The following is a 52,250-nucleotide window of genomic DNA, read 5'->3' on the forward strand; positions in this document are numbered from 1 at the left end:
ATTGAATCTCAAGGAGTTTTCCGTTTCGACTGTGCCGGAAGTGGGGCGAATTATAGACAGATAAAACGGGGCGTCAAGGGTTTATTTGAAATACGGGTCAAGAAAGAAAAGTGCGCACTATATTGCTCAATTACCCCGCAGTTGCGCATCATAGGCCCACAGGCGGAGTTGCCGTCCTGCACTCTCTATATAAAGGAACGCCACCCCGCGATGAACACCCAAACCCGCAGCCTGGCCGCCACGCTGTTTCCTGTCGGCGTGCTGCTGATTGCAATGGCGTCGATTCAGTCTGGAGCATCACTGGCCAAAAGCCTGTTCCCGCTGGTTGGCCCGGAGGGCACCACGACACTGCGCTTGCTGATCGCAAGCGTGATCATGTTGCTTCTGCTGCGCCCCTGGCGTGCACGGCTTACCGCCAGCACGCTTAAGACTGTGGTGGTTTACGGCGCTGCGCTGGGTGGTATGAACCTTCTCTTCTATATGTCGCTACAAACGGTTCCACTGGGCATCGCGGTGGCATTGGAATTCACCGGCCCGCTGGCAGTAGCGCTCTATGCATCCCGCCGTCCGGTGGACTTTCTCTGGATCGGCATGGCCATCGCGGGCCTGCTGTTGCTGGTCCCTATCGGTGCGACCAGCTCGGGAATCGATCCGAAGGGGGCTTGCTACGCTTTGGGCGCTGGCGTTTGCTGGGCACTTTATATCCTTTATGGGCAGAAAGCCGGCGCCGAGAACGGCATCCAGACCGCCGCCCTCGGGGTGGTCATTGCTGCGGTGGTAGTTGCCCCGATCGGCATCGTTCACGCCGGCACTGCATTGTTGAACCCCGCACTGATCCCGGTAGCCCTCGGCGTCGCGATTCTTTCCACCGCCCTGCCCTATAGCCTGGAAATGGTCGCCCTCACGCGCCTACCGGCACGCACGTTCGGCACCCTGATGAGTATCGAGCCCGCGTTTGGCGCCCTTTCCGGGCTACTGTTCCTCAATGAAGTGCTGAGCCTCACCCAATGGCTGGCGATTGCCGCCATCATTACAGCCTCGGTCGGCGCTACCCTGTCCATGCGCAAGGACACCCCACCGCTGGTGGCTGCCGACTGATTGAGAAATATTTTCATTTAAAAATGATATGAATGATTGTGTCAGCCCAGCAACCCTGTTTAAGCTGTGAACGGCGTCTTAGTTTGAACCTTTCAAATCGGAGCAGGGACGAATAAGCATCAGGACGATGCCAAGTACACAAACACGGGCACAGACCCGCGAATGCGTTAAGGACAGGAATGAAACGAATTTTGCTCATCCTCGCCATTCTGGCCGTTGCCGGTTGCGCCGCGACCGCAAAGGACGAAGTCAAGCGTGGCAAGAAAGGGCTGCACATCAACTGCTCTGGCCTGTCCTCCTCCTGGAACAAGTGCTACAGCAAAGCTGAAAGCTCTTGCGGCACCAAAGGCTACAAGGTCATCGCAAAATCCGGCGACGGCGATGAAGAGCCCGGCGACTACCCGTTCGGCATCAATCCAGCGGGCTACACCAGCCGCAGCATGATCGTCATCTGCAAATAAGAAAGGGCAACCCGTGGGTTGCCCTTCTTTATTAACGCAGCATTTGGCCGACCTAAGCGCTGATTGACACCGTCCTCTCCTGCAGCCAGGCAAGGGCTGTACCGCTCAGCAATGGCTCGAGCCGACGCCGTACCTGCGCGTGATAGCCATTCAGCCACTCGACATCCTCGCTTCCGAGCCTTTCGATCAGCAGGCAACGCGTATCGATCGGGCACAAGGTCAAGGTTTCGAATTCGAGGAAGTCGCCGAATGTACTCTTCGCCGACTCGCGATTGAATACCAGGTTTTCGATCCGAACTCCCCACTGCCCGGGACGATAAGTGCCTGGTTCAATGGAGGTGATCATGCCCGACTGCATGGCCGTCTGTGGTGCAGCGGCGGCCTGATAGGCAATCACCTGCGGGCCCTCATGGACATTCATGAAGTACCCCACGCCGTGACCAGTGCCATGGCCATAATCGACATGCTCTGCCCACAGCGGCGCCCGGGCGATGGCATCGAGTAGCGGCGACAGAATACCCCGCGGAAACTTCACTCGCGACAACGCGATCATGCCCTTGAGCACCCGCGTGCAGTCTTCTTTCTGCGCCTGACTAGGCGTACCAATCGGCACCATACGGGTGATATCGGTGGTCCCGCCCAGATATTGCCCGCCGGAATCGATCAACAGCAGGCCATCGCCTTCGATCCGCGCGTGGGAGGCTTCCGTGGCCCGATAGTGCGGCATCGCTCCGTTGGCATTGAAGGCGGCGATGGTGGCGAAACTGAGTGAAATGAAACCAGGGCGCCGCGCCCTCTCCGCGCTCAGCCGCTCATCGACGGTTACTTCGGTAACCGTCTCGCGGGTCTGGGCGACCTCGAACCAGGCGAAGAACTCACAAAGCGCCGCACCGTCCTGCTCCATGACCTGGCGGATGTGCGCAAGGTCCGCCTCGCTCTTGCGCGACTTGGCCAAGGTAGTCGGGTTGATGCCCTCTACCAAGCGCACGCTTTCATTCAGATTAGCCAACAGGCCGCTGGTAACCTTGGCCGGATCGACCAACAGGCTGCTGCCCGCCGGAATCGCGGCGAGACTGGCGGAAATCGCAGGGTAGTCACGCACCTCAACGCCATCGTTAGCCAGTATCTTGCGCAGTTGAGCATCGACCTTGCCTTCGCCGACGAACAGTAACGCCGTATCGCGGCTGATCAGCGCGAAGGAGACGAACACCGGATTGTAGGAAACATCACTGCCGCGCAGGTTGAACAACCAGGCAATGTCATCGACGGTGGCAATGAAATGCCAGTCCGCGCCACGTTCCGCGAGGCTCTGGCGCAGGGCGTTCAGCTTCTCCACGCGACTGACCGTAGCCTGCGGCGGCAAATGCTCGTAGACCGGGTTGTTCGGCAGCGCCGGGCGATCGTCCCACACACCCGTGAGCAGGTCCTTGTGCATCATCAACCGGACATTGCGCGTCTTCAGCCGATCGCCCAGCTGCCGGGCCGAGGCCAGGGCCATGACCGCGCCGTCCACCGCCACAGTGCCATCGGTGGGCGCATTATCGGCCAACCAGTCCAACGGACCCGGACGGCCCGGCTGCAACTTGACCAGCTCGATCCCGCTGCCAGCCAATTCCCGCTCGGCCTGCTCCCAATAACGACTGTCGGCCCAGAGGCCGGCAAAGTCCGCGGTCAGCACCAAGGTGCCGACCGAACCGTGGAAGCCCGAGAGCCATCGGCGTGCCTGCCAGTAGCCCGGCAAGTATTCGGAAAGATGGGGGTCGGCGGAAGGCACAAACAACGCATCGACCCCTTCGTTGCGCATCACCTGGCGCAGGCGCTCCACTCGTGTACTGATCGCATCCTGCGCTGTCGGCTGACTGTTCATGCTTACTCCTGTCACTACCACGGCCATTCATTCTGGCCGCTGATAATGGAGCAGGCATCAGCCTCGGGCAACACTCCAGAACGGCGCCGGACGCAGCGCAGCTCTTATCGCCCGGGCCGCCTGGTCGATATCCGCCTCGTTGGTGAAACGTCCGAGGCTCAGGCGGATGGTCTGGCTCGCCAGGTATTCGTCATGCCCCAGCGCCAACAAAACGTGGGACGGCGCGCTGCTACCGGAGTTACACGCCGAGGTAGAGGAAAATGCCAGTGTCGCGCCGAGCGCGGAGAGGTCCAGCGAATCGCCGCTGAAGGTCAGGCTTAGGGTGTGGGGAATGGCATGCTGGGGGTTACCGTTGAGCTGCAATCCGGAAATATCATGCAACTGTTCCAGCAGACGATCACGCAAACATCGGATGCGTGCCACCTCCTCGTCCAGCACCTCGCCGGCCAGGGCGAACGCCGCACCCATTGCGGCGATCTGGTGCGTTGCGAGGGTGCCAGAGCGCAAGCCGCCTTCATGGCCGCCACCGTGAATCTGCGCCTGCAAGAGTGGCCGGGCGCGTTCGCCGACATACAGCGCACCAATACCCTTGGGCCCGTAGACCTTGTGCGCGGAAAACGACACCACATCCAGCGGCCACTCGCTCAGGTCGATCGCCACTTTGCCGGCTGCCTGTGCCGCATCCACATGCAATAGCGCGCCATGACGCCGAACGATTTCACCGATGGCGCGAACATCATTCAGCGTGCCTAGCTCATTGTTCACCAGCATCAGCGACACCAGGAACGTGTCCGGTCGCAAGGCCGCCAATACGGCACGCGGAGTAATCAGCCCATTCGTATCCGGGGTCAGGTAAGTCACGTCGAAGCCGGCGTCCTGCAACTGCCGGGCGGTGTCGAGCACAGCTTTGTGTTCGACACGGCTGGTGATGATGTGCCCGCCGCTGCGACCCTGGGCCAGGCCTTTCAATGCGAGGTTGTTCGACTCAGTGGCGCCGGAGGTCCAGACCAGTTGATCGGCGCGCGCGCCCACCAAGGACGCGACCTGTTCCCGGGCCAGTTCCACGGCTTGCCGCGCCTGCTGGCCATAGCGGTGCGAACTGGACGCCGGGTTGCCGAAATTGCCGGCTGCGCCCAGGCACTTGACCATCACGTCAATGACTCGCTCGTCGACGGGCGTCGTGGCGGCATAGTCGAAATACAGCGGTAGATTTTCCATGGTTCAAGGCTCTCTGGCAGTTGTCGCCCAGGAACGCAGCGCGCTTCCCGAATCCTGATGCCATAGTGCCTCAAGCCAACATAGAACTAATAATTATCAATTTTCATATTTATATAACTTTTAGTAGAAAAGCCCGATTGGTGCTGAACTTCCGCTTGGTCGTACGCTTCAGAACAGATATCCCTTGCTGCTGGAGCGCCTACCATGCCCCGCCGGACCGACCGCAAGCACGGTGTGTTGTTGCTCGATACCCGCGAGAGCACGCCCGACCACGAACGCGCCGTCCACCGCAAGCTGGCCGAACACCTCGCGGTGCTGCTGCACACCGAGGTGGTGGACACCGAGGCCGATGACAGCGGTGATCTCTACTACCTGCCCACCTCCACGCTGATCGAGCCTGCACACTATCGGGAACTGGGCATCACCTCGATCGCCGATTTCTTCGGCGGCATGGTCACTCATCCCTACATGGCGACCAAAGCCATCTCTCACCCCTTGCCCGCCGGCGCCACCTTTCCGCTGGGCTGGACCGACGACTTTGCCCGCCGCGCCAGTGATGCCCTGCTCAAGGGCTACACGGTGTTCAGCATCGATGACGCCCTGCGCGCCGCAGCGCTTTTGCTGCAGGACGGGCCGCTGCGGCTGAAGCCCGTGCGAGCCACCGCCGGTCGTGGCCAAACGGTGATCGAAAACCTGAACGCCCTGGAAGCCGAACTGCGGCCAATGGACAAAAACGAATTGGCCCTCTGGGGCCTGGTGCTGGAGGAGAACCTTGAGCAGGTTGAAACTTTCAGCGTCGGCCAGGCGCTGGTAGCCGGTATCACCTGCAGTTACTACGGAGTGCAGAGCCTGACCAACGATCACCAGGGCGTGTCGGTGTACGGCGGTTCGGACCTGGTGCTGGTGCGTGGCGGCTACGACGAGTTGCTGCAACTGGAGCTGGAAGATCCGTTGCGTCTGGCAATCACCCAGGCCCGAACCTACGAACAGGCTGCCATGCAGGCCTTTCCCGGCTTTCTCGCCTCCCGGCGCAATTACGACGTAGCTCGCGGCTTGACGCCCCACGGCAGCGTGCGCAGCGGCGTACTGGAGCAATCCTGGCGCATCGGCGGCGCCAGCAGCGCGGAGTTGCTGGCGCTGCGGGCATTTTCCGATGACCCGGCCCTGCAACGCATCCGTGCCTCGACCCACGAAGTATTCGACGAGGTGCAATTGCCCGCGGACGCGACGCTTTTCTACCAAGGGGACGACTGTGAAGTCGGACGCATCTGTAAATACGCGAGGATCCGCGCCTATGACCATCCATAGCGAAACCCTCGACATCCTTGTCGACGGCGAAAACATCGCCGGAACGCTGCTCAGCCCCAGCGCGAAAGTCCCGGGGATTCTGTTTGTCCACGGCTGGGGCGGCAGCCAGCAGCGCGACCTGGCCCGGGCCAAGCACATCACCGGCCTGGGTTGCGTGTGCATGACCTTCGACCTGCGCGGCCATGAGAAAACCGAAAGCCAGCGCCGCAGTGTCACCCGCGAGCAGAACTTCGCCGACGTACTGGCGGCCTACGACAAGCTGGTCGGCCACCCGGCGGTGGACACCAGTTCCATCGCCGTGATCGGCAGCAGCTACGGCGGCTATCTGGCCACGTTGCTGACGCGCCAGCGTCCGGTGAAATGGCTGGCGCTGCGGGTACCGGCGCTGTACTGGGATGACGAATGGAGCGCGCCCAAGCAGGGTCTCGACCGCCAGCGCCTGTCGCAATACCGGCTGATGACCCTCGGCCCCGGCGACAACCGCGCACTGGCGGCGTGCGCCGAGTTCTCCGGTGACGTCCTGCTGGTGGAGTCGGAGCAGGACGACTATGTGCCCCACAGCACCTTGATGAGCTACCGCTCGGCCTTTGGTTGCGCCCATTCGCTGACCCACCGGATCGTCGACGGCGCCGATCACGCGCTGTCCAGCGACCGCAGCCAGAAAGCCTACAGCGCACTGCTCACCGCCTGGATCAGCGAGATGGTGATCGGCGCCCGGCTTGATCGTTATCCGCACCATTCACCCTGGTACTCATAGCGCCTGGTGCGGCGCCACCTGGCAATGCAGCCCGCCCTCGGCAGTGCGCGCCAGACTGCTGAGGGTCTGGAAGGCGGAGAAATTCACGCCCCGGGCCAGGTGCTCGCGCAGCAGATCGAGGAACGGTTCCTGGTCGAAGCTGGCGATGGCGGCTTCCCAAGCTGAGCGCGACTGCCATTGCAGGTATTGCAGCACCCGGCTGCCGTCGTCACTGGCCTGCACGCTGATCCCCAGCAGCCCGGCGTGCTCGAACGCCAGCCGCTCGCTGCGTGCCGCCAGAGCATGGGCCAGTGCCTGCTGGCGTAACGGGGCCACTTCGAATTCGATCAGTTGGGTGAAACAGAGACTGTTTGCTACCGCCATCATGAAAAATCTCTCCGTTGTCGGGTAGGCAAGGTCAGCGAGTAAACGCGTTGGGCTTCGGCGCGAAAGGCTACGCGGCAAGCCTGCACTTGTGGTGCATGGCTCGGCACGGTAAAACCTCCAGTTAACTCAAGGTCAAGAGATTCTTTGCATGGACGACAAAAGCCTGAGCGTCGGCCAACTGGCCACGCGCAGCGGCGTCGCGGTCACCGCGCTGCACTTCTACGAGAGCAAGGGGCTGATCTTCAGCACCCGCAATGCCGGCAACCAGCGGCGCTTTCCACGGGAAACCCTGCGCCGGGTGGCGGTGATCAAGATGGCGCAGCGCCTCGGCCTGCCGCTGTCGAGCATCCACGCCGCGTTACAGAGTCTGCCCAGCCATCGCGCGCCCAACGCCGCAGACTGGCGGCGGCTGTCAGCCCAATGGCGTGATGACCTGACCGAGCGAATCGACAAGTTGATGTTGCTGCGCGACCAGCTCGACGGCTGTATCGGCTGTGGCTGCATGTCGATGCAGAGCTGCCCCCTGCGCAACCACCATGACCAGCTGGCCGAGCAGGGCCCTGGCCCGCACTTGCCCGCGCTCGCCGAGGAACACTGAAATCAAGGCTGGCCGGTCACCTGTTTGCGGTACTCGCCGGGGGCCAGGCCGGTGACCTTGTGGAAGACCTTGCGGAACGCGCCGGGGTCCTGATAGCCGACGCCCCAGGCGATCTGATCGATGCTGCGGCGGGTGAATTCGAGCATCCGGCAGGCCCGTCCGACCCGCACTTGCTGGCAGTACTCGGTGGGTTTGAGCCCGGTGGCGCCCCGGAACCGTCGGAGAAAGGTGCGCTCTTCAAGGCCCGCGCATTCGGCCATGACCGCGACGCTGACGTCCCGCGCGCCTGTGCTCTGCAACCAGTGCTGAACCTTCAACACCGCTTCGTCGCCATGATCCAGACGCGGACTGAAGGTGCTGCCCGCAGGCTTGAGCTGGACCGGCTGCACCGCGAGGAAACGCGCGGTTTCACTCGCCAGGGTATGTCCCAGGAAGCGCTCCACCAGGTTCAGGCCGACTTCGGTCCAGGCCATCAGTCCGGCGCTGGTGATCACATCGCCGTCGTCCAGCAGCGGCAGGTTGGCCTCCACTTTGACCTGGGGAAAACGCTCGGCCAGCGACTGAGCGAAGGTCCAGTGGGTGGACGCCGAACGGCCATCGAGCACGCCACTGGCGGCAATGAAAAATACCCCCACGCAGACCGACGCCAGCAATGCGCCGTCGGCGTGCCATTCGCGCAACTGCCCGCGATAGCGCTCCAGCACTTCGCTGGACAACTCCGAGCCCAGGCTCGGCGGCACGATCATCACCCGCGGCTGGTGGCGTGGCTGCGGCTGGCTGTCGAAGGTCACACGTAGCGCGCCGTCCACGTCCTGCCAGTGGCAAACCCGCAGCGGCGTCTGCTGGCGCACACCGAGGTCGGCGGCCAAGCGATTGGCCACGCTGAACAGGTCGGTCATGCCATACACCGCAGCCATCTGCGCCCCCGGGTACATCAGGATGCCGATCTCGGTTGCGTCGCCCACACAGGTCATTGTCAGTTTTTCCCGTCAAATTGTCGGTCGCGCCAATCTTCAACAGCGCCGCGCAAGCCTATAACTATCCGCCACACCATCACCATCCTCCTGAGGAAGCAGCATGAGCAAGCACGCCCTGATCATCATCGACATCCAGAACGATTATTTCCCCGGCGGCAAATGGACCCTGGCAGGCGCCGACGCGGCGGCCGACAACGCCGCCAAGGCGCTGGCCGCGGCCCGTGAGCGCGGTGACTTCGTGGTGCACGTACGGCATGAGTTCGAATCCGCCGATGCGCCATTCTTCACGCCCGGCTCAGAAGGTGCGCGGATCCATTCGAAAGTGGCCGCCCGCGACGGCGAGGCCGTGGTGCTCAAGCACAAAGTCAACGCCTTCCTCGACACGCCGCTGCTGGGCCTGCTGGAAGAACAGCGGATCACCGACCTGACGGTGGTCGGCAGCATGAGCCATGTCTGCATCGATGCCGCGACCCGTGCCGCCGCAGACCTTGGCTACAGCGTCAGCGTACTGCACGACGCCTGCGCCACCCTCGATGTGGAATTCAACGGCGTGAACGTCCCGGCCGCTCAGGTGCATGCGGCGTACATGGCTGCGCTGGCGTTCGGCTACGCCAAGGTGATTTCTACCGAGGAATGGCTCGCGGCCTGAATCAGATCACCACGTTGCGCACGAAGCGGGTCGCCACGTCGCCGTCATTGCGGTAGCCGTGATTCCGATTGCTGGGGTAGCTGAGGAACTCACCGGCAACCAGTTGGTGCTGCTGGTTATCGATCAGCAGCGTCAGGCAGCCTTCGAAGACGAAGACCTGCTCGCTGAAGCCTTCGGGATCGGCGCTGGTGGTGTACAGCTCACCCGGCTCCAGGCGCCACTCCCACAGTTCCACCTCGCGGCGAGCGGGGGTGCTGGCCAGCAGCACCGCCTTGCTGCCAGGGTGCTCGCCGGCCCAGGCCAGTTCGTTGATGCGGCTGGAGTCGCGGTTGTCCGCGGCCTTGATCAGGTCGCTGAAGGCCACGCCCAATGCCTCGGCGATCAGGTCGAGGGTCGACAGGCTGACATTTTTCTCTCCCGCCTCGATGGCCACCAACATGCGTCGGCTGACGCCGGAGTTCTGTGCCAGGGCGCTCTGGCTCAAGCCCGCGTCGTGACGCAGGCGGCGCACGTTCTGACTGACGTGCTGCAAGACCGAAGCGCGTGAATTGGAATCTTTGTCCACGTGGGTGCTCACTCGAAAGGGTTTGCGCAGTATACTGCCCAACTTTGCCGCGCATTGTGCGTCGCCCCCTCTTCTGTGTGCAAGGTCATGACTACCAATACCCCCTCGCGTGCGTCCTTCACTTTCCGCCTGAGCAAAGCGGAATTGGTGCTGGTGTTCATCACCATGCTCTGGGGCGGCACCTTCCTGATCGTGCACAACGTCATGACCGTCAGCGGTCCGATGTTCTTCGTCGGCCTGCGCTTTGCCGCCGCCGCGTTGTTCGTCGGCGTCTTCTGCGCCCGCTCACTGCCCGGCCTCACCCTGCTGGAACTGAAAGCCGGGGTGCTGATCGGCGTGTCGATCATGCTCGGCTATGGTCTGCAGACCGTCGGCCTGCAAACCATCAGCAGTAGCCAGTCGGCCTTCATCACCGCCCTCTACGTGCCCTTCGTGCCGCTGTTGCAGTGGCTGGTGCTGGGGCGACGCCCCGGTTTGATGCCGAGCCTGGGCATCGGCCTGGCCTTTGCCGGCCTGATGCTACTGGCCGGCCCCAGCGGTGGTGCGGTGCAATTCAGTCCCGGGGAAATCGCCACGCTGGTCAGCGCCGTGGCCATCGCCGCAGAGATCATTCTGATCAGCAACTATGCCGGCAAGGTGGATGTGCGTCGGGTCACCGTGGTGCAACTGGCCACCGCCTCGGCGCTGGCGTTCATGATGGTAGTCCCGACCCAGGAACGCCTGCCGGACTTCTCCTGGTTGCTGCTGACCAGCGCCATCGGCCTCGGCGCCATGAGCGCGGTGATCCAGGTGGCAATGAACTGGGCGCAGAAGTCGGTTTCACCAACCCGCGCTACGCTGATCTACGCAGGTGAACCGGTCTGGGCCGGGATTGTCGGACGTATTGCCGGTGATCGCCTGCCAGGCCTGGCTCTGCTCGGCGGATTGCTGATCGTCATCGCCGTGGTGGTGAGCGAACTGAAGATCAAACGTCGGGAAGAAAAGCCGGCTGTATGCGCCGCGGATGAGAAGGAAGCCGACCCGGGTCTTTAGCCAACCGGGTGCTTGTCCTGCGGAAACTGTTATAAGAAAAAAGATTTTTCTTACAATTCTTGTAAGGTTCTGCGACAGCTTCATGGTTGGTGATCCCATGGCTGTTCCGTATGATCCCTTACAAATTTCCGCAGATTAGATATCTATGTCCTTGATAGTTCTGCTGCTTCTGCCATTTGTTGGGAGCTGTCTGGCAGGTGTCCTGCCGCACAACGCGCGTAACGCCGAATCCGTGCTCGCCGGCATCGTTGCCCTGGTGGGCACGGTGCAAGTGGCCATGCTTTATCCGCAGATCGCCGATGGCGGGGTGATCCGCGAAGAAATGCTCTGGCTGCCGAGCATGGGCCTGAACGTGGTTCTGCGCATGGACGGCTTCGCCTGGCTGTTCTCGCTGCTGGTGCTGGGCATCGGCACCCTGGTGTCGCTGTATGCGCGCTATTACATGTCACCGCAGGACCCGGTGCCACGCTTCTTCGCTTTCTTCCTGGCCTTCATGGGCGCCATGCTCGGCCTGGTGATGTCGGGCAACCTGATCCAGATCGTGTTTTTCTGGGAACTGACCAGCCTGTTTTCATTCCTGCTGATCGGCTACTGGCACCACCGCGCCGACGCCCGCCGCGGCGCCTACATGGCGCTGATGGTCACCGGCGCCGGCGGTTTATGCCTGCTGGCGGGGGTGATCCTGCTCGGCCATGTCGTCGGCAGCTACGACCTGGACAGGGTGCTGGCGTCCGGTGACGCCATCCGCAACCACGCCCTGTACCCGGTCCTGCTGCCCCTGATCCTGCTCGGCGCACTGACCAAGAGCGCGCAATTCCCCTTCCACTTCTGGCTGCCCCACGCAATGGCGGCGCCCACCCCGGTTTCGGCTTATCTGCACTCGGCGACCATGGTCAAGGCCGGGGTCTTCCTGCTGGCGCGGCTGTGGCCTGTGCTGTCCGGCACCGATGAATGGTTCTGGATCGTAGGCGGCGCCGGCGCCTGCACCCTGTTGCTGGGCGCCTACGCGGCGATGTTCCAGAACGACCTCAAGGGCTTGCTGGCCTATTCCACCATCAGCCACCTCGGCCTGATCACCTTGCTGTTGGGCCTGAACAGCCCGCTGGCGGCGGTGGCCGCAGTGTTCCATATCCTCAACCACGCCACGTTCAAGGCGTCGCTATTCATGGCGGCGGGCATCATCGACCACGAAAGTGGCACCCGCGACATCCGCAAGCTCAGCGGCCTGTTCCGGCTGATCCCGTTCACCGCCACCCTGGCCATGGTGGCCAGCGCGTCAATGGCCGGCGTGCCGTTGATGAACGGCTTCCTGTCCAAGGAAATGTTCTTCGCCGAAACCGTGTTCATCACGTCCACCGCCTGGGTCGAGATGGCCCTGCCGGTGATCGCCACCCTGGCCGGGACATTCAGCGTCGCCTACGCCCTGCGCTTCACCGTCGACGTGTTCTTCGGCCCTACCGCCACCGACCTGCCACACACGCCGCACGAACCGCCACGCTGGATGCGTGCGCCGGTAGAGCTGCTGGTGCTGACCTGCCTGGTGGTGGGTATCTTCCCCGCGCAGTCGGTCGGCCCGCTGTTGGCCGCCGCCGCCCTGCCGGTGGTCGGCGGCACCCTGCCCGAGTACAGCCTGGCGGTCTGGCACGGCTGGAACGCCCCACTGATCATGAGTCTGGTCGCCATGTGCGGCGGCATCCTGCTGTACCTGGCACTGCGTACCCAACTCCTGCACGGGCGCTTCCGCCACCCGCCGTTCATCGAGCGTTTCAACGGCAAGCGCCTGTTCGAAAAAAGCCAGGTGTTGCTGATGCGCGTAGCCCGCTGGGGCGAGCGCGTGCTCACCACCCGGCGCTTGCAGAAACAACTGTTCATGCTGGTAACGGCCGCGCTGCTGGCCGGCATGCTGCCGCTGCTGCACCACGGCCTGAGCTGGGGCCACCGGCCGAAGATCCCGGGCTCCGGGGTGTTCGTGATGCTCTGGCTGATCGCCATCGCCTGTGCCATCGGCGCCGCCTGGCAAGCCAAGTACCACCGTCTGGCGGCACTGATCATGGTCAGCGTCTGCGGCCTGATGACCTGCATCACCTTCGTCTGGTTCTCCGCGCCGGACCTGGCGCTGACCCAACTGGTAGTGGAAGTGGTCACCACCGTGCTGATCCTGCTGGGCCTGCGCTGGCTGCCGCGACGGATCGAAGGCGTCTCGCCCGCGGCCGGCTCGCAGGAACGGGCGCGCTGGCGCCGTCTGCGTGATCTGGTGCTGGCAGTGTTGGTGGGTGGCGGCATGGCGCTGCTGTCCTACGCCATGCTGACCCGTCCGACACCGAACTTCATCTCGTCCTTCTACCTCAGCCGCGCCCTGCCGGAAGGCGGCGGGACCAACGTGGTCAACGTCATGCTGGTGGACTTCCGCGGCTTCGATACCCTCGGCGAGATCACCGTGCTGGTGGCCGTGGCGCTGGCGGTGTTCGCCCTGCTGCGGCGCTTCCGTCCGCCACGCGAAAGCATCCAGTTGCCATCCCAGCAACGCTTGCTGGCGCCGGACGTGGTCACCGACCTGGTCAACCCGCGCAACGCTACCGATACCGCGCTGGGCTTCATGATGGTTCCGGCGGTGCTGGTGCGCCTGTTGCTGCCGATGGCACTGCTGGTGTCGATGTACCTGTTCATGCGCGGCCACAACCAGCCGGGCGGCGGCTTCGTCGCAGGGCTGGTGATGTCGGTGGCATTCATCCTCCAGTACATGGTGGCCGGCACCCAGTGGGTCGAGGCGCAGATGAGCCTGCGACCACTGCGCTGGATGGGCACCGGGTTGCTCTGCGCAACCCTCACCGGGGTCGGCGCACTGCTGTTCGGCTACCCGTTCCTGACCACGCACACCGCGCATTTGCACCTGCCGGTGCTGGGTGACCTGCACGTGGCCAGCGCGCTGTTCTTCGATATCGGGGTGTTCACCGTGGTGGTCGGCTCGACGCTGCTGATCCTCACCGCCCTCGCCCACCAGTCGGTTCGTGCTCACCGCCCGAGCCAGCCCAAACCCACCACTCAAGGAGCCGCCGCCTGATGGAAGAAGTCATCGCTATAGCCATCGGCGTGCTCGCCGCCTCGGGCGTCTGGCTGATCCTGCGGCCACGGACCTATCAGGTGATCATGGGGCTGTGCCTGCTGTCCTACGGCGTCAACCTGTTCATTTTCAGCATGGGCAGCCTGTTTATCGGCAAAGAGCCGATCATCAAGGACGGCGTCCCGCAAGACCTGCTGAACTACACCGACCCCCTGCCCCAGGCGCTGGTGCTGACGGCGATCGTCATCAGCTTCGCCATGACCGCGCTGTTCCTCGTGGTGTTGCTGGCGTCCCGTGGCTTTACCGGCACTGACCATGTCGATGGACGGGAGCCCAAGGAATGAGTGGGATGCAACAACTGATCGTCGCCCCGATCCTGCTACCACTGCTGACCGCAGCGCTGATGCTGCTGCTCGGCGAGAAGCGCCGGCCGCTCAAGGCTCGGATCAACCTGCTGTCCACCTTCGCCGGGCTGTGCATCGCCATCACCCTGCTGTTGTGGGTGCGTGACCAAGGCCAGGCGACGTCCATCGGCGTCTACCTGCCGGGCAACTGGGCCGCGCCATTCGGCATCGTGCTGGTGCTCGACCGCCTCTCCGCGCTGATGCTGGTGCTGACCGGCGTAGTCGGCATCAGCGCCCTGCTCTTCGCCCTGGCCCGCTGGGACCGGGCCGGCGCCAGCTTCCACGCGCTGTTCCAGATTCAGTTGATGGGCCTGTACGGCGCCTTCCTGACCGGCGACCTGTTCAACCTGTTCGTGTTCTTCGAGGTGCTGCTGGCCGCGTCCTACGGCTTGCTGTTGCATGGCTCAGGGCGCTCGCGGGTCAAGGCCGGCCTGCATTACATCGCTATCAACCTGTTTGCTTCGTCACTGTTCCTGATCGGAGCGGCGATGCTCTACGGCGTGACCGGCACCCTGAACATGGCCGATCTGGCGCTGAAAATCCCGCTGGTGCCGGAAGCCGATCGCGGCCTGCTGCACGCAGGCGCGGCGATCCTGGCAATCGCCTTCCTGGCCAAGGCCGGGATCTGGCCGCTGAATTTCTGGCTGGTGCCGGCCTACTCCTCGGCCAGTGCTCCGGTGGCAGCGCTGTTCGCGATCATGACCAAGGTCGGCATCTACACCCTGCTGCGCCTGTGGACCCTGCTTTTCTCCGGGCAAGCCGGGGCCTCGGCCTACTTCGGTGGCGAATGGCTGGTGTACGGCGGCCTGGCGACCCTGGCCTGCGCCGCGCTGTCGATCCTCGCCGCGCAGCGCCTGGAGCGCCTCGCCAGCCTGAGCATTCTGGTGTCGGCCGGCACCCTGGTGGCGGCCATCGGCTTCGGCCAGACTGCGGTGACCTCCGCCGCGCTGTTCTACCTCGTCAGCTCGACCCTGGCGCTGTGCGCGCTGTTCCTCCTGGCGGAACTGATCGAGCGCTCGCGCTCGGCCAACGAGCTACCCGAGGACGAGGAAGAAGACGCAATGCCCTCGCCGCTGGAATCGCTGCAACCGCCCAAGGGCATCAACCTGGACGACGAACAGAAAGCCGTGGTTGGCCAGGTCATCCCGTGGACCATGGCGTTCCTCGGTTTCAGCTTTATCGCCTGCGCCCTGCTGGTGATCGGCATGCCGCCGCTGTCGGGGTTCGTCGGCAAGTTCAGCCTGATCACCGCACTGTTCAACCCGCTGGGCCTGGGTGTCGAACCGGACCAGCCGGTGCCGGTCACCGGCTGGGTGCTGGTGGCGTTGCTGGTGCTGTCCGGGATGGCTTCGCTGATTGCCCTGGTGCGGGTCGGCATCCAGCGTTTCTGGACGCCGCAGGAGCGTCCTTCGCCGCTGCTGCGCCTGTATGAATGCGTGCCCATCGTCGCCTTGCTGAGCCTGTGCGTGGTGCTCAGCCTGTGGGCCGAGCCGCTGATGCGCTACGCCCAGGACACCGCCGCCAGCCTGGGTGACTCCAGCGTCTACATCGAAGCCGTACTGGGCACCCAGCCAATCCCCGGCCCTACCACCTTGAACAGCGTCGGGCAGGTGCAACCATGAAAAGACTTTTCCCCGCGCCGCTGCTGTCCCTCTCGCTGGCCGTGCTCTGGCTGGTGCTCAACCTCTCGGTGAGCCCCGGCAACCTGCTGCTGGCGATCCTGCTTGCCATCGTCGCGCCGCAACTGATGGCGCCGCTGCGCCCGCTGCAAGCACGCATCCGCCATCCGGGCACCATCCTGCGCCTGATCCTGCGGGTCGGCGCGGATGTGGTGGTGTCCAACCTGCAGGTATTTTGCAGCGTCTGGCAGACCGGGCGCCGGCCGCCGCGCTCGCAATTCGTGCACATTCCGCTGGACTTGCGCGACGCCCACGGCCTTGCCGCGCTGTCGATGATCACCACGGTGATTCCCGGCACGGTGTGGTCGGAACTGGCGCTGAACCGCAGCATCCTGTTGCTGCACGTATTCGATCTGGACGATGAGGCGAGCTTCATCGAACACTTCAAGACCACGTATGAACGTCCGCTGATGGAGATCTTCGAATGACTGGCCTGCTTGCCAACGCCATCATCGCCAGCCTGTTCATCTTCGCCATTGCCATGGCGCTGACCCTGGTCCGCGTGTTCCGCGGGCCTTCGGCCCAAGACCGGGTATTGGCGCTGGACTACCTGTACATGCTGGGGATGCTGACGATGCTGGTGCTGGGTATCCGCTACGGCAGCGATACCTACTTCGAGGGCGCGCTGCTGATTGCCCTGTTCGGCTTTGTCGGCTCGTTCGCCCTGGCCAAGTTCCTGTTGCGTGGCGAGGTGATCGAATGACCGCTCCGGTATTACCGTTCTGGCTGGAAGTACTGACCGCCGCGCTGATCCTGATCAGCGCCCTGTTCGCCCTGACCGGTGCCATTGGCCTGTTGCGCCTGAAGGACTTTTTCCAGCGCATGCATCCGCCGGCGCTGGCCTCGACCCTGGGCGCCTGGTGCGTGTCGCTGGCGTCGATCCTGTATTTCTCGGGGCTCAAGGAAACGCCGGTGCTGCATGCCTGGCTGATCCCGATTCTGCTGTCGATCACCGTGCCGGTGACCACCCTGCTGCTGGCCCGCACCGCGCTGTTTCGCAAGCGCATGGCCGGCGAGGACGTACCCGATGAAGTCAGCGGCAGCCCCGAAAAGGATTATTGAAGCGACTGCTCGCTCAGGCGTTGCAGCTCGCGCCTGACCATGGCCGCGTACTCCGCCGGCTCAAGCTGGTAAAGCTGGCCGGCGACCCAGCTCAGCCACTGCCCTTTCAACTCGTCGCGGCGCGCCAGCAACTGGCGTGCCTGCGCTTCGGCGCGCGGTTGATGGCTGGCGTGGAATTCACGCCGTCCGCTCACTCGCTGGCCTTGAAGGTCAGCTCGCCCTTGCGCCACTTGGCGGCCTTGGCGGTGGCGGCCTTGAGCACCTTCGACAGACCTTCTTTAATGCGCTCGTTAGCGGCGAACACCATCACCACGCCCTTGCCCTCGCGAAAGACGATGCCGTTGCCTTCCGGCACGCTGACAAAGGCGTACTCGCCCAGACCATAGATGGTCAGCTTGATTTCACGGAAACGGATTTCGAACTTGCCGCCCTCACGGCTCGGCAGCACGGCAGCGCGGAAGTGGTCGCCGACTTTCAGCTCCAGGCGCTGCTTGTCGTCCACCACCAGCGACTCTTCGGTGTCGATCTCGGCCATGTAAAGGCCTTCGGGGCTCTGCTCGGTGACATAGACGTAACGCGACTGGAACAGCTTGACCAGTTTGCCGCGAAGGTCGCCAAGCACGAACAGGGCATGCATATCGAGATTGCTGACTGCCAATGAAAACTCCTCAAAAACCGCTATCACACAGGCGCACGGGCAAAAAACTCCCACGGGCACGCCGTTCTTCAATTCGAAGTCCAAAAGACTAGTGATTTGGAACTAAAAAGTAGCGGCTCTTTGGCGTTTCGCACTGCGGGAAAACGCACTATTCCATGCCAGCTATTGCCCGACGACGAACTAACCAGGGTTTTTTCCACTGGGCCGGGGCACACTTTCTGACAGCCACACAGGAAAAAAATGCAGTGACTGCAAGATCAGGGAAGGGAATATGCCCGAAAACACGGAAATCCGTCGAGACTTTTTGAGCAACAAGCAGCAAGCGGCAAGCCGCAAGAAAAGCATCCGACCGCGATGCTTTCGCTTCCAGCTTGCCGCTTTAAGCTTGCCGCTGCTAGGGCATCTTCTCCGGCCGGTATCCCAGCCGCAATCCGCCCCAATGCCGGCCATCGACCTTGATCGGCACCGACAGGTCATGCATCAGCTCGCCGGTATCGCGGGTGTAGGTCTGCAACAGCACGCGCTGTTGATGGCTGCCGCAGCGAATGCCGGTGCGGTCATCGAACTTGCGCTTGCTACGGTTGTGCGCGGTGTCGGTGGCTTCGTCGCCGGTCAGCGGCTGGTTGAAGGCATTGTTGTGGGTCGGCACATAGCCCTGCTGGGTGCAGGCGATGGCATAGACCAGGCCTTCGTGCTCGCGTAGCAACGGTTCCTGGATGCCTGGCAGCATCTGGTCGGTGTAGTGGTCGAAGCGGGTCCGGAAACGGGCTGGACGGGTGCCGGGCAACATCTGGTACTGGCGGTCGAACAGATCGTCGTGGGTGATGCGGCCTTCGCGGATATCTGCCTCGAAGCGCTCGCCAATCTGCTGCGCGCCGCGCAGGGCGAGGTCGAACACCCGCTGGTGGTACTCGTCCAGGCCCACCTCGGCCAGGCGCTCGCTGATGCTTTCGGCCTGTCCTTCCATCTGCACCGCCGCCTGGGCCAGACGTTGGGTTTGCTGATCGCTGGCGGCCAGGTCGCTGCGCATCTGCTCGACGGCCTGGAACAGGCTGTCCAGTTGAGTACGGGTCGATTCGGTGCCGCCGGCGATCTCGGTGATCTGGTCTTCGACGCCCGCCGCCAGCCCGGCGATGGTGTCCAACTGCACGCCGGTGTGCTCGACCTGGCCAACGCCATTGTGCAGGTCGTCCGAGAGCTGGCGAATCTGCTCCACCACCTGGGCGGTGCGTTGCTGGATCTCGGCGACCATCTGGCCGACTTCCTCGGTGGCCGTGGCAGTGCGGCCGGCGAGACCACGCACTTCGTCGGCGACCACGGCGAAACCGCGGCCATGCTCACCGGCACGGGCGGCTTCGATCGCGGCATTGAGCGCCAGCAGGTTGGTCTGGCTGGCGATGGCCTGGATCACCAGGGTGACGCGGGCGATGTCTTCGCTGCGCTGGTGCAGCGCCTCGATCAACTCACGGCTCTGATTGGCTCGGGCGCTGAGCTGGTGCATCAACTGGATCGACTCGGCCAATACCGTACGACCGGCGGCGCTGCTCTCATGGGCCTGTTGCGCAGCGACCAGCGCCTCACGGCTGAGCTTGGAGGTGACCTTCTCGGTACCGATCATGACTTCGGCGCTGCTGACGATGCGCGCTGCGGAGGCCAGTTGCGATTGCAGTTTCTCGGCCAGTTGCTTGACCGAATAGGCCACGCCAGCAGCGGACAGGGCGTTGTGGCTGGTGCTTTGGGCGAGGTCGCGGGTGAGGTCGGCGAGCGGATCACTCACCGCGACCGGCGCCGGGCGCGAGCGGCTGCGCAGGTGTGGCAGCCACAGGGCCAACAAGGCCAACGGCAAGCAGAACCAGAATGAAATGCCGGCAAAGGCCATGGCCGCCAGCACCACCACCAATACCAGGCTTTGCAGCAACGTGCCGGACCAGCCGCGCGCAACCTTCGTTGACGGGTCTGGTTGTGCCAGGCTGGCTGGCAGAGATCCTTCTCGCATCATGACTCTGGCTCCGCTTGTTATTGTGGGGTCATTAAACGCCACTACAACGCCATTAGCCATGCTTCCTTGGGCGTAAGCCGGCCCGGACTTGATGCAGGACAATTTTCGTTCTTGGGCTTGGGCTTTGTGGGCTTATCCATTCGATGTGGTGAGGCAGCCTCACCAAATCGAATGGATAAGCTCAAAACACAGCCCCCCAAAAACAAAAACCCCGGACACATGGCCCAGGGTTTCAACTAGCAAAAACGCAGGAATCAGACCTGACGCTGATGCTTGTCCAGTTGCTCGTGACGCTCCTGCGCCTCGATGCAGTACTTGGTAGTAGGGCTGATCAACAGGCGCTTGAGGCCAATCGCCTCACCGCTGTCATCGCACCAGCCGAAGCTGTCGTCGGCGATGCGGCCCAGGGCCATTTCCAGTTGTGGCAGCAGACGCTGGTCGCGCTCGATGGCGTTGACCAGCCAGTGGCGCTCTTCTTCGACCGAGGCGGCGTCGGCAGGATCGGCAGGCGAGTCCAGGCTTTCGATGGTTACACGGCTTTGCTCGATGCGCTCGTGGGTCTCGACCTTCATCGTCTGCAGCAGCTCGGTGAAGAACGCCTGTTGCTCGGCGTTCATGTAGTCATCGGCCGGCATGGCCAGCAACTTTTCCTTTGTCATTGATTTCTCTAATAAAAAATTACGTGCATTTAGACGAATCGGGTGCAGTGGTGGCCGTGCCACCACAGCGGAATTCTTCAAGCACCAATTGGTACTCAATTTACAGGGGGCGGCAGTCTAAGGCCGAGCCTCGTGACGGGCAACAGAAATGACTGTGGTTTTGTCCGAAAAGCCCCCCGCCCCGGACAACTCTGGCGCCGGGGGCAGCGTTTATAGCAAATAACCCGTCACCGCGTGAAGCACGGCAGTGCCCGCTTATCCGAGCAATTGGCTTAAAACCGCACGCAACTTGCCGGGTTTCACCGGTTTATTGAGCAAAGGCGCGCCCAGCCGCTGCATCGCCCGGCGGCTCTGATCACTGCGATCAGCGGTGATCATCACCGCCGGAATCGCCGTGCCGAAGTGTTTGCGCAGGTCGCGCACGACTTCACATCCGGTTACACCATGATCGAGGTGGAAGTCTGCCAGCACCAGCTCTGGCGCCCTGCCCTCCAGCACCTGCAAGGCCGCTTCGCGGTCGGTGGCGGTCAGCACTTCGCACCCCCACTGGCCGAGCAACGCGGCCATGCTTTGCAGGATGCTGGTCTCGTTGTCCAGCACCAGCAGGCGCCGCCCCGGCAACGGATCGCCGAGGGCAGGCAGCGGCGCGCTGGGTGCGACCACCGGACGCGGGGTTTCGCTGGACAGCGGCACGTCGATGCTGAACACCGAACCGCGCCCCGGCCAGGAACGGACCCGCACCTGGCATTCGAGGATCCGCGCGATGCGATCGACGATCGCCAGGCCCAGGCCGACGCCTTTACGGTCAGCGGCGCGGCCGACATCCAGTTGATTGAATTCGAGGAAGATCGAGTCCAGGCGATCGGCGGCGATGCCGCGGCCGGTGTCCCAGACTTCGAGGCGCAGCACCTGCCCGCGCCGCCGCGCACCAAGGAGAATGCGGCCCTGCCCGGTGTAGCGGCAGGCATTGCTGACGAAGTTGCGCAGAATCCGCGTCAGCAGACGAATATCGGTACGGATCAACCAGCCGCCGCTGCGCACCCGCAGGCTCAGCCCCGCAGCTTCCGCCGCGGGCTGGAACTCCGAAGCCAGAGGCACGAGCAGTTCGTCCAGATGGTAGAGGTCGAGGTCCGGCTTGATCGCCGCCTGGTCGAGGCGGGAAATGTCCAGCAGGTCAGTGAGCAGGTCTTCGGCGCCTTCCAGGGCCTGGTGCGCACGTTCCACCAGCAGTTGCTCGGCGTCCGGCAAGCACCGCTCGCGCAAGGTCGAGATCAGCAGCCGCGCGGCATTGAGCGGTTGCAGCAGGTCGTGGCTGGCGGCGGCGAGGTATTTGTCCTTGCTGCGGTTGGCGGCCTGGGCGGCGTCGCGGGCTTCCATCAACTGGTTGGTGCGCTCGGCGACGCGCTGTTCCAGTTCGTCGTTGAGCTGCTGCAAACGGGCGTGGTGCTGCTTGCGCTCGGTGATATCGGCGACGAAGCCTTCGACCACGCCCTCCTCGTCCGGCCGCAGCAACAGGTTCATCAGCACATCGATGCTGCTGCCGTCCTTGCGCTGCAACTGGGTTTCGTAGCCCAGCAGCGCCCGCTCGCGCTGCAATTCCTGGGCGATGGCCATCAGTTCTTCCTGGCCGCCGACGAACAGGTGCCCGGCCAGGTCAGTGCGCGCCAGCAACAATTGCTGTGGATCGGTGTAGCCGAGCATCCGCGCCATCGCCGGGTTGGCCGCACGCAGGCCATCTTCGAGGCTGGCCTGGAAGATCCCGTGCACGGCGTGTTCGAACAGCCAGGTGTAGCGGTTGCGCTCGGTCTCCAGCTCGTCGAGGCGCGCGGCCAGTTCCGGGTAGTGACTCTTGCGAACGGTGTGGTTGCTCAGCCCCAGCAGCCCGGCGAGGGCCTCGTCGCGAGGGTCAGAGGGCCTCGCCATAGACCACCTCGACATCACGCTGGCTTGAGGTTCGGGGGTTGGTGAGGATGCACGGGTCGTCCATCGCATGCTGGGACAGGAACGGAATATCGCTACCGTTGACCCCATGCAGACCGAGGGTTTCGTGGAAGCCCACGGCGTGCTTGAAGGCGATCAGGTGCTCGACCAGACGCGTGCGGATCTGGTTGTGGTTGAGCCCGCGGCAATCGATGCCCAGGGTCTCGGCGATCAGCTTGAAACGGTCCGGCGCGGCGCTGTAGTTGAACGCCACCACATGCTCCACCAGCACCGCGTTGCACAGCCCGTGCGGCAGGTCGAGGAAGCCGCCGAGGCTGTGGGACATGGCATGCACCGCGCCGAGGATCGCGTTGGAGAACGCCAGCCCGGCCTGCATGCTGCCGAGCATGATCGACTCGCGCAGTTTGATGTCGCCCGGGGTGGCGATCATTTGCACCAGATTGCCGTTGATCAGGCGCATGGCTTCCAGCGCATGGGTATCGGTCAGCGGCCCGTGGCCGGTGGACACGAAGGCTTCGATGGCGTGCACCAGCGCGTCGATGCCGGTACAGGCCGAGAGGAACGGGTCCATGCTCAGGGTGGTTTCCGGGTCGATCAGCGACACGTCCGGCACCACCGCCTTGCTGACGATGGAGAACTTCATGCGTTCCTGCTGGTTGGAAATGATCACGAACTGCGAAACATCCGCAGAAGTACCAGCGGTGGTCGGGATCAGGATCAGCGGCGGGCTCGGCACGCGGATGGTGTCGACCCCTTCGAATTCGAGAATGTGCCGGCCGTGGGCGACCACGATGCCGATGCCTTTGGCGCAGTCCATCGGGCTGCCGGCGCCGTTCATCACTTCTTCGATACGTGGGTTGGGCGAGACGTCGCTGTAGAGGGTGTAGTCGATGCCCTGGCCCTGGAGGCTGGCCTCGATGTCGGCGACCCAGCCGGCGGCGATCACGCCAGGGTCACTGACCAGCAGGACCTTGCGTGCACCGAAGGTGCGGGCGTAGTTGGCGACGTGGTGGCGGCAGCCGGCGCCAAAGATGATTTCGGGGGAGACGAACTTACGCAACTGGCTCAGGTTCGGGCTCATGCAACGCCTTCTTGTTCTTTTTGGGATTGCGCCAGCCTAAAGCAAAGATGGGGGAATGCAATGCGATCATCGGAGCGGCTGCGTCGGCCGCTGGAGTACCGGCCGACGCAAGAGGGATCAACGGTTGGCGAAGTACATGGTCACTTCGAAACCGATACGCAGATCAGTGAACGCTGGCTTTTTCCACATAGGTCCATCCTCTTCTGGCACCACGGGGTCGTGGTGCGCTTAGTGATACACCGTTTCCGGTGCGGGTCGAATGCTACTTTGGGAGCGTTTTTGCCACAGCTATCCGGGCGATCAGAAGAAGCCCAGCGGGTTGATGTCGTAGCTGATCAGCAGGTTCTTGGTCTGCTGGTAGTGGTCGAGCATCATTTTGTGGGTCTCGCGACCGACACCGGATTTCTTGTAGCCACCGAACGCGGCGTGAGCCGGGTACAGGTGGTAGCAGTTGGTCCACACACGACCGGCCTTGATCCCGCGGCCCATGCGGTAGGCGCGGTTGATGTCGCGGGTCCAGACGCCGGCACCGAGACCGAATTCAGTGTCGTTGGCGATCGCCAGGGCTTCGGCTTCATCCTTGAAGGTAGTGACACCGACCACAGGGCCGAAGATCTCTTCCTGGAACACACGCATGCCGTTGTGACCCTTGAGCAGGGTCGGCTGGATGTAATAGCCGCTGGACAGGTCACCGGCCAGTTGCTCGCTGGCGCCGCCGGCAAGGATCTCGGCGCCTTCGTCGCGGGCAATCTGCAGGTAGGACAGGATCTTGTCGTATTGCTGCTCGGACGCCTGGGCGCCGACCATGGTTTCGGTGTCCAGCGGGTCGCCGCGTTTGATCAGCTTGATCTTCTTCAGCACCTCTTCCATGAACTGCGGGTAGATCGACTCCTGGACCAGCGCACGGGATGGGCAGGTGCAGACTTCGCCCTGGTTGAAGAACGCCAGCACCAGGCCTTCGGCAGCCTTCTCGATGAAGGACGGCTCGGCCTGCATGATGTCTTCGAAGAAGATGTTCGGGGACTTGCCGCCCAGCTCGACGGTGGACGGAATGATGTTCTCGGCGGCGCACTTCATGATGTGCGAGCCGACCGGCGTCGAACCGGTGAAGGCGATCTTGGCGATGCGCTTGCTGGTGGCCAGGGCTTCACCGGCTTCGCGACCGAAGCCCTGGACGATGTTCAGCACGCCTGGCGGCAGCAGGTCGCCGACCAGCTCGATGAATACGGTGATGGACAGCGGGGTCTGCTCGGCGGGCTTGAGCACGATGCAGTTACCGGCGGCCAGGGCCGGGGCGAGTTTCCAGGCGGCCATCAGCAGCGGGAAGTTCCACGGGATGATCTGCCCGACCACGCCCAGCGGCTCGTGGAAGTGATAGGCGGCGGTGGTGTCGTTGATTTCCGCGGCGCTGCCTTCCTGGGCACGGATGCAGCCGGCGAAGTAGCGGAAGTGGTCGGCGGCCAGCGGCACGTCGGCGTTCAGGGTTTCGCGGATGGCCTTGCCGTTGTCCCAGGTCTCGGCCAGGGCCAGCACTTCCAGATTTTGTTCGATGCGGTCGGCGATTTTCAGCAGGATGTTCGAGCGGTCCTGCACCGAGGTGCGGCCCCAGGCATCGGCGGCGGCGTGGGCGGCGTCCAGGGCTTTTTCGATGTCCTGGGCGTTGGAACGGGGGAATTCGGCGATCTGCTGGCCGTTGACCGGCGAGGTGTTGCTGAAGTACTGGCCACTCAGCGGCTGGACGAATTCACCGCCGATGTAGTTGCCGTAGCGCGGTTTGAACGTGACGATGGCATCGGGTGTGCCAGGAGCTGCGTAGATCATGGTGTAGGGCCTCTGCTGAGCGGCGCCTGTCGCTGATGACAGGCAGTGATTCGATCTTAGTCAGCCAGGCGGGCGTGACGAATCGGCCCTTGGCAGGGATCGGCTACTCATTTGGTACTACTGCACGGGCCGGAGCGGGCGCCCGCCCGCTCCGCTACAGGTCCAGTGTGATGCTCCACCAATCACGTCCATAAGCGGTGGCGCTTTTTGCTCCTGTTTTCAAAACGCCACACTAGATACTCAGGAAAAGACCAGCGGCGGCCTTGTCGATCCGGCTGCGGTAGATCTGAATCACCTTCTGGCTGTCTTTCTCGGTTTTCAACTGGTACTGCCCGCGATCGAAACGCTGCTCACGGGTTTTCAGGTGGGCGGCGGTGAAGTCAGCCGGCGGCGCCTCAAGACTGGCGTAGTGGAAGTGGGCATACCACAGCACCTCACCGGACAGCTCACTGATCACGTATTCCTGCAGGTAATCCTGAGGCTGATCCTTACGCCGCGCGCTCGCTTCGCGGCCCTTGGGACGAGTGATGACCACCTGCTCCTGTGACTTGAGATAAGCCACGCGCGAAGCCGTGGGCGGCTGGGCCTTGCTGATCGAGATGCGCAGTTGCCGCCCCTCCTCGCGCATTGCCTCGGCCTTGTCGCTCAGTGCCTTGGCTTCCAGCGCGGCATCGCGCCCGCTCGCTTGACTGTCCACCTGGTTATTGGTGGTCAGGCTGTTCTCGATCTGCTGGGCCAATCGTTCAAGCGGCCGTGCCTGATGAGTCAGGATTTCTTCCATCTCCACGGCGACGGTGGCGGTTCGCGCCTGCGCTCGGGCCTTGCGCACCTGACGGTCGGCTTCGGCGAGCAGACTGGCACTGCGCTTGAGCAGCGTGGCGATGCTTGCGCTCTGTTGCGGACGATCAGACGAGGCCTCGGCTGCTGGCTCGGAATCGAGCATTTGCCAGACACCCGGTTCGGCGGTTTCCTCAAAACGGGCCAACTCACTGTTCTCCAGCGGCTCGACCACCACCGTCTCGACCTTGCCCGCCTTCGACTTGCGCTGCCGCGCGACCACCACGCCGCGGTTGCGGGTCTTGATCACCACCTGCTTGCGATCGGCCGGTGGCACATGCGCCTCGCTGTCGCCAGACTGGGCGCGAATCAGTGCGGCGAGCGCCTCTTCGGCATCCTGCTCAAGCACGCGTAGCGTACTGATCAACCCCGCGAGCCAGCGCCCGCCTGGCTCAGTGGTGGTGTCCGCCAAGGCCGTGCCCATACCCTCGCGGGCCATCGCGTACTTGCGCGCGCAGCCGTCGAGAACCGCAATGCGCTCCTGCTCGGTGAAACCCTCCTCGCTCTCCAGTTCGATTTGCATTTGCAAGGCCAGGCGCACCAGTTTGATCGATTCGTAGAGTGCCAAGTCATCGCGTTTCTCGGTACCGAGAACAAGCACCGCCGTAATGTTGAACTCACTGGATCGCCAAGCCCAGAGCGAGGGTGCCGAACGCCGGATACGGAGAAACTCGGTGACCAGCCCCGGCCCCATCGGCATTACTCTGCTCAATTGCTGACACAGCTCGCGCATCTCTGCGAATGTGGTTATTGCATCAGCGATAAGTGCCTTGGCGCTTTCACACTCGACCAGCAAGGCTTCGTAGTAATCACCTTGCCTGGCCGCAGCGCTGTAGCCTTCGCCCCGCCGCACCTCCATGGCAATGGTGCCGAACCGGCTGTCGGTCAACTGTGATTTGAGCACGTGGAGCAGTTGCGAGCGATTGCTCACCTGCTCGAACAGGTAGCGGGCATGCTCTTGATTGAAGTGCGGCTGGCTCTTCAATTGGTTCAAGGCGATATAGTTTTCATCGATCTCCTTCACCAATCGACTATGGGCGCGCAAACCATCGGCGTAACGGCTAAGCAACGGCTCGGAAGGGCGCGGCTCAATGCTGGTGTCCCGCAGGTCTTTTTCAAGTACCAGGTTCAGGGCCAGCCGCTGCCCCAGAAGATCGACATGCCGGCCCTCCAGCTCGGTGATGCGCTGCCGGTTGGCGACCCGCATTTGTTCGATGCGCCTGCCCAGCGGCATGCCGCCGCGCAGGCGCATGCCAAGGTCGAATTGCCACGTCCCGGAAGCGTCAAGGCGCAACCAGGGGCCCAACTGGCCCGATTCACCCACCACCCGCACTTCATCGTCGCTGGCATGCACTTCATACACATGACCTTCGACACGCGCCCACCAGCGACGCTGATACTGGAACAACCCGGCCATAGGGCCATCGGACACCGCCACACCCAATTGCCCGGGCGTCAGGTCCACCTGGCAAGACGCAAGCGACTCGCGCTGGGCTTGACTCAGGTGTTGTGTCACGGTTGCCCAACTGAAATCGAGCTGGGTCAATGCGTCACCCGACGGGGAACCGGCCGGTTCAAGCCTCCACTGCGGCACTGCCGAGACATCAGCCCTCGCCGGATCAACCTCGGGCATGCCAGGGCCCACCCCCAGAATGCCAGGCGCGGGCGGGAGGGCCGTCAACATCAACGCGAGGTTGAACAGGTGGGAGATCAACTGTGCCTCGGGCGGCTCGCTCTGCTGCAAGTCGCTTTGCAGGTCAGCGAAGGCCTGCACCATCCAGGTCGAAACCGCGACCGGTCCGTTGAGCAACGGCAACAAGGTGTTGAACATCAACAAGCCCAATTCCTGGTAGGCCGCCCAACGGTTCTCGCTGTTGGACACCGACTGGTCCTCGGCCCGGCTCAGCAATTCCTGCGCGCAAGACTCATAAAGGTGCTCCAGTACATTGCCTCTCAACGTTGCCTCGCCCAACCTGGCCGGCGGCGGGACCTCGAACGGCCCGTACTCCGCGCCGGGCGTGTAGCGCAGGACATGCGGCTGCTCGAACCCGCCCTTACCGTAGACGGCCTGTGCGCGCTCATCCAGCCGTGCCAGCAGGTCCTCCTGTAACGCCTCTTCCTGGCACACGGCCTGGAACAATGCCTCGCGGCTGGCGAACTGGCGAAGCGGCTGCCGATGCAACGGGCGGTACAGCACGCTGGGGCCACTATGAAAGTCGAAACGTTCGATCAGATAGGCGTTGTGCGCCACATCCGCAGTGGCGCCCTCCCGCGCGATGAAAGACAAGGGGTGCAGGCGCGCGACATCCGGCTCGCCGCGCTCCGGGCGAAACACCCCGTTAACCAACTGCACGCCCATGGCAGTGATGCCGTCCTGCCCGCGCAGCTTTTTCTCCAGCGCCAGCAGCGGCAGTTGCAGGCGCACCTGTTCGATGAACAAACGCTGACGATGGGGCAACGCCACCGGGTCATCGAGCAGCGTGCGCCGCAGCAGCTCGGGATACGCCTTGCCCAGGTCGAGTCGGGCCACCAATGCCTTCGCGTAGTCCAGGCTCAACCAATCCGGCATCCCGCTGCCATCACGCATGTGCAAGGCCACGGTCCCGGCGCGCAGCGCCGTCAGGTTTTCCAGGGCAAACTGCGGCAGGCTCAGCCGTACAGTCTCGTGAGTGCCAGTGGCGACAAAGTTGCCGCCGCTGCCACTGCCACTGGCAGTAACCCGATCGTTGACCACTTCGACCGCGTCGACGTCGAGCGCGCTCGCCTCGGGATGATCCTGCACAATGGCCGCGTGCACCTGCTCTCGGGCGTACTGGCTGATCGGCTGGATGTCGTAGAGAAACGACCGGCCGCCACTGCTTTGCTGCAAGCTGGCCAGTTCGATCAAGCCATCGCCATAGGCCCTGCGGTCCTCGATACTCGCCGTTTTTAGCCAGTCCGGCAGCACAGCAAAATGCAGTTGCCAGAGGCTGTGTTGATTCTCCTCGCAGATCTGTAGCAACGACGTGGCTTCATCCAGACGCCGGGCCAACGCCCCGACCGGATCACCCTCCGTTTCAGCGATCGAAGTGGCGATCCTGTCAATCAACAACAGTTGTTGCTCGAGCAGCAGCCGCGCCTGAGTCAAGAACACTGAATCGCGGGTGCTGTACAGGTGCAGGCCGAAGGGTGTCACGCCACGCCGCTCACCACCAAACGCCAACATGTGCAGCAACGCCTGACGTGAATCGAAACGGTACACGCGGCCAGACAGGCTGTAGAGCATCACCAGGGTGCGTTGTTGTTCGGGCATCTCCCGCTCGATCAACACCGCACTGGCCAACTCGGCATCCAGCCATTGCCAGGGACCGATATCCAGGCTCAACAACCAGACACGGGTGTCGCCGAGATTTCCCAGCTCGGCGCGCTGGTCGGCCTCAGGGCGTAGAGCGACCACCAAAGCCGTCGCGGCCTCCTGCGAATCGAGCGTGCCGTCAATGCGTTCGAGCCCGATAACCGCCTTGCACTGTTCCTGCAAGTAGGACGCCAGCCACTTCCATGGGCTGGGCTGTCCTGCCGCGCCATGCCCCCAGTAGGCCACCAGGCGCAGCTTGTATTCATCCAGCAGAAAAGGTCCGCACTCGTTGAGCAGCTTGTCCACAGCCTGTACGTCTGTCGTGCTCGACTGAGGAAACTCCGCGCCAGGCTGGAGACTGAGAAAATCCTGGCCGCTCAAAAGACGCGGGGAGTCTGGCCGGCAAAAACGCTCGATCAACGCATCGGCGAGGGTTTGAACCCGGTAGCCGTTATCCGCGACCCAGCGGAACAGCCTTATCTGCTCAGGCCCCGGGCCAGCGATCCGGCGCTCGAGCCACTGTTGTTCGATGATATGCCTCGCCACCTCGCGCAAGCCAGGTCGGAGGACGAAATGACGGGCAATCGGGCCACAGAGCGTTGCGCTCAAGGCCAGTTGCCCGTAGGGCGACAAGGTCGGGGTCATGCTCATACTTCCTGGTACTGGATGGAAGTCGCATTTCACCCCCGGCCCTTATAGCCCTGGCGGTACATCTTGCTCGGATCAACGATCCTTGAACTGCGCCTCGCGCTTGGCGATGAACGCCGCCATGCCTTCCTTCTGGTCTTCGGTGGCGAATGCGGCGTGGAATACCCGACGCTCGAAGCGCACGCCCTCGGACAGGGTAACTTCGAAGGCGCGGTTGACCGATTCCTTGACCATCATCGAAATCGGGATCGACTTGCTGGCGATCACCGCCGCCACTTTCAGCGCTTCATCGAGCAGTTCGGCCTGCGGCACGATGCGCGCCACCACGCCGGCGCGCTCGGCTTCCTCGGCGCCCATCAGGCGGCCGGTCAGGCACAGTTCCATGGCCTTGGCCTTGCCCACCGCGCGGGTCAGGCGCTGGGTACCGCCCATGCCCGGCAGCACGCCGAGGTTGATTTCCGGCTGGCCGAACTTGGCGTTGTCAGCGGCAAGGATGAAATCGCACATCAGCGCCAGTTCACAGCCGCCACCGAGGGCGAAGCCGGACACCGCGGCGATGATCGGCTTGCGCCGGTTGGCGACGCGGTCGCAGTCGCTGAACAGGTCATCGACGTAGATCTGCGGGTACGTCAGCTCGGCCATTTCCTTGATGTCGGCCCCGGCGGCGAACGCCTTGGCCGAGCCGGTGAGAACGATGCAACCGATGTTGGCGTCGGCTTCGAGGCTGTCCAGCGCCTGGTTCAGCTCGCCGATGATCTGGCGATTCAGGGCGTTGAGCGCCTGGGGCCGGTTGAGCGTAATCAGGCCGACCTTGCCACGGATTTCCAACAGAATGGTTTCGAACGTCATGCAAGCTGCTCCCTTCAAAGATTGCGCGCAATGACCATGCGCTGAATGTCGCTGGTGCCTTCGTAGATCTGGCAGACCCGCACATCGCGGTAGATCCGCTCCAGCGGGAAGTCGCTCAGATAGCCATAACCGCCCAGGGTCTGCAAGGCATCCGAACAGACCTTTTCGGCCATTTCCGAGGCGAAAAGCTTGGCCATCGAGGCTTCCACCAGCGCCGCCCGCCCGGCATCACGCAGGGCCGCAGCATGATGCACCATCTGCCGGGCCACGGCGATGCGCGTGGCCATGTCGGCGAGACGGAACGCCACGGCCTGGTGCTCGATCAGCGGCTTGCCGAAGCTCTCGCGCTCGCGGGCGTAGTCGCGGGCCACTTCGAACGCGGCGCGGGCCATGCCCACCGATTGCGCGGCGATACCGATGCGGCCGCCTTCGAGGTTGGCCAGCGCGATCTTGTAGCCCTCGCCCTCCTCGCCCAGGCGGTTGGCCACCGGCACGCGCACGTCATCGAAGACGATCTGGCAGGTGTCGGAGGCGTGCTGACCGAGCTTGTCCTCGACCCGCGCCACCTGATAACCAGGGCTGTCGGTGGGTACGATAAAGGCGCTGATGCCGCGCTTGCCCGCAGCAGGATCAGTCACGGCAAACACGATCACCACCCCGGCATTGCGGCCGGAGGTGATGAACTGCTTGCAGCCGTTGATCACGTAGTGGTCGCCGTCGCGGCGGGCACGGGTCTTCAAGCTGCTGGCGTCGGAGCCGGCTTGCGGCTCGGTCAGGGCGAAGGCACCGAGCATGGCGCCGCCGGCCAGCGGGACCAGGAACTGCTGTTTCTGCGCCTCGTTGCCGAACTTGAGGATCGGCACGCAGCCCACCGAGTTGTGCACGCTCATGATGGTGGAGCAGGCGCCGTCGCCGGCGGCGACTTCTTCCAGGGCCATGGCGTACGCCAGGTAGCCGGTGTCGCAACCGCCCCACTGCTCCGGCACCAGCATGCCGAAGAAACCCATGTCGGCCATTTCCGCCATCGCCTCTTTCGGGAAGCGGTGCTCGCGGCTCCATTCCTCGGCGAACGGCCGCAGGCGTTCCTGGGCGAACTGCCGCGCTGCGTCGGCGATCTGTTGTTGCTCGTCGTTAACCAGCATGGTGCACCTCAGTTCAGGATCTCGACGGCCATGGCCGTGGCTTCGCCGCCGCCGATGCAGATTGCCGCAACGCCACGGCGCAGGCCTTTCTGGCGCAGGGCCGACAACAACGTGACGAGGATGCGCGCGCCGGACGCACCGATCGGATGGCCCAGGGCGCAAGCGCCGCCGTGGATGTTGACCTTGTCGTGGGACAGGTCCAGCGACTGCATCGCTGCCAGAGTGACCACGGCGAAGGCCTCGTTGATCTCGAACAGGTCGACCTCGGCCAGGCTCCAGCCAGTGCGCTGCATGAGTTTTTCGATGGCGCCGATTGGTGCGGTGGGGAACAGCGCTGGCGCGTCGGCGAACGCCGAGTGGCCGTGGATCACCGCCAGTGGCTTGAGCCCCAGGCGGTCGGCGCGGGAGCGGCGCATCAGCACCAGCGCCGCGGCGCCGTCGGAAATCGAACTGGAGTTGGCGGCAGTCACCGTGCCGCCGTCGCGGAAGGCCGGCTTGAGTTGCGGGATCTTGTCCAGGCGGGCCTTCGGCGGTTGCTCGTCATCGCTGATCAGCACCTTCTCTTTGCCTACGGTGACTTCCACCGGCACGATCTCGGCGGCGAAGCTGCCGTCCTTGATCGCCTGTTGCGCACGGGTCAGCGAGGCAATGGCGAAATCGTCCTGGGCCTGGCGGCTGAAGCCATTGGCCTCGGCGCAGTCTTCGGCGAAGGTGCCCATCAGGCGGCCTTTGTCGTAGGCGTCTTCAAGGCCGTCGAAGAACATGTGGTCGATGATCCTGCCATGGCCCATGCGATAACCGCTGCGGGCCTTGTCCAGCAGGTACGGGGCGTTGGACATGCTTTCCATACCCCCGGCGACCACCACCTCGGCGCTGCCGGCCAGCAGCAGGTCATGGGCCATGATCGCGGCCTGCATGCCGGATCCGCACATCTTGTTCAGGGTGGTGCAGGTGGTGCCTTTGTCCAGGCCGGCACCCAGTGCGGCCTGGCGGGCCGGCGCCTGGCCGAGGCCGGCGGGCAGCACACAGCCGAACAGCACCTGCTCGACGCTGTCGGCAGCAATGCCGGCGCGCTCCACCGCACCGCGAATGGCGGCGGCGCCCAACTGCGGCGCGGTCAGGCTCTTGAGGTCACCCTGCAGGCCACCCATGGGGGTGCGCACGGCGCTGACGATTACGATCGGGTCATTGGCGAGGGTCATGATCTTCTCCTGCAATTACTTGGCAGCCATGCGCAAGGCGCCGTCGAGACGGATCACCTCGCCATTGAGCATGCTGTTTTCAATGATGTGGCGAGCCAACGCGGCATATTCCACCGGGCGGCCCAGGCGTGGCGGGAACGGCACCCCGGCGGCCAGCGAATCACGCACGTCCTGGGTCATGCCGGCCATCATCGGGGTTTCGAAAATACCGGGGGCAATGGTCATCACGCGGATACCGAAGCGCGCCAGTTCGCGGGCGGCGGGCAAGGTCAGACTGGCGATGGCGCCCTTGGACGCGGCATAGGCGGCCTGGCCGATCTGGCCGTCATAGGCAGCGATGGAGGCGGTGTTGATGATCACCCCGCGTTCGCCATCGGCATCGGCCTCGCCTTCGGCCATGGCCGCGGCCACCAGGCGCAGCATGTTGAAGCTGCCGATCAGGTTGACGTTGATCACCCGGCTGAAGCTGTCCAGGCCATGCGGGCCATTTCTGCCGAGGACTTTCTCGGCGCCGACGATGCCGGCGCAGTTGACCAGCCCGTGCAGGCTGCCAAACGCTTCGACGGCAGCATCCACCGCAGCCTGGGCCGCGGCTTCCTGGCTGATGTCGGCGACGGCATGGCGGGCGTTCTCGCCCAGCGCTTGCGCCTTGGCGGCGACCGCCTCGGCATTGAGGTCCACCAGCATCACCCGGGCGCCGGCCTGGATAAGCATTTCCGCTGTGGCGGCGCCGAGGCCCGAGGCCGCGCCGCTGACGATGAAGTTCTTGTTGGCTATTTGCATGGTGCTGTCCTCAGGCGCTGGCTTTGTGGGCTTGCGCTGCTTGTTGAAGGGCGATTTCCTGATTGCGCAGGATGAAACGCTGCAGCTTGCCGCTCGGGGTCTTGGGCAGCTCGCTGACGAATTCGATTTCACGGGGATAAGCGTGGGCGTACAGGCGCTGGCGCACGTGCTGGCGCAGGATTTCCGCCAACTCGTCGTTGGCCGCGTGGCCGCTACCGAGCACGACGAACGCTTTGATCAGTTCGGTGCGTTCCGGGTCGGGCTTGCCGATCACCGCCGCCTCGATTACCGCCGGGTGCTCGATCAGCGCGCTTTCCACATCGAACGGGCCGACGCGGTAGCCGGAGGTGGTGATCACGTCGTCGCTACGCCCCACGAAGCTGATGCTGCCGTCCGGGTTCAGCTCGACGGTGTCGCCGCTGAGGTAGTACTTGCCCACAAAGGCCTTGGTCGGCAGACCGTGGTAACCACCGAACCAGCACAGCGGCGATTGCTCGCGGTCAACGGCAAGGATGCCCGGTTGTCCGGCCGGCAGTTCCTGGTGCTGCTCATCGAGCACCACGATGCGGTGACCGGGAATCGCGTAGCCGGCAGAGCCCAGGTGAACCGGGTGCTCCAGGCCGTGATGGTTGCACAGCACCATGCCCAGCTCGGTCTGGCCGTAGTGGTCGTGAATGGTCACGTCCAGCTGGTCGCGGAACCAGCGGATCACTTCAGGGTTAAGCGGTTCGCCGGCGCTGCTCACCACCCGCAGGCGGCCTTTGATCGGCGCGGAAAACCCCTCGCCGGCGGCGATCAACATGCGGTAGGCGGTCGGCGAGCCGGCCAGGTTGGTGATGGCGTACTTGTCGATGACCCGGCAGGTGCTCTCGACGCTGAACGGCCCATCGAAAAACGTCGTCGCGTGGCCCAGGGACAAAGGCCCAGTGACCGCATAATAGAGACCATAGGCCCAGCCCGGATCGGCCAGGTTCCAGAAATTGTCGTCGGGACGCAGGTCGATGGCGTCACGCATGTAGCCCTGGAAAGCGACGATAGCGCGCAGCGGGACTTCCAGCGGTTTGGCCGGGCCGGTGGTGCCGGAGGTGAACATCAGCAGGAACGGCGCCTCGCCCGGCAACAGGAGCGGCTCGCAGTGCGGGTCGGCAGCCTCGATTTCACGGTGAAAATCCAGATCGCCACGGCTGGCATCAGCCTGGACGCAGATGATCGTCGGGCAGTCTTCGACATCATCGAGCTTGCCGCGGTTGTTCGGGTCGGTGACCACCACCTTGGCACCCGAGGCGTGCAGCCGGTGCTCGATGGCTTTCGGCCCGAACGCGGTAAACAAGGGTTGATAGACCGCGCCAAGACGCCAACTGGCGAGCACCGTCACCAGCAACTCGACAGTGCGCGGCAACAGCCCCGCTACCCGGTCGCCGGGGCAGACGCCCTGGGCCTTGAGCACATTGGCAAAGCGCGCGGCGCGGGCCTGCAGATCGCTGAAACGGTAACTGGCGCTTTGTCCATCACGCCCTTCACAGTGAAGAGCGATACGGTCGCCACCGGCATGTCGGTCACAGCATTCGACACAGGCGTTGAGCGCCTCGAGACTGCCGGCCAGCGCCGCACGGGACGCTTGCGGGTAATTGAAGGTACGTGCCGCCGCGCTGTAATCACGCATCGCCGAACTCCTCGTTTCTTATTGTTGGAATAACGAAAGGTCCGAAGATAGTCGCGCTGGCGCTCAGTTGGGGCAATGGTCAAAGCTGTCAATCTGGATGACTGGTTTGGCCATGGGACGACAGGCGTCGCCCCATGGCGGGCGGCTCAAGTTGGGCTGTCTTGCTGCAATGCCTCCTCGGTCAGACGCAGCGCCAAGGTCTGGAGCGCCGTAGTGCGCGCGGCGCCGAGACTGTTCATCCGCGCAATGTATTCACCCTCGGGAAGGCTGCCCTCCTGGCCACTGAGCTGGTCCAGGCGCTGCCAGAACCTGTCCTCCAGTTCGGTGAACGCCCTCTGATGCTGTTCGCGCAAATGTTCCAGCCAGTAATCGCGTCCGGCGATGAATCGCGCCAGCGCTTCGCCCTGTTCATCGGTCCGGACGATGGTCACGGCTTCGCGCAAGTCCTGCGGGGTGACCCCCGCGATCTGGCTAAAGTCCATATGGTTTGGCTGGCCGGGTAACTCCAGCTCGCGCGCCAGCCCAGTGCGGTAGGCCAGGCTGACCTCCACTTCATCCACCCCGCGCCCTTGCGCGTAGCGCTCGGCAATCACCTGGCGCACGTGCTGCTCCAGCCGATCGAGACGGAACAGCCTCCGGCAGAAACGCAGCAAGCCACCTTGCGGCATGCCCCATGTGGCCTGCGAACGAGCCTGATGCAGCAGATAACGAACTTCCAGCACGCTGAAATTGGACTCCACACTGTCGGCGCATGTCGTCGGTCCCGACGCCAGGTCGAACAGGTTTTGCCGCAGCTCGGTGCTTTCCACACAACCATTCAACATGCGCCACACGCGAATGCGCAGGTCGGCGCCTGCCAGACGGTACTCAGCCGTATTCAGCAAACGCCCCAGCAATGCGAAGAAGTCACTGGAGTTGGGTTCGGCCAGCAGGCGGTCCCAGCGTGCACTGCGCTCCTGCAGAACCTCGCCCTGGGAGTCCTCAAGCCAACGCTGGCGCAACGACTCGCCCAGCACGGGCATTTCGCCGGTGGTGTCCCACAGCCGCGAGCGTATCTCCGGTGAGAACGCATTCCCCTGCAACAGCAGTGCATTACGGACCTGCGCGGGCGACTCGAAGAAAGCCTGCGGCAATGTTTCCAGTTCATTGCCGCGCAAATCCGCCATTTCCAGGAAAGGCCGGGTCAACAGCCCCGGTGGCAGGCTGCGCAGCCGTGTCTGGCGCAGGCCCAGACGCTGCAAGCGTGGCAGTTGGCTCAGGTCCGGCGGTACAGTCAGCGGGTTATGATCGAGGGAGAGCGTCTCCAGATTTCCCAGCGATGAGAGGATTTGTTGACCCATGCTGCTGATGCGGATCAGGTTGCTTTCCAGGACCAGTTGCCGCAAATCCCTCATATTGCCAATGGCCTGGGGAATGTCGGTCAAGGCATTCCCGCTCAGGTCGAGCCAGCGCAGGCGGGTGAAGCGCTGCAGAAATCCGCTCAAACGCTGCGATTGCTGCGCGTCAGGCAAAGTCAGCTCGACCACATGGGAAAAATCGATCTCGGCCGACAGTTCTGGAAGGTCCCCGGTCGCCACATAGCCAAGGTTCAAGCGGTACCCCAGCACAGCGCCGTCATGACCAAACATCGGCGCAGTCTGGCGGCTCCAGCAACGGCGGATTTCCTCTATGACCCGGCGGCGACCGCTGGCCTGCTGGACGGTCGCCTGCATTTGCCAGCGGTACAGGTTTTCCTCCAGGCAGTGCAGCGAACGCTGGTAGCGCAGCAACTCGCTCATGGCGTCACCCTGCGCTCCGCCGATCTGTTCAAGGAAGGCGTCCACTTCATAGTTATCGAAGCCCGGGAACAGTGACCTGACCATACTGGTCAGCGATGTCCGGCCCACAGCCCCGCGACCGCTGAGCAAATAGCCAGGACGACCATCGATCGTGCGCTGCAAGGGATTGAACAGCCCGGGGCGAGGGGTAATGCCGAGCAACATGGGCAAGCGTTGGCGCTCGGTAATGGCACGGTTGAGCAGCAGTTGGCGCAAGCGCTCACCCGCATCGGTCGTCTCCAGTCCCAAGGCCTGGGCGTGGTCCGGCCCCAGCCCCTCCACGATCGCCTCGAACAGGCTGCCAAGGCGGCCCTGACTGGCTGCATAGTCTTGCTCATCGAGCACTTCGAACTGCGCCCCCATGCGCAGCAGAACCCGTACCTCCCGAGTGTCGGACAGCGGCAGCAGCCGCTCTATTGTCCTGCCGCTCACCCCTCCCTCGCGCAATTCGAAACTCAGGCCCTCGGGCCAGCCAGACAGATGGCGCAACAAACCGAAGGCCAGGCGCACACTGAGGTCGCTGCAGGTGTTATGCAGGCAGAAACCTTCCAGCGCACGGCTGATGCGCACCTCGCTCAATGCCTGGCGAGCGCGCTCGGCCATGGCCAGGGGGACCCGTGCATGATCGTCCATGGACAGCAGCGCCTCCCGCCCCGCTTCGTCGATCAACACCTGGATATGCTGCACGGGCAGGCCGGGGAAATCGCGACGCAGCAAGCTTTCGCGGCTGTCGAGCGTCGACGATGGCCGGGTAACGATGTGGTCGAACAGCGATGCCCGCAGCGATGCCTCTTCTGCCTGCCAGGCAGCCAGCTCTTCGGCCGGCGAAGCGTGCGGTCGATTGCGCAGTGCTCGCACGAAACCGCACAGTTCAGGGTCCAGCGACTCCATCGACTGCCCCCCCTGCAAATGTGCGAAGAAAGTGTCGATCCGTGCATCCAGGACGAACCGCTCCAGCGTATAGCGCAAGGCCGCCGGTGCAGGGCGACGCTCTACCAACAGACCACGCAACATCGCCTCATTGCCTCCGGCCACTGTGACCGCCTGCTCACAGGCGACATCGCTGATACCTTCCGTACCGGGCAGCAGCCGCCGCAACAGGTGGGTAGTGCCCTGCCATTGCAACGGATGCTCACCGGGCAACCACCAGGCGCCATGGCCGTTTCCGTTCAACACCGGCGAGTAGCCGTCCGGGCGGCTGGGATGAAGAATCAGCCAGCGACCGCTGGCCGAGTCCTGCCGGACTTCGAACACCCGGTTGTCCTGGCGCCACCACTGGCGGCCTTGCATACGGATCAGGCCGTCGACATCGCGCTGGTGCGGGAATGGCAGCGACGTCAGCGGCAAGGCATATGCGGACAGGTCCGCGAGCCAGAGGCGCAGGGAACCATCGGCCCGAAGCACAGGTAGCAGCCGTCCGATGAACTCACTGCGCTGCAAGGTCCGCACAACCGTCACCGCTGCCACCGACCCGAGCATCGTCAGCACCAGGTCGCGCACGACGCCCAGCATGTGATCGAGCGCCTCTTCGCAATGTCCCTGACGCCACTCCTGCACACCCTCGTAGACGTCACCGAGCATTTCCCTGACCAGGTTCACCATCATCAACTCACCGATCAATGGCAAGAACGACGCGGCCGACATCAGCACCGACATGCCGGCCGACTCCAGCGCCTGGACGCGTTGCTGGTAAACCTCCAGATCCACTGCCGCCGTTGGCACCACCAAGGCTGCGGCATCGGCCTTGAGCCGAGTGATCCGGGCCTGCACCAGACGACCGAACACCACGTTTTCCGCCGCCAGCCCGGCCACCTCCAGTTCCGGGCGAGCGGCCTCCAGACGCGAAGAAAGCTTCATGATGAAGCCCAGCCGGTCATCCTGGGCTAGCTGATGAGTGAAACGCTCCCGGTAGCGGCTGTTCTTGAGGTCGTTTCCCAGGTCTGTGGCCAGCGCATACCAGGAGGCATGCTGGCGCAAAGCCTGATGCGGGTCATTCGGCCAGTAGACAACCACTTGTTGTCGCGCGGGTGCCACGCTGTGCTCGCGAACAGCACCAGGCAAACACTGTTCACGGGCTTCGAAGACCAGGATGCCAGGCACGACAACGCCCAGTACCTCAAGTGTGCGACAGCGCAGGGGCAACTGTGCCGGGTCCGCGCCCGGATCGGCAGCGGCCAGCGCCAGCAAGCCTTCCATGACATCCTCGTCGATGTGGCCTTTCAGAGCAGCGCTGTGAGCGTGCGCGGCCAATGTGCAGCGCATGTCCTCGGTCAGGAGATGGCGCACCTGTTGCAGCACCTGGCTCTCGGCTGGCTGCAGCAGGGTATCCAAGTGTTCCTGGTACTGTTTGCCCAGGTCCAGGCGACGACATATATCGGCCAGGCGCTCCGGGGGCAGATCGAGCATCTTCCCCCGTTGGACAACTCCTGCGCCGGGGTAATAGTTGCTGGCCTTGGCCTGGGCCTCGGTGAAGTTCTGCAGCACGCGAAGCAGCAGGCTGCTGTCCTGGGAATAGAGCCTGAAGACAGGCAGGTCGACGTCGGTCACCGGAAACAGCGGGCGCGACACCCGCAACCGCATATCGCGCCACAACGACTGGCGAAGATCCAGCGCCACACCCGCTTCTTCCGCCACGGCGTTCTGTACCCGGGGCGTGACGAACGCCTCGATTGCCTGGATCGGCTCCAGCAGGCGGGACACTCGCCCTTGCAGGATCTGATGCGCCGCAAGGCTGGCCTGCAACTGATCGAGTCTTTCCACGGAAGCGGATTTGAGCCATTGCGGAGCGTTGGATGCGATGAAGCGGTCGATGGCAGCGTTGTCGTGCAGTGTCGCTGCGGCATCCCGGGATGAAATAAGCGGGGTGGAAGATGGCATGGGTAGGGCTCCTCGGTGAGAGCCGACAGCCTAAGAATCTCTTCCGCCCATCATCAGCGGGAAACAGCCCCGGACGATGCCCGCCTCCCTCAACCGCTGGCAAGGACCAGATTGCGGTAGTGCCCCGGATTGCTCCCCGACCACTTGCGAAAAGCCTTGTAGAAAGAACTGGTATCAGCGAAACCGAGGCGCTCGGCAATCTCGACGAAGCTGATATCGGCCTGTGCCAGCCAGCCGATCGCCAGTTCCTTGCGCACGCTGTCCTTGAGCGCCTGATAAGTCTGACCTTCGTCGGCCAGGCGCCGGCGCAGGGTCGAGGCGGAGATGCACAGGCGCTGGGCCAGGGCTTCGGTTTCCGGCCAGTCGGCGGCAGGCAACCGGCGCAGGTCATCCTTGATCCGCCGCGCCAGGCTCGCCGGGTCGCGGTACTTGACCAGGATATTGCCGGGCGCCTCGGCCAGAAAACGCTGCAATTCCTCGGCGCTGCGGCGCACCGGCAGGTCCAGGCAATCGGCGGCGAAAATCATCCGCGTGCGCGGGCGATCGAATTGCAGGTTCTGGGAAAACATCACCCGGTAGTCATCGCAGAAATCCGGCTCGGCGCAGCGCAACTCGATGGCCAGGATCGGAATGCGCCGCCCGGCCAGCCAGCACGCCACGCCGTGGACGATCATCCAGAACGTGAAATACGTGAAGGGGCGGCGCGGGTCCTGGTGCGGCTCGCCGATGACGATCTCGGCAACGCTCTGCTGACGCACCAGCACCGGGTGCAGGTGTTCGAACATCAGCGTGAGGAATTCCAGCGCCGAGGCCAGCGCCGCGCCCACCGTGGGTTGGGCCATGCACGAGCGGCAGAGAAAGGCCATGCTGCCGCTGCGCAGTCCGCGGGGGTCCATGCAGAAGAACTCATCGTTGCAACGCCGCGCCAGCAAGCGCCAGAGCTGCGCATAGGCGCTGGCCGGGACGCGGGCGTCGGCCAGTGCGAGGTGTGCCGGGTCGATACCGACACGGCCCAATACCTCGGCGGTGGCCGCGCCGGGGGGGCAACTCTGCAACAGCGCTTCACGCACCAGTTGCATGGAGATGGTGTCTTTCTCCGTTTTCAACACTGTTTCGCCTTGAGTCTTGTTTGACCGGCATCTTAGGCCGGCACACGAAAAAAACCAGTGTTCAGTCCTGGCCGGCCAGTTCGAGAAACGCCCGGATCAGACGCAACTCCCGACGACGCTCCAGGCAGCCGAGCATGTGCTGATTGACCAGCCCGGCGCCCTCGATCGGCCGCGCCACTACCCGTGGGTCATGGCTCAGTTCCGCCGAGGAGACGATGCCGATACCCAGGTGCGCCGCCACCGCCTCGGTCACTGCCTCGCGGCTGTCCAGTTCCAGCAGCACGCGCGGCTGTATTCCGGCCTCGGCGCAGGCCTGGTCGAAGGTGCGCCGGGTAATCGAACTGGGCTCGCGCAGGACCATGATCTGCCGGTCCAGTTCGGCCAGCGGCAGCTCCTCTTGGCGGTCGGCCCAGGGATGTGCGGTCGGCAGCAAGGCGCAGACCCGCGACGCTGACAGGCGTTGCAGGTACAGGCCCTTGCGCGGCTCAACCTCAGTCAGCACCGCCACGTCGGCGTGTTCCGAGAGCAGCGCGGCGAGGGTTTCCTGGGCGTTGCCCAGACGCAGGTTGACGGTGATGCCCGGGTAACGTTCGCGCAACAGCGCCAGCATCGGCATGACCCGGTGCGGCCCGTCGGCAGCCACTTCCAGACGCCCGGTGAGCAACTGCCGGTTGGCTTCGAGCATGGCCTGGGCTTCTTCGGCGAGGCTGAACAGGGCACGGGTGATAGCCGCCAGACGGATGCCCTCCTCGGTCAGTTCGACCCGCCGCGCAGTGCGGCGCAACAGGGTGATCTGGTAGTGCTCCTCCAGCGCCTTGACGTGGCCGGTGACCGCCGGCTGGCTGATGAACAAGCGGCTGGCGGCGCGGGTGAAGCTGCCTTCGCGGGCGACGGCATCGAAGGCACGGAGCTGGAACAGGTTCATATCTATCGGCCTGACTTATGGCTGGCATAACAACAAACAATTTGATTGATGAGGCGCCGGATTGCAACGTAGCGCCCATAGATTCTGCCCACCGCCAGCGAGAACCCACATGTCCGACGCTCCTGTCCTGCTGACCCCCGGCCCCCTGACCACCTCGGCGCGCACCCGCCAGGCCATGATGATGGACTGGGGTTCCTGGGACCGCGACTTCAACCAGTTGACCGCCAGCCTCTGCGAGCAGTTGCTGACCATCCTCAACGGCCACGCCAGCCACCACTGCGTGCCGCTACAAGGCTCCGGCACGTTCGCCGTGGAAGCAGCGATCGGCACCCTGGTGCCTCGCGACGGCAAGGTGCTCGTGCTGATCAACGGCGCTTACGGCCAGCGCCTGGCCAGGATCTGCAAGGTGCTGGGCCGCGCTTACAGCACCTTCCAGACCGCAGAGGACGAACCGACCACCGCCGCCGACGTCGACCGTCTGCTGCGCGAAGACACCGGCATCAGCCACGTCGCGCTGATCCACTGCGAAACCAGCACCGGCATCCTCAACCCGCTGGCAGAGATCGCCCAAGTCGTCGCCCGCCACGGCAAGCAGTTGATCATCGACGCCATGAGTTCCTTCGGCGCGCTGCCGATCGACGCCGCGCAGGTGCCGTTCAGCGCCCTGATCGCCGCCTCGGGCAAATGCCTGGAAGGCGTGCCGGGCATGGGCTTCGTCTTCGCCGAGAAAAACGCCCTGGCCGCCGCCGAAGGCAACAGCCACTCCCTGGCGATGGACCTGCACGACCAGCACGCCTACCTGAGCACGACCGGCCAATGGCGCTTCACCCCGCCGACCCACGTGGTCGCCGCGTTGCACGAAGCGCTGCGGCAATACCGCGAGGAAGGCGGCCTGCCCGCCCGTCACCAGCGCTACGCCGACAATTGCGCTGCACTGCTCGACGGCATGGCGAGGCTGGGCCTGCGCAGCTTTCTGCCGCCGGCGATTCAGGCGCCGATCATCGTCACCTTCCATGCCCCCCGCGACAGCCGCTACCAGTTCCAGGACTTCTACGAACGGGTCAAGGCCAAGGGTTTCATCCTCTACCCCGGCAAGCTGACCAAGGTCGAGACCTTCCGCGTCGGCTGCATCGGCTGCGTCGGACCGGACGGCATGCGTGCCGCCGTGAACGCCGTGGCCGAAGTGCTGCGGGAAATGGAAGTCGTGGATATCTGATTCATCACCCTCACTGAATTTGCCGCTTGAACGATCAAGGAATCCCGCAATGAACTACAGCAACCCGAAACGCCTGCAAGCAGCAATCCTCGACTGGGCCGGCACCGTGGTGGACTTCGGCTCCTTCGCGCCGACGCAGATCTTCGTCGAGGCCTTCGCCGAGTTCGACGTCGAGGTGTCCATCGAAGAAGCCCGCGGGCCAATGGGCATGGGCAAATGGGACCACATCCGCACCCTGTGCAACCAGCCGCAGATCGCCGAGCGTTACCGCAAGGTGTTCGGTCGCGCGCCGAGCGACGACGATGTGACTGCCCTCTACAACCGCTTCATGCCGCTACAGATCGAAAAGATCGGCGTGCACTCGGCGCTGATCCCCGGCGCCCTGGACACCATCAGCCAATTGCGCGCGCACGGGCTGAAGATCGGCTCCTGCTCGGGCTACCCGAAAGTGGTGATGGACAAGGTGGTGGAGCTTGCGACTCAGAATGGCTACGTCGCCGACCACGTGGTGGCCACCGACGAAACGCCTAATGGCCGCCCGTGGCCAGCACAAGCGTTGGCCAACGTGATCGCGCTGGGCATCGATGATGTCGCGGCATGCGTGAAGGTGGACGACACCGTACCGGGCATCCTCGAAGGTCGCCGGGCCGGGATGTGGACCGTGGCGCTGGTGTGTTCGGGCAACGCCCTGGGCCTGACCTATGAAGGTTACAAGGCGCTGGACGCGGAAACGCTGGCCAGCGAGCGCCAGCGGATCAATGCATTGTTCGAGGGCTCACGCCCGCACTACCTGATCGACACCCTCAACGAGCTGCCGGCGGTGGTGGCGGATATCAACCGCCGACTGGCGGCGGGGGAAATGCCGCAGTCGGTTTAAGCCAATGCAATTCGGGGCCGCGTTGCGGCCCTTCGCGAGCAAGCTCGCTCCCACAGGGTGAGCCCCCTGACATCAACCCTGATGCCGCGCCACCCACTTGGCGAAACTGTCGATAAAGCCCTGCAAGAACGGCCGCGCCTTTTCCGACAACTTGCCCTGCTCATCGAACAGGGTCGCCGCGCCGCCGATGTACGCCTCTGGCTGCTGCATGCATGGCACATCGAGGAACACTAGCGACTGGCGCAGATGATGGTTGGCGCCAAAGCCCCCCACCGCCCCCGGCGAAACACTCACCACCGCGCCCGGCTTGCCGCTGAAGGCGCTCTGTCCGTACGGGCGCGACCCCACATCAATGGCATTTTTCAATGCACCCGGAACCGAACGGTTGTACTCCGGGGTGACGAACAGCAGCGCATTGCTGCTCTTGATCTGCTCGCGGAACGCCTTGTAGGCTGCGGGTGGGTCGGTGTCGATGTCTTCGTTGTAGAGCGGCAGGTCGCCAATTTCGACGATTCTCAACGTAAGGTTCGACGGCGCCAGTTCACCAAGCGCCTGGGCGACCTTGCGATTCAGAGACGCCTTGCGCAGACTGCCAACCAGCACAGCAACCGTATAAACCTGGCTCATGACCACTTCCACCTGTACGAATAAAGGGAATTGGTAGTTATAGATGATGAGCCCTGCCCGTGAGGTTTTTTTCCTGGCGCACAAAACTTCCCCCTGCGCGCCATGGTCTATGGCCCACAGATATCATTTTTTTCAGAGGTCGCAAGCAAAATGACAGCAGTACTGGTCGGGCAATTCCATGCGCGGGACGCTGAAGGGCGCATCTATCCCGTGCATGAGTTTCAGGAAGCTACCCTCCAGGCCGATGGAAGTGCCGCCTCATTGCCGGTGACCACCTACCGCCTCGCCATCGGCGACCGGGTCAATCATCTGGGTGATGACCGTTTCGAGCTGGTGCAGAGCGGCGTGGAGATTATCCGGATTCCTTGATCCCCTCATCCCCCCAACGGCCCGCCTCACGGGCCGTTTTGCCGTGTGCAACACAGGAAATTTCCTCACGCATCTGAGATCATGCCCCACCTGTCCGGCGCATGAAGCGGCTCGGCACGTCCTGGAATAAGACCCAATGCTCACGGTGCAGGACCTGATCGATATCGAACTGCTGAAGTTGCAGGCCGTCGCCGGGCTTGCCGGCACCGGCAGGCTGATCACCTGGGCCCACACCGTCGACTTGCCCGACCCCTGGCGCTGGGTGTCTCCCGGCGATCTGGTAATGACCACGGGCCTGGGTCTGCCGGCTGGCGAAGAGGAGCAGGTCACCTGGCTGGAACACCTGATACAGAGCAATCCCAGTGCACTGGTGATCGCGCCGCGCCCCGACGCTCCGGCCCTTTCGGCAAAAATGCTGGAGACCGCTGATCGCCTGATGTTCCCCTTGCTGCACGCCAGCTTCGAGCTGGAGTTCGTCAAGCTCTCCCACCATGTGATCGAAAGCGTCCTGCAAGCCCAGCGCGAGCGCTTCAACGCCAGCGAACGCCTGTTCCAGACCTACGCGGAAGCCCTGCGCAAGGAGCCAGAGATGGCCGAGCGCCTGAGAATTCTCGGCGACGCCCTGGGCCTGGACCTGGCCATCGAGGACGCGGTGAGCGGCGCCACCATCGTCCAGACCCATGCCACTCATTCTGACCCACAGCCCGTGGAGCGCATCCCCATCGCCGGGCGAGCGCGGGCCAATCTGCTGATGACGCGCAAGCTGCAACGCAATGCGGACGACTCGATTCTGCTGCGCTCGCTGGTGGGCCTGCTCGGAGTCGAGCTGGAACGCCTGATGATTCACCGCGACCAACAGCGCGAAGAAGGCTCGGCCCTGCTACGCAGCCTGCTGGACAGTGAAACCGAGTTCGCCCTGGCCCGGCCGCTGCTGGAGCGCCGCGGCCTTGCCGGGCGTCTGGTGAGCCTGGCGATTCTGCCGGACAGCAACGGGCCCTGGTCGCCCGACGAGGTCCATCACGCCCCTGCCCTGCACAACGCCGGGCCGCTGCTGCTGAATGACAATGGCCGGCTATTGGCGCTGTGCCGGGACGACAGCGCCCTGATCGAAGCGCTGCGCAACAGCCTTGGGTCGCGCGCCGCGATTGGTGTCAGCGGACCGATTGCCGCAGCCAGCGGATTCCGCGAAAGCGTCCGACAGGCGCGACTGGCGCTGACCCAGGCCCGGGAACTCGACGCGCCGGTGCTGCGTTACGGCGAAGTCGAGACCGGGCTGATCATGGCACCCAAATCTCTCGCCGAAGCCCGCGCCCTGGTGGGTCGCTACCTCGGCCCGCTGATCGAACACGACCGGACCCAGAGTGCGGCGCTGGTGACCACCCTGATGACCTTCCTCGACAATGACGGCAACTGGAAAGCCACCGCCCTGGACCTGGGCATCCATCGCCAGACCCTGGTCTATCGGTTGAAGCTGGTGGAGCAACTGACCGGCATCAAGCCCACCACCACCCAGGGCATCGCCCGCTTCTGGATCGCTATCCAGGCCGGGCGCAATACCGAACTCCTGTCTTGAGCAGCTTCAAGCGGAAAGCGGCAAGCTTCAAGAAAAGGCAGTAGGCACCGCGCCTGCTTTTCTTGCAGCTTGCCGCTTATGGCTTATGGCTTATGGCTTATTTGCTGGTCGGCATGGCGAATTCCGCCCCCTTGGCCGTGCCCTGCGGCCAGCGCTGCATGATGCTCTTCTGCTTGGTGTAGAAGCGCACCCCTTCCTCGCCGTAGGCATGCATGTCGCCGAACAGGCTCTTCTTCCAGCCACCGAAACCATGCCAGGCCATCGGAACCGGAATCGGCACATTGATGCCAACCATGCCCACCTGAATGCGCCGGCCGAACTCGCGTGCGACGTGGCCGTCACGGGTGTACAGGCTCACGCCGTTACCGAATTCGTGCGCATTGATCAGCTCCACCGCCTCGGCAAAGTCCTTGACCCGCAGGCAAGCCAGCACCGGGCCGAAGATTTCTTCCTTGTAGATGCGCATGTCAGTGGTGACGTTGTCGAACAACGTGCCCCCCAGCCAGAAGCCATCGCCACAGCCTTCACCAGCCGTCTCGCCGTTGAAGCCGCGACCGTCTACCAGCAGGGTTGCACCTTCCTGGATGCCCTGTTCGATGTAGCCGGTGATGCGCTCGTGGGCCGCGCGGGTCACGATCGGGCCCATTTCGGCGTCAAGGTTGGTGCCGTTGAGGACTTTCAGTTCCTGGGTGCGCTGGATCAGTTTCGGCATCACCTGCGCGGCGGTTTCCTCGCCGACGAACACGGCCACACTGATCGCCATGCAACGCTCGCCAGCCGAGCCGTAAGCGGCGCCGATCAGTGCGTCCACCACCTGATCGATATCGGCATCCGGCATCACCACCAGATGGTTTTTCGCGCCGCCCAGCGCTTGCACGCGCTTGCCGTGGCGGGCACCGGTTTCATAGATGTGGTTGGCGATCGGGGTCGAGCCGACAAAGGAAATCGCTTCCACGTCGGGGTGGACCAGCAGCGCGTTGACGGCTTCCTTGTCGCCCTGCACCACGTTGAACACGCCGTCCGGCAGACCGGCCTGTTTCAGCAGGTCGGCAATGAACAGGCTGGGGCTCGGGTCGATCGGGCTGGGCTTGAGGACGAAGGTGTTGCCGGTGGCCAGGGCGACCGGGAACATCCACATCGGCACCATCACCGGGAAATTGAACGGGGTGACCCCCGCAACCACACCCAGCGGCTGACGCAGGGTCCAGTTGTCGATATTGGTGCTGACCTGATCGGTGAAGTCGGTTTTCAGCAGTTGTGGCGCACCACAGGCGAACTCGACGATCTCGATGCCGCGGGTGACTTCACCTTGGGCATCGGTGAAGACCTTGCCATGCTCGGCGGTGATCAACCGGGCGAGGTCGTCGCGGTGCTCATTGAGCAACGCCAGGAATTTATTCAGGACACGGGCGCGACGCAGCGGCGGCAGGTTGCTCCAGGCCGGGAACGCGGCCTTGGCACTGGCCACGGCCGCGTCCACATCGGCGTGGCTGGACAGTTGCACCTGGGCGGTGAGCACGCCAGTGGCCGGGTTGTAGACCGGCAGTTGCTGGCCGCTGGTGGTGGCGGCGACGGCGCCGGAAATCCAGTTTGCGATGCTAGAAGTCATGTTTTTTATTCTCTGGAGATGACCGACGAACCGGGGTGCGTGGCCCGTGGTTCGCCGGTCGGGGTGAAAAGAAGAAAGGACAGCGTGAATCAGTAGATGGCGTAGACCTTGCGCACGGTTTCCAGCACGTCCCAGCGCCCGGTCCAGCCCGGCGGCAGGATGATCAGGTCGCCGCCGCTCACTTCCACCACCACACCGCTGGCGTCGTCGGTGAGGTTGGCGCGGCCGGAAAGGATGTAGGTGAACTCGGTGTCGGGACGGTTCACTACCGGCCAACCACCCGGCTGGCACTCCCACACGCCCAGACTGCCCACCGCTTCAGGGGCAAGGCGCTGGGTGGCGATCTGCGGGTCGCCCTGGTCGGCGCCGACGCGCTGGCCGGCGGGGTTCAGAGACATGGCGTTAAGGGTGGTGGATTTGATGATCGTGAAAGCAGTCACGGGATTCTCCTGTCAGTTAGTGTGCACCGGTGAGCTTTTCCAGCAGCATCGCGGTACGGGAAGGTCGATGGGTGAAGCGCTCTTCGATATCGCTCAGCGAGGCGGCAGCCAGCCCGCTGTTGATACCCAGCCAGCGCAGGGGCTCGCGCTCCCAGTCCGGGGAACGGTGGTTGACGAATGGCAGGTGATTGATCCCCTCATCACGCTCGAGAATCAGGTTGCGCAGGATCCGCCCGGCCAGGTTGCTGGTGGCGACGCCGTCGCCCACGTAGTTGCCGGCCCAGGCGATGCGGTTCTTGCGGTCGATGCTCACGGTCGGGCACCAGTCGCGGGATACGCCCAGGGCGCCGCCCCAGCGATGGGTGATGCGGGTTTCGCGCAACGCCGGGAAGAACTCCAGCATCGTTGCGTGGATCTTGCCGTGGATGTTGTCCACCAGATCCGCCTGCTCCGACATCCGCGAACCCCAGTTGTACGGCGCACCGCGGCCGCCGAACACCAGCCGGCCCTCGGCGGTGACCTGGCCGTATACCCGCAAATGACGCATGTCGTTGAAGGCCAGGCGCTGGTCAAGATTCAGCCTGCGACGCAGTTCCAGCGGCAGCGGCTCGGTGGCCAGCACCAGCGAATACAACGGAATGACGAACCGCGAATGGCCCGGCTGCTGCGAGGTGAAGGCCTCGGTGGCGCGCACGGTGATGCCGGCTTTTACCGAACCCTGGGCCGTACTCAGCAGGCCCGGGGTCAGCCCGGTGACTTCGGAACCTTCGTAGATCGTCGCGCCCATCTGCTCGACAAGACGGGCCAGGCCGCGCACCAGCTTGCCGGGGTGGATCAGCGCGCAATGCTCGGTGTAAAGACCGCCAACAACATCCTCGGCACCGACCCTGCCCTGGGCTTCGCAGGCATCGAGGGTCCGCCACTGACCCGGCAGGCCGAAGCGCGCCGAGGCTTCCACCGTCGCTCGCGCCCGGTTCATCTGCGGAGTACTGCGGGCCAGGGACAGAAAACCCTGTTTGGCGTAGTCCGCCTCGACCCCTTCCAGGGCGAGGACGCGACCGATCTCATCGACGGTGTCGTTCATCGCCGCCTGCAGTTCGAGTGCGGCGCCATGGGAATACATCTCGGCTACACGGTTCAGGGAAATCGGAAAGATCGCCGAGGCCCAGCCACCGTTGCGACCGGAGGCACCAAAGCCGACTTCGCGTTTTTCCACCAGCACCACCCGCAGCGACGGATCGCTCTTGAGCAGGTAGTAGGCCGTCCAGAGCCCCGTGTAACCGGCACCGACGATGGCGACATCGGCTTCCACCGCGCCGTCCAGCCGTGCACGCGGCTGGGCCGGTTCGAACCAGAGCGGTTTGTTGGGCAAGTGGGTCAAATCAAATTTCGCTGACATGCTGTTGGCTTCCCATTGACGGCCCCGCGACGGGGCACTGTCCGATACGGCTTGGTTAAGCGTTTTCCGCCGGCCGGCCTTTCACCCCGGTGTTGCTGCCAGACACCCGAAGCGCCAGGTAGGAGGCGGCGATGGCGACGATGGCAATCACGCATTGCAGGAGGCTCATCTGCATCGACGGATCGAAGGCCATGCTCACCAGCACCGCGATGATCGAACCGGTCACCAGCAGCGGCAGCACCGGATGCGCCCACATGGCGAACTTCAGCGATCCTTCCGCCACCCAGCGGCGGCGCAGCTTGAGTTGCGACAGGCAGATCATCAGGTAGACAAAGAGGAATACGGTGCCGGAGGAATTGATCAGGAACTGGAACACGGTGTCAGGCCAGATGGCGGCGATCACCACGCAGCCGTAACCCACCAGTGTCGAAGCGATCACACCGCGGACTGGCACGCCCTTGCGGCTGGTGGCGGCGATCCAGCGCGGCGCCTCGCCATTGGAACTGAGGACGTAAAGCAAGCGCGACGAGGTGTAGAGACCGGCGTTGAGCACCGAGAGCACCGCCACCAGAATCACCAGCGTGAGCATGTCACCCGCGCCGGGGATACCGATGCGTTCCAGGGTGGTGACGAAAGGCGACTTGCCAGGGGTGATTTCGGTCCATGGCTGGGCAACCACGATGAAGAACGTGGCCAGCACGAAGAACACCAGGATCCGCAGCATCACCGTATTGACGGCCTTGCGGATGTTGCGCGACGGATCTTCCGACTCGGCGGCCGCCAGGGTGGCGACTTCCACGCCGGTCATGGAGAAGATCACGACTACTACGCCAGTGAACAGCGAACCCACGCCATGAGGCAGGAAGCCGCCGTGTTGCGTGAGGTTGGCGAAGCTCGCGGTAGAACCGGGCCATAGATTGAATGACCAGGCACCCGCCACCAGCAGGAAGACGATGATGGCCACGACCTTGATGCCGGCGAACCAGTATTCGGCCTCCCCGAAGGAATGCACCGACATCAGGTTCAGCAAGGTCATGCCGACCATCAGGCCGAGGGCGATGGCCCACACCGGTAGATCAGGGAACCAGCCATTGATGATCTGTCCGCCGACCACGGCCTCGAAGCCGACCACGATCACCCAGAAATACCAGTACAGCCAGCCGGTCATATAGCCGGCCGGGCGACCGAAGGCCATGCGCGCGTAATCGACGAATGATCCTTGAGTGGGATGGGCGGCGGCCATTTCGCCCAGCATGCGCATCACCAGCGCAACGATCAGGCCGGTGATGGCGTAAGTGATGAATGCGCCGGGTCCGGTAGAGGCGATCACCGCACTGGAGCCGACGAACAACCCGGCGCCGATCACGCCGCCGAGGGCCAACATACTGATGTGTCGCGTCTTGAGTGCACGCTTTAAACGCGGGTCATGCTCGGTTTGTACAGGCATTGGTTGTCTCCTTTTTGTTATTGGTAATCAACGCAGCCTGTGGGGAGGTTATGCAGGTGCCGGGGGACTGAACATCGTCAAAATCCGGGATGGACGCGGCCACTTCGTACAAATGTATGAAGATCCGGAAACAAGAAAGGCGCCCGTAGGCGCCTTGGAGAAAGGGGTGAAAAATAAAATACGCAAAGCAAAAAGGGCGACCCTTGCGGATCGCCCTTTTTGTTTAACCGCCAACAGGAGCGGTAA

The 52,250-nt window shown here is 63.6% G+C and carries 44 protein-coding genes; 17 read left to right on the top strand and 27 right to left on the bottom strand.

What is annotated here, in order from left to right; all coding sequences use genetic code 11:
* Positions 1–210: 210 nt before the first annotated feature.
* Both rhtA and DM374_RS26820 read left to right on the top strand, forming a co-directional pair.
* Positions 211–1,098 carry a threonine/homoserine exporter RhtA gene (gene rhtA / locus DM374_RS26815; RefSeq protein WP_110972606.1) on the top strand — a complete coding sequence of 296 codons (888 nt, stop codon included), beginning with the start codon at positions 211–213 and terminating at the stop codon, positions 1,096–1,098.
* 179 nt (positions 1,099–1,277) lie between these two features.
* Entirely contained in the window at positions 1,278–1,559 is a 282-nt protein-coding gene (locus tag DM374_RS26820) for a hypothetical protein (protein WP_110972607.1), read from the top strand.
* A 52-nt stretch (positions 1,560–1,611) separates the two neighbouring features.
* Here DM374_RS26820 and DM374_RS26825 read toward each other — a convergent pair whose 3' ends face one another.
* Both DM374_RS26825 and DM374_RS26830 read right to left on the bottom strand, forming a co-directional pair.
* The gene (locus DM374_RS26825) at positions 1,612–3,426 is read right to left on the bottom strand and encodes an aminopeptidase P family protein (protein WP_110972608.1); all 1,815 of its coding nucleotides are present in this window, start codon (positions 3,424–3,426) and stop codon (positions 1,612–1,614) included.
* A gap of 57 nt (positions 3,427–3,483) precedes the next feature.
* Complete coding sequence (locus tag DM374_RS26830; RefSeq protein ID WP_110972609.1) at positions 3,484–4,644, bottom strand: cysteine desulfurase family protein; 1,161 nt, start codon at positions 4,642–4,644, stop codon at positions 3,484–3,486.
* A 204-nt stretch (positions 4,645–4,848) separates the two neighbouring features.
* Between DM374_RS26830 and DM374_RS26835 the strand changes: the two genes are divergently transcribed.
* The gene (locus tag DM374_RS26835; protein WP_110972610.1) at positions 4,849–5,952 is read left to right on the top strand and encodes a DUF3182 family protein; all 1,104 of its coding nucleotides are present in this window, start codon (positions 4,849–4,851) and stop codon (positions 5,950–5,952) included.
* Complete coding sequence (locus tag DM374_RS26840; RefSeq protein WP_110972611.1) at positions 5,939–6,709, top strand: alpha/beta hydrolase family protein; 771 nt, start codon at positions 5,939–5,941, stop codon at positions 6,707–6,709. Before DM374_RS26835 ends, DM374_RS26840 begins: the two co-directional genes overlap by 14 nt.
* Here the strand turns inward: DM374_RS26840 and DM374_RS26845 are convergent.
* Complete coding sequence (locus tag DM374_RS26845) at positions 6,704–7,075, bottom strand: antibiotic biosynthesis monooxygenase (protein ID WP_110972612.1); 372 nt, start codon at positions 7,073–7,075, stop codon at positions 6,704–6,706. The two genes, DM374_RS26840 and DM374_RS26845, sit on opposite strands and share 6 nt — an antisense overlap.
* A 148-nt stretch (positions 7,076–7,223) precedes the next feature.
* Between DM374_RS26845 and soxR the strand changes: the two genes are divergently transcribed.
* Positions 7,224–7,673, top strand: a complete 450-nt coding sequence (gene soxR, locus DM374_RS26850) for a redox-sensitive transcriptional activator SoxR (protein ID WP_110972613.1) — start codon at positions 7,224–7,226, stop codon at positions 7,671–7,673.
* A gap of 2 nt (positions 7,674–7,675) precedes the next feature.
* On the opposite strand, the gene DM374_RS26855 is transcribed toward soxR, so the two are convergent.
* On the bottom strand, positions 7,676–8,647 hold the full coding sequence (locus DM374_RS26855) for a GlxA family transcriptional regulator (protein ID WP_110972614.1): 972 nt from the start codon (positions 8,645–8,647) through the stop codon (positions 7,676–7,678).
* A gap of 103 nt (positions 8,648–8,750) precedes the next feature.
* Between DM374_RS26855 and DM374_RS26860 the strand changes: the two genes are divergently transcribed.
* Positions 8,751–9,299 (top strand): cysteine hydrolase family protein, encoded by a 549-nt coding sequence (locus DM374_RS26860; RefSeq protein ID WP_110972615.1) that lies wholly within the window; start codon positions 8,751–8,753, stop codon positions 9,297–9,299.
* Between the two features lies 1 nt (position 9,300).
* On the opposite strand, the gene DM374_RS26865 is transcribed toward DM374_RS26860, so the two are convergent.
* The gene (locus DM374_RS26865) at positions 9,301–9,864 is read right to left on the bottom strand and encodes a helix-turn-helix domain-containing protein (protein ID WP_110972616.1); all 564 of its coding nucleotides are present in this window, start codon (positions 9,862–9,864) and stop codon (positions 9,301–9,303) included.
* Between the two features lie 87 nt (positions 9,865–9,951).
* On the opposite strand from DM374_RS26865, the gene DM374_RS26870 reads away from it, so the two are divergent.
* The 7 genes from DM374_RS26870 (at position 9,952) to DM374_RS26900 (ending at position 17,102) form a co-directional block, all read left to right on the top strand.
* A complete protein-coding gene (locus DM374_RS26870; protein WP_110972617.1) occupies positions 9,952–10,896 on the top strand; it encodes a DMT family transporter in 945 nt (314 codons plus the stop codon).
* 145 nt (positions 10,897–11,041) lie between these two features.
* On the top strand, positions 11,042–13,957 hold the full coding sequence (locus tag DM374_RS26875; RefSeq protein ID WP_110972618.1) for a monovalent cation/H+ antiporter subunit A: 2,916 nt from the start codon (positions 11,042–11,044) through the stop codon (positions 13,955–13,957).
* Positions 13,957–14,301: a Na+/H+ antiporter subunit C gene (locus DM374_RS26880; RefSeq protein WP_009394682.1), complete on the top strand. Its 345-nt coding sequence runs from the start codon at positions 13,957–13,959 to the stop codon at positions 14,299–14,301. Before DM374_RS26875 ends, DM374_RS26880 begins: the two co-directional genes overlap by 1 nt.
* The gene (locus DM374_RS26885) at positions 14,298–15,983 is read left to right on the top strand and encodes a monovalent cation/H+ antiporter subunit D (RefSeq protein WP_110972619.1); all 1,686 of its coding nucleotides are present in this window, start codon (positions 14,298–14,300) and stop codon (positions 15,981–15,983) included. The genes DM374_RS26880 and DM374_RS26885 overlap by 4 nt, the downstream gene beginning before the upstream one ends.
* Entirely contained in the window at positions 15,980–16,468 is a 489-nt protein-coding gene (locus DM374_RS26890; RefSeq protein WP_110972620.1) for a Na+/H+ antiporter subunit E, read from the top strand. The genes DM374_RS26885 and DM374_RS26890 overlap by 4 nt, the downstream gene beginning before the upstream one ends.
* Positions 16,465–16,743, top strand: coding sequence for a K+/H+ antiporter subunit F (locus DM374_RS26895; protein ID WP_095157587.1), 279 nt, complete (start codon positions 16,465–16,467; stop codon positions 16,741–16,743). The genes DM374_RS26890 and DM374_RS26895 overlap by 4 nt, the downstream gene beginning before the upstream one ends.
* A complete protein-coding gene (locus tag DM374_RS26900; RefSeq protein ID WP_110972621.1) occupies positions 16,740–17,102 on the top strand; it encodes a Na+/H+ antiporter subunit G in 363 nt (120 codons plus the stop codon). Before DM374_RS26895 ends, DM374_RS26900 begins: the two co-directional genes overlap by 4 nt.
* Here the strand turns inward: DM374_RS26900 and DM374_RS26905 are convergent.
* From DM374_RS26905 to DM374_RS26985, 17 genes are all read right to left on the bottom strand, one after another.
* Positions 17,096–17,296 carry a hypothetical protein gene (locus DM374_RS26905; RefSeq protein ID WP_175649514.1) on the bottom strand — a complete coding sequence of 67 codons (201 nt, stop codon included), beginning with the start codon at positions 17,294–17,296 and terminating at the stop codon, positions 17,096–17,098. The genes DM374_RS26900 and DM374_RS26905 overlap by 7 nt on opposite strands.
* Complete coding sequence (locus DM374_RS26910) at positions 17,293–17,760, bottom strand: hypothetical protein (protein ID WP_110972623.1); 468 nt, start codon at positions 17,758–17,760, stop codon at positions 17,293–17,295. The genes DM374_RS26905 and DM374_RS26910 overlap by 4 nt, the downstream gene beginning before the upstream one ends.
* A 394-nt stretch (positions 17,761–18,154) precedes the next feature.
* Complete coding sequence (locus tag DM374_RS26915) at positions 18,155–19,819, bottom strand: methyl-accepting chemotaxis protein (RefSeq protein ID WP_404821384.1); 1,665 nt, start codon at positions 19,817–19,819, stop codon at positions 18,155–18,157.
* 194 nt (positions 19,820–20,013) lie between these two features.
* Positions 20,014–20,418, bottom strand: a complete 405-nt coding sequence (locus tag DM374_RS26920) for a TraR/DksA family transcriptional regulator (protein ID WP_110972625.1) — start codon at positions 20,416–20,418, stop codon at positions 20,014–20,016.
* A gap of 255 nt (positions 20,419–20,673) precedes the next feature.
* On the bottom strand, positions 20,674–22,341 hold the full coding sequence (locus DM374_RS26925; RefSeq protein WP_110972626.1) for a PAS domain-containing hybrid sensor histidine kinase/response regulator: 1,668 nt from the start codon (positions 22,339–22,341) through the stop codon (positions 20,674–20,676).
* Positions 22,325–23,440 carry an alcohol dehydrogenase-like regulatory protein ErcA gene (gene ercA, locus DM374_RS26930; protein ID WP_110972627.1) on the bottom strand — a complete coding sequence of 372 codons (1,116 nt, stop codon included), beginning with the start codon at positions 23,438–23,440 and terminating at the stop codon, positions 22,325–22,327. The genes DM374_RS26925 and ercA overlap by 17 nt, the downstream gene beginning before the upstream one ends.
* A 117-nt stretch (positions 23,441–23,557) precedes the next feature.
* Positions 23,558–23,629 (bottom strand): pyrroloquinoline quinone precursor peptide PqqA, encoded by a 72-nt coding sequence (gene pqqA, locus DM374_RS26935; protein WP_009394664.1) that lies wholly within the window; start codon positions 23,627–23,629, stop codon positions 23,558–23,560.
* Between the two features lie 111 nt (positions 23,630–23,740).
* A complete protein-coding gene (exaC, locus tag DM374_RS26940) occupies positions 23,741–25,261 on the bottom strand; it encodes an acetaldehyde dehydrogenase ExaC (protein ID WP_110972628.1) in 1,521 nt (506 codons plus the stop codon).
* Between the two features lie 232 nt (positions 25,262–25,493).
* Entirely contained in the window at positions 25,494–30,077 is a 4,584-nt protein-coding gene (locus DM374_RS26945; RefSeq protein WP_110972629.1) for a dermonecrotic toxin domain-containing protein, read from the bottom strand.
* Positions 30,078–30,155: 78 nt separating this feature from the next.
* Positions 30,156–30,929 (bottom strand): enoyl-CoA hydratase, encoded by a 774-nt coding sequence (locus tag DM374_RS26950; RefSeq protein ID WP_110972630.1) that lies wholly within the window; start codon positions 30,927–30,929, stop codon positions 30,156–30,158.
* Between the two features lie 14 nt (positions 30,930–30,943).
* Complete coding sequence (locus DM374_RS26955) at positions 30,944–32,071, bottom strand: acyl-CoA dehydrogenase (protein ID WP_110972631.1); 1,128 nt, start codon at positions 32,069–32,071, stop codon at positions 30,944–30,946.
* An 8-nt stretch (positions 32,072–32,079) separates the two neighbouring features.
* Positions 32,080–33,273: an acetyl-CoA C-acyltransferase gene (locus DM374_RS26960; RefSeq protein ID WP_110972632.1), complete on the bottom strand. Its 1,194-nt coding sequence runs from the start codon at positions 33,271–33,273 to the stop codon at positions 32,080–32,082.
* 15 nt (positions 33,274–33,288) lie between these two features.
* A complete protein-coding gene (locus tag DM374_RS26965; protein ID WP_110972633.1) occupies positions 33,289–34,056 on the bottom strand; it encodes an SDR family NAD(P)-dependent oxidoreductase in 768 nt (255 codons plus the stop codon).
* 10 nt (positions 34,057–34,066) lie between these two features.
* Positions 34,067–35,719: an AMP-binding protein gene (locus DM374_RS26970; RefSeq protein WP_110972634.1), complete on the bottom strand. Its 1,653-nt coding sequence runs from the start codon at positions 35,717–35,719 to the stop codon at positions 34,067–34,069.
* Positions 35,720–35,865: 146 nt separating this feature from the next.
* Positions 35,866–40,413, bottom strand: coding sequence for an NEL-type E3 ubiquitin ligase domain-containing protein (locus DM374_RS26975; RefSeq protein ID WP_110972635.1), 4,548 nt, complete (start codon positions 40,411–40,413; stop codon positions 35,866–35,868).
* Between the two features lie 89 nt (positions 40,414–40,502).
* Positions 40,503–41,492 (bottom strand): AraC family transcriptional regulator, encoded by a 990-nt coding sequence (locus DM374_RS26980; protein ID WP_110972636.1) that lies wholly within the window; start codon positions 41,490–41,492, stop codon positions 40,503–40,505.
* A 91-nt stretch (positions 41,493–41,583) separates the two neighbouring features.
* Positions 41,584–42,447, bottom strand: a complete 864-nt coding sequence (locus DM374_RS26985; protein WP_110972637.1) for a LysR substrate-binding domain-containing protein — start codon at positions 42,445–42,447, stop codon at positions 41,584–41,586.
* A gap of 109 nt (positions 42,448–42,556) precedes the next feature.
* On the opposite strand from DM374_RS26985, the gene DM374_RS26990 reads away from it, so the two are divergent.
* Positions 42,557–43,663 carry a 2-aminoethylphosphonate--pyruvate transaminase gene (locus tag DM374_RS26990; protein ID WP_110972638.1) on the top strand — a complete coding sequence of 369 codons (1,107 nt, stop codon included), beginning with the start codon at positions 42,557–42,559 and terminating at the stop codon, positions 43,661–43,663.
* A 49-nt stretch (positions 43,664–43,712) separates the two neighbouring features.
* Positions 43,713–44,540 carry a phosphonoacetaldehyde hydrolase gene (gene phnX, locus DM374_RS26995; RefSeq protein ID WP_110972639.1) on the top strand — a complete coding sequence of 276 codons (828 nt, stop codon included), beginning with the start codon at positions 43,713–43,715 and terminating at the stop codon, positions 44,538–44,540.
* A gap of 72 nt (positions 44,541–44,612) precedes the next feature.
* Here phnX and DM374_RS27000 read toward each other — a convergent pair whose 3' ends face one another.
* Entirely contained in the window at positions 44,613–45,167 is a 555-nt protein-coding gene (locus DM374_RS27000; protein WP_110972640.1) for an NADPH-dependent FMN reductase, read from the bottom strand.
* A gap of 150 nt (positions 45,168–45,317) precedes the next feature.
* On the opposite strand from DM374_RS27000, the gene DM374_RS27005 reads away from it, so the two are divergent.
* Both DM374_RS27005 and DM374_RS27010 read left to right on the top strand, forming a co-directional pair.
* Entirely contained in the window at positions 45,318–45,536 is a 219-nt protein-coding gene (locus tag DM374_RS27005) for a hypothetical protein (RefSeq protein ID WP_110972641.1), read from the top strand.
* Between the two features lie 136 nt (positions 45,537–45,672).
* Positions 45,673–47,109: a PucR family transcriptional regulator gene (locus DM374_RS27010; RefSeq protein WP_110972642.1), complete on the top strand. Its 1,437-nt coding sequence runs from the start codon at positions 45,673–45,675 to the stop codon at positions 47,107–47,109.
* A 97-nt stretch (positions 47,110–47,206) separates the two neighbouring features.
* Here DM374_RS27010 and DM374_RS27015 read toward each other — a convergent pair whose 3' ends face one another.
* The 4 genes from DM374_RS27015 to DM374_RS27030 all read right to left on the bottom strand — a co-directional run bounded on the left by DM374_RS27015 (position 47,207) and on the right by DM374_RS27030 (position 52,004).
* Positions 47,207–48,718 carry a CoA-acylating methylmalonate-semialdehyde dehydrogenase gene (locus DM374_RS27015; protein ID WP_110972643.1) on the bottom strand — a complete coding sequence of 504 codons (1,512 nt, stop codon included), beginning with the start codon at positions 48,716–48,718 and terminating at the stop codon, positions 47,207–47,209.
* 89 nt (positions 48,719–48,807) lie between these two features.
* Entirely contained in the window at positions 48,808–49,158 is a 351-nt protein-coding gene (locus tag DM374_RS27020; RefSeq protein ID WP_225422602.1) for a cupin domain-containing protein, read from the bottom strand.
* A 16-nt stretch (positions 49,159–49,174) separates the two neighbouring features.
* Positions 49,175–50,557 (bottom strand): NAD(P)/FAD-dependent oxidoreductase, encoded by a 1,383-nt coding sequence (locus tag DM374_RS27025; RefSeq protein ID WP_110972644.1) that lies wholly within the window; start codon positions 50,555–50,557, stop codon positions 49,175–49,177.
* Between the two features lie 55 nt (positions 50,558–50,612).
* A complete protein-coding gene (locus DM374_RS27030; protein WP_110972645.1) occupies positions 50,613–52,004 on the bottom strand; it encodes an amino acid permease in 1,392 nt (463 codons plus the stop codon).
* Positions 52,005–52,250 lie beyond the last annotated feature (246 nt).

The organism is Pseudomonas huaxiensis, assembly GCF_003231275.1.
GTDB lineage: Bacteria > Pseudomonadota > Gammaproteobacteria > Pseudomonadales > Pseudomonadaceae > Aquipseudomonas > Aquipseudomonas huaxiensis.

Excerpts from the sequence above, each read along its gene's own strand:
- soxR (WP_110972613.1), top strand. The coding sequence starts at position 7,224 with ATGGACGACAAAAGCCTGAGCGTCGGCCAACTGGCCACGCGCAGCGGC.
- DM374_RS27010 (WP_110972642.1), top strand. The coding sequence starts at position 45,673 with ATGCTCACGGTGCAGGACCTGATCGATATCGAACTGCTGAAGTTGCAG.
- exaC (WP_110972628.1), bottom strand. The coding sequence starts at position 25,261 with ATGATCTACGCAGCTCCTGGCACACCCGATGCCATCGTCACGTTCAAA.
- DM374_RS27030 (WP_110972645.1), bottom strand. The coding sequence starts at position 52,004 with ATGCCTGTACAAACCGAGCATGACCCGCGTTTAAAGCGTGCACTCAAG.
- DM374_RS26890 (WP_110972620.1), top strand. The coding sequence starts at position 15,980 with ATGAAAAGACTTTTCCCCGCGCCGCTGCTGTCCCTCTCGCTGGCCGTG.
- DM374_RS26875 (WP_110972618.1), top strand. The coding sequence starts at position 11,042 with ATGTCCTTGATAGTTCTGCTGCTTCTGCCATTTGTTGGGAGCTGTCTG.
- DM374_RS27025 (WP_110972644.1), bottom strand. The coding sequence starts at position 50,557 with ATGTCAGCGAAATTTGATTTGACCCACTTGCCCAACAAACCGCTCTGG.
- DM374_RS26855 (WP_110972614.1), bottom strand. The coding sequence starts at position 8,647 with ATGACCTGTGTGGGCGACGCAACCGAGATCGGCATCCTGATGTACCCG.
- DM374_RS26880 (WP_009394682.1), top strand. The coding sequence starts at position 13,957 with ATGGAAGAAGTCATCGCTATAGCCATCGGCGTGCTCGCCGCCTCGGGC.
- DM374_RS26900 (WP_110972621.1), top strand. The coding sequence starts at position 16,740 with ATGACCGCTCCGGTATTACCGTTCTGGCTGGAAGTACTGACCGCCGCG.
- DM374_RS26835 (WP_110972610.1), top strand. The coding sequence starts at position 4,849 with ATGCCCCGCCGGACCGACCGCAAGCACGGTGTGTTGTTGCTCGATACC.
- DM374_RS26955 (WP_110972631.1), bottom strand. The coding sequence starts at position 32,071 with ATGCTGGTTAACGACGAGCAACAACAGATCGCCGACGCAGCGCGGCAG.
- DM374_RS26970 (WP_110972634.1), bottom strand. The coding sequence starts at position 35,719 with ATGCGTGATTACAGCGCGGCGGCACGTACCTTCAATTACCCGCAAGCG.
- DM374_RS26845 (WP_110972612.1), bottom strand. The coding sequence starts at position 7,075 with ATGATGGCGGTAGCAAACAGTCTCTGTTTCACCCAACTGATCGAATTC.
- DM374_RS26990 (WP_110972638.1), top strand. The coding sequence starts at position 42,557 with ATGTCCGACGCTCCTGTCCTGCTGACCCCCGGCCCCCTGACCACCTCG.
- DM374_RS27015 (WP_110972643.1), bottom strand. The coding sequence starts at position 48,718 with ATGACTTCTAGCATCGCAAACTGGATTTCCGGCGCCGTCGCCGCCACC.
- DM374_RS26820 (WP_110972607.1), top strand. The coding sequence starts at position 1,278 with ATGAAACGAATTTTGCTCATCCTCGCCATTCTGGCCGTTGCCGGTTGC.
- DM374_RS27000 (WP_110972640.1), bottom strand. The coding sequence starts at position 45,167 with ATGAGCCAGGTTTATACGGTTGCTGTGCTGGTTGGCAGTCTGCGCAAG.
- DM374_RS26895 (WP_095157587.1), top strand. The coding sequence starts at position 16,465 with ATGACTGGCCTGCTTGCCAACGCCATCATCGCCAGCCTGTTCATCTTC.
- DM374_RS26915 (WP_404821384.1), bottom strand. The coding sequence starts at position 19,819 with ATGGCTAATGGCGTTGTAGTGGCGTTTAATGACCCCACAATAACAAGC.
- DM374_RS26985 (WP_110972637.1), bottom strand. The coding sequence starts at position 42,447 with ATGAACCTGTTCCAGCTCCGTGCCTTCGATGCCGTCGCCCGCGAAGGC.
- DM374_RS26975 (WP_110972635.1), bottom strand. The coding sequence starts at position 40,413 with ATGCCATCTTCCACCCCGCTTATTTCATCCCGGGATGCCGCAGCGACA.
- DM374_RS26825 (WP_110972608.1), bottom strand. The coding sequence starts at position 3,426 with ATGAACAGTCAGCCGACAGCGCAGGATGCGATCAGTACACGAGTGGAG.
- DM374_RS26830 (WP_110972609.1), bottom strand. The coding sequence starts at position 4,644 with ATGGAAAATCTACCGCTGTATTTCGACTATGCCGCCACGACGCCCGTC.
- ercA (WP_110972627.1), bottom strand. The coding sequence starts at position 23,440 with ATGAGCCCGAACCTGAGCCAGTTGCGTAAGTTCGTCTCCCCCGAAATC.
- DM374_RS26950 (WP_110972630.1), bottom strand. The coding sequence starts at position 30,929 with ATGACGTTCGAAACCATTCTGTTGGAAATCCGTGGCAAGGTCGGCCTG.
- DM374_RS26980 (WP_110972636.1), bottom strand. The coding sequence starts at position 41,492 with ATGCAACTGGTGCGTGAAGCGCTGTTGCAGAGTTGCCCCCCCGGCGCG.
- DM374_RS26925 (WP_110972626.1), bottom strand. The coding sequence starts at position 22,341 with ATGGCGAGGCCCTCTGACCCTCGCGACGAGGCCCTCGCCGGGCTGCTG.
- DM374_RS26870 (WP_110972617.1), top strand. The coding sequence starts at position 9,952 with ATGACTACCAATACCCCCTCGCGTGCGTCCTTCACTTTCCGCCTGAGC.
- phnX (WP_110972639.1), top strand. The coding sequence starts at position 43,713 with ATGAACTACAGCAACCCGAAACGCCTGCAAGCAGCAATCCTCGACTGG.
- DM374_RS26965 (WP_110972633.1), bottom strand. The coding sequence starts at position 34,056 with ATGCAAATAGCCAACAAGAACTTCATCGTCAGCGGCGCGGCCTCGGGC.
- DM374_RS26885 (WP_110972619.1), top strand. The coding sequence starts at position 14,298 with ATGAGTGGGATGCAACAACTGATCGTCGCCCCGATCCTGCTACCACTG.
- DM374_RS26920 (WP_110972625.1), bottom strand. The coding sequence starts at position 20,418 with ATGACAAAGGAAAAGTTGCTGGCCATGCCGGCCGATGACTACATGAAC.
- DM374_RS27005 (WP_110972641.1), top strand. The coding sequence starts at position 45,318 with ATGACAGCAGTACTGGTCGGGCAATTCCATGCGCGGGACGCTGAAGGG.
- DM374_RS26945 (WP_110972629.1), bottom strand. The coding sequence starts at position 30,077 with ATGACCCCGACCTTGTCGCCCTACGGGCAACTGGCCTTGAGCGCAACG.
- DM374_RS26840 (WP_110972611.1), top strand. The coding sequence starts at position 5,939 with ATGACCATCCATAGCGAAACCCTCGACATCCTTGTCGACGGCGAAAAC.
- DM374_RS26960 (WP_110972632.1), bottom strand. The coding sequence starts at position 33,273 with ATGACCCTCGCCAATGACCCGATCGTAATCGTCAGCGCCGTGCGCACC.
- rhtA (WP_110972606.1), top strand. The coding sequence starts at position 211 with ATGAACACCCAAACCCGCAGCCTGGCCGCCACGCTGTTTCCTGTCGGC.
- DM374_RS26860 (WP_110972615.1), top strand. The coding sequence starts at position 8,751 with ATGAGCAAGCACGCCCTGATCATCATCGACATCCAGAACGATTATTTC.